This window comes from Microcoleus sp. D3_18a_C4, assembly GCF_036702415.1.
Lineage (GTDB): Bacteria > Cyanobacteriota > Cyanobacteriia > Cyanobacteriales > Microcoleaceae > Microcoleus.
In genome coordinates this window covers 1-43492 of record NZ_JAUBTI010000057.1, presented here as the reverse complement: position 1 = coordinate 43492, position 43492 = coordinate 1, and the positions used below count along the sequence as shown (strand labels likewise).

General features: G+C 47.4%; 32 protein-coding genes. 11 read left to right on the top strand and 21 right to left on the bottom strand.

The features are described 5' to 3' along the window. Positions 1-128: 128 nt before the first annotated feature. The 3 genes from QUB16_RS21730 to QUB16_RS21720 all read right to left on the bottom strand — a co-directional run bounded on the left by QUB16_RS21730 (position 129) and on the right by QUB16_RS21720 (position 8621). Complete coding sequence (locus QUB16_RS21730; protein WP_333319290.1) at positions 129-4661, bottom strand: response regulator; 4533 nt, start codon at positions 4659-4661, stop codon at positions 129-131. A 268-nt stretch (positions 4662-4929) separates the two neighbouring features. Further along, on the bottom strand, positions 4930-5091 hold the full coding sequence (locus QUB16_RS21725) for a hypothetical protein (protein ID WP_333319289.1): 162 nt from the start codon (positions 5089-5091) through the stop codon (positions 4930-4932). A gap of 428 nt (positions 5092-5519) precedes the next feature. Next, on the bottom strand, positions 5520-8621 hold the full coding sequence (locus tag QUB16_RS21720) for an MFS transporter (protein WP_333319287.1): 3102 nt from the start codon (positions 8619-8621) through the stop codon (positions 5520-5522). A 399-nt stretch (positions 8622-9020) separates the two neighbouring features. Here QUB16_RS21720 and QUB16_RS21715 point away from each other — a divergent pair, with 399 nt between their 5' ends. Continuing rightward, positions 9021-10406: a 2-polyprenyl-6-methoxyphenol hydroxylase-like oxidoreductase gene (locus tag QUB16_RS21715; RefSeq protein WP_333319285.1), complete on the top strand. Its 1386-nt coding sequence runs from the start codon at positions 9021-9023 to the stop codon at positions 10404-10406. Positions 10407-10905: 499 nt separating this feature from the next. On the opposite strand, the gene QUB16_RS21710 is transcribed toward QUB16_RS21715, so the two are convergent. Further along, entirely contained in the window at positions 10906-11787 is an 882-nt protein-coding gene (locus tag QUB16_RS21710; RefSeq protein WP_333319283.1) for a lysophospholipid acyltransferase family protein, read from the bottom strand. Between the two features lie 728 nt (positions 11788-12515). On the opposite strand from QUB16_RS21710, the gene QUB16_RS21705 reads away from it, so the two are divergent. Further along, the gene (locus QUB16_RS21705) at positions 12516-12641 is read left to right on the top strand and encodes a hypothetical protein (RefSeq protein ID WP_333319281.1); all 126 of its coding nucleotides are present in this window, start codon (positions 12516-12518) and stop codon (positions 12639-12641) included. Positions 12642-12898: 257 nt separating this feature from the next. Here the strand turns inward: QUB16_RS21705 and QUB16_RS21700 are convergent, their stop codons facing one another. The 8 genes from QUB16_RS21700 to groES form a co-directional block, all read right to left on the bottom strand. After that, positions 12899-13090, bottom strand: coding sequence for a hypothetical protein (locus QUB16_RS21700; RefSeq protein ID WP_333319278.1), 192 nt, complete (start codon positions 13088-13090; stop codon positions 12899-12901). Positions 13091-13416: 326 nt separating this feature from the next. Then, complete coding sequence (locus tag QUB16_RS21695; RefSeq protein WP_333319276.1) at positions 13417-13692, bottom strand: hypothetical protein; 276 nt, start codon at positions 13690-13692, stop codon at positions 13417-13419. Positions 13693-14324: 632 nt separating this feature from the next. Next, complete coding sequence (locus QUB16_RS21690) at positions 14325-14564, bottom strand: hypothetical protein (protein WP_333319274.1); 240 nt, start codon at positions 14562-14564, stop codon at positions 14325-14327. Then, the gene (locus tag QUB16_RS21685) at positions 14561-15226 is read right to left on the bottom strand and encodes a glutathione S-transferase family protein (protein WP_333319273.1); all 666 of its coding nucleotides are present in this window, start codon (positions 15224-15226) and stop codon (positions 14561-14563) included. The genes QUB16_RS21690 and QUB16_RS21685 overlap by 4 nt, the downstream gene beginning before the upstream one ends. Before the next feature lie 182 nt (positions 15227-15408). Then, on the bottom strand, positions 15409-15783 hold the full coding sequence (locus QUB16_RS21680) for a hypothetical protein (protein ID WP_333140392.1): 375 nt from the start codon (positions 15781-15783) through the stop codon (positions 15409-15411). Positions 15784-15950: 167 nt separating this feature from the next. Further along, entirely contained in the window at positions 15951-16262 is a 312-nt protein-coding gene (locus QUB16_RS21675) for a Tse2 family ADP-ribosyltransferase toxin (RefSeq protein ID WP_333319271.1), read from the bottom strand. A 270-nt stretch (positions 16263-16532) separates the two neighbouring features. Beyond that, positions 16533-18173 (bottom strand): chaperonin GroEL, encoded by a 1641-nt coding sequence (gene groL / locus QUB16_RS21670; RefSeq protein WP_333130301.1) that lies wholly within the window; start codon positions 18171-18173, stop codon positions 16533-16535. A gap of 138 nt (positions 18174-18311) precedes the next feature. Beyond that, positions 18312-18623: a co-chaperone GroES gene (gene groES / locus QUB16_RS21665; protein ID WP_006633072.1), complete on the bottom strand. Its 312-nt coding sequence runs from the start codon at positions 18621-18623 to the stop codon at positions 18312-18314. 482 nt (positions 18624-19105) lie between these two features. On the opposite strand from groES, the gene QUB16_RS21660 reads away from it, so the two are divergent. The 7 genes from QUB16_RS21660 (at position 19106) to QUB16_RS21630 (ending at position 25580) form a co-directional block, all read left to right on the top strand. Continuing rightward, positions 19106-19531 carry a ferredoxin gene (locus tag QUB16_RS21660; RefSeq protein WP_333156650.1) on the top strand — a complete coding sequence of 142 codons (426 nt, stop codon included), beginning with the start codon at positions 19106-19108 and terminating at the stop codon, positions 19529-19531. 649 nt (positions 19532-20180) lie between these two features. Then, a complete protein-coding gene (locus QUB16_RS21655) occupies positions 20181-20831 on the top strand; it encodes a response regulator transcription factor (RefSeq protein ID WP_333105463.1) in 651 nt (216 codons plus the stop codon). Between the two features lie 338 nt (positions 20832-21169). Next, entirely contained in the window at positions 21170-21691 is a 522-nt protein-coding gene (locus QUB16_RS21650) for a LabA-like NYN domain-containing protein (protein ID WP_006633075.1), read from the top strand. Between the two features lie 350 nt (positions 21692-22041). Then, complete coding sequence (locus tag QUB16_RS21645) at positions 22042-23682, top strand: 2-isopropylmalate synthase (RefSeq protein WP_333319269.1); 1641 nt, start codon at positions 22042-22044, stop codon at positions 23680-23682. A gap of 143 nt (positions 23683-23825) precedes the next feature. Next, on the top strand, positions 23826-24626 hold the full coding sequence (locus tag QUB16_RS21640; protein WP_333319267.1) for a methyltransferase domain-containing protein: 801 nt from the start codon (positions 23826-23828) through the stop codon (positions 24624-24626). 196 nt (positions 24627-24822) lie between these two features. Beyond that, positions 24823-25119, top strand: a complete 297-nt coding sequence (locus tag QUB16_RS21635; protein WP_333319265.1) for an antitoxin family protein — start codon at positions 24823-24825, stop codon at positions 25117-25119. After that, entirely contained in the window at positions 25113-25580 is a 468-nt protein-coding gene (locus QUB16_RS21630) for a type II toxin-antitoxin system VapC family toxin (protein WP_333319263.1), read from the top strand. The genes QUB16_RS21635 and QUB16_RS21630 overlap by 7 nt, the downstream gene beginning before the upstream one ends. A 157-nt stretch (positions 25581-25737) precedes the next feature. On the opposite strand, the gene hisC is transcribed toward QUB16_RS21630, so the two are convergent. From hisC to QUB16_RS21610, 4 genes are all read right to left on the bottom strand, one after another. After that, a complete protein-coding gene (gene hisC, locus QUB16_RS21625; RefSeq protein ID WP_333319261.1) occupies positions 25738-26784 on the bottom strand; it encodes a histidinol-phosphate transaminase in 1047 nt (348 codons plus the stop codon). A 127-nt stretch (positions 26785-26911) separates the two neighbouring features. Next, the gene (locus QUB16_RS21620; RefSeq protein ID WP_333319260.1) at positions 26912-27625 is read right to left on the bottom strand and encodes a glycerophosphodiester phosphodiesterase family protein; all 714 of its coding nucleotides are present in this window, start codon (positions 27623-27625) and stop codon (positions 26912-26914) included. After that, complete coding sequence (locus QUB16_RS21615) at positions 27622-28476, bottom strand: alpha/beta hydrolase (RefSeq protein WP_333319258.1); 855 nt, start codon at positions 28474-28476, stop codon at positions 27622-27624. Before QUB16_RS21615 ends, QUB16_RS21620 begins: the two co-directional genes overlap by 4 nt. A gap of 285 nt (positions 28477-28761) precedes the next feature. Next, entirely contained in the window at positions 28762-30021 is a 1260-nt protein-coding gene (locus tag QUB16_RS21610; RefSeq protein ID WP_333319256.1) for an esterase-like activity of phytase family protein, read from the bottom strand. Between the two features lie 21 nt (positions 30022-30042). Between QUB16_RS21610 and QUB16_RS21605 the strand changes: the two genes are divergently transcribed. Further along, entirely contained in the window at positions 30043-31377 is a 1335-nt protein-coding gene (locus QUB16_RS21605; RefSeq protein ID WP_333319254.1) for a tetratricopeptide repeat protein, read from the top strand. A gap of 70 nt (positions 31378-31447) precedes the next feature. Here QUB16_RS21605 and QUB16_RS21600 read toward each other — a convergent pair whose 3' ends face one another. Continuing rightward, the gene (locus tag QUB16_RS21600; protein WP_333319253.1) at positions 31448-31969 is read right to left on the bottom strand and encodes a GNAT family N-acetyltransferase; all 522 of its coding nucleotides are present in this window, start codon (positions 31967-31969) and stop codon (positions 31448-31450) included. A gap of 210 nt (positions 31970-32179) precedes the next feature. Here QUB16_RS21600 and QUB16_RS21595 point away from each other — a divergent pair, with 210 nt between their 5' ends. Beyond that, positions 32180-34255, top strand: coding sequence for an ABC transporter ATP-binding protein (locus QUB16_RS21595; protein WP_333319251.1), 2076 nt, complete (start codon positions 32180-32182; stop codon positions 34253-34255). 434 nt (positions 34256-34689) lie between these two features. Here the strand turns inward: QUB16_RS21595 and QUB16_RS21590 are convergent, their stop codons facing one another. The 4 genes from QUB16_RS21590 to QUB16_RS21575 all read right to left on the bottom strand — a co-directional run bounded on the left by QUB16_RS21590 (position 34690) and on the right by QUB16_RS21575 (position 43332). Continuing rightward, positions 34690-41109 carry an SdrD B-like domain-containing protein gene (locus QUB16_RS21590; RefSeq protein ID WP_333319248.1) on the bottom strand — a complete coding sequence of 2140 codons (6420 nt, stop codon included), beginning with the start codon at positions 41107-41109 and terminating at the stop codon, positions 34690-34692. Between the two features lie 197 nt (positions 41110-41306). Then, positions 41307-41690, bottom strand: coding sequence for a hypothetical protein (locus QUB16_RS21585; RefSeq protein WP_333319247.1), 384 nt, complete (start codon positions 41688-41690; stop codon positions 41307-41309). 123 nt (positions 41691-41813) lie between these two features. Continuing rightward, positions 41814-42032 (bottom strand): PEP-CTERM sorting domain-containing protein, encoded by a 219-nt coding sequence (locus tag QUB16_RS21580; RefSeq protein ID WP_333319245.1) that lies wholly within the window; start codon positions 42030-42032, stop codon positions 41814-41816. Between the two features lie 49 nt (positions 42033-42081). Next, entirely contained in the window at positions 42082-43332 is a 1251-nt protein-coding gene (locus QUB16_RS21575; RefSeq protein ID WP_333319243.1) for a transposase, read from the bottom strand. Positions 43333-43492: the final 160 nt, after the last annotated feature.

Genomic DNA, 43492 nt, shown 5'->3' with positions numbered 1-43492 from the left:
GCTCGCGTATTGTACAATACGCGAGCGGGGACGCTCGCACTACAATAAAAAAAATGCTTTTTACAAAACTGAGATGCGCCCCTCGCAATGACACTGAGATTTAAATGCAATCGAACAGGATATAACCGCTAACAATCAACAGACTGCTCTATTTTTAACGCGGTTTCGACTCTTTGATACTCCGCCTCAACCTCTTCTAAAAGCGCGCAGGCCGGATCGGGTAAAGACTGGTTAGCATTAGTTCCGATGCGGCCCATGATTTCGAGTTCCTCGCACAGTTCAAACAAGCGAAAAGCACCGAGAGTACCGCTAATCGACTTTAAAGAGTGAGCCGATCGCCGCAAAGCCAGCGGATCGGCGTTGCAAAGAGCCATAGAGATGCCTCGCAGCAGTTCGGGAGCTGTTTCGAGGTAAATCTCGATCGCCTCGTCCAAAGCTTCCACCTCTCGCAGTCCCTCTATAATCTTGGGACTCAGGGAATCGTGCCCCTCTGACAAAGCCCGATCGAGATTTGATGCACCCCAATCGACGACTGCGGGCGAATTGGGAATTGTCAGTTGTGGATTTCCCGCAACCGCCACATTCGATCGCACTTGTAATTCACTCGTTCCTTGGATCTGTTCCGCCGGGGCATCCAAACAAACGATCGGCTGCAGACGATCGAATGCAGAGTTCGATCGAGATTTACAAGCCCTCAAAGCTCGCACCAACTGATCGATTGCGATCGGCTTACTCAAATAGTCGTCCATCCCCGCAGCCATACACTCTTCGCGATCGCCCTGCATCGCATTTGCCGTCATCGCCACAATCCAAGGCATCGTCGATTTTCGATTTTCTATTTTCGATTTTCGATTGTTAGATTCCTCAGTCGATTTTCGATTTTCTATTTTCGATTTTCGATTGTTAGATTCCTCAGTCGATTTTCTATTTTCTATTTTCGATTTTCGATTGTTAGATTGCTCATCTGTTGCGGAAACTTCTGATTCTCCCGTGTCATTTTCTAAAGTTAAATCTGCTGAAAATTGCTCGCGGATGCGGCGGGTAGTTTCCAGTCCGTCCATTTCCGGCATTTGCACATCCATCAGCACCACATCGTAAGGCTGGCGGCGCAAAGCTTCGAGCACTTCGATACCGTTTCCCGCCACATCCGCGCGATACCCCATCCGCTGTAAAATTTGCAAAGCCACCTTCTGATTCACCAAATGATCGTCAGCCAACAGAATCCGCAGGGGTAAGTCCTCTGCCAGCACGGGTATGGTTTGCAAGAAAGACCCGGTAGTGCGCTGCCCTTTAAATTCAGTTGTCTGTTCTCCAAAAATATTGATTAAAACATTGTAAAGCTGAGATTGTTTGATTGGTTTATTCAAAAAAGCAGCAAAATCCATCTCCATAGAAGGGGGGTTAATTTCTTGCCTGCCGATCGAAGTTAGCATCACTAACGGCAACTTTTCGCAATCAGGATACCGGCGAATTTGGGCCGCTAAAGCCAACCCGTCCATTTCCGGCATTTGCATATCCAAAACTGCCAAGTCAAACATCTCTTTAGCACCCAGCCAATCTAAAGCCAAACGAGCCGAAGCTGAAGCCCTAGCCACCATTCCCCAAGACTGAGCTTGGAGAGTCAAAATTCTGCGGTTGGTAGCATTGTCATCGACAATTAAGACTCGCTTGCCAGCTAATTCAGGTTGAGAATTGCTCAAGTTAAGTGGTAAGGAATTCTTGCAGCCAGAAACGATCGTACTGAAATAAAAAGTAGAGCCAACGGATTTCGTATTTGGGGCGATCGGCTGGTTGCTGAGTACAGATTTGCCATAGCCATATTTTTCGGCAATTTCACAAGATTCTGCCCATCCCAAATCAATAACTGCCGACGATCTAAAATGGGCAGGAGGATTGCCCGCAACACTACCCATACTTTCCACCCACATCCGGCCGCCCATCATTTCGGCCAAACGCTTGCTAATTGCCAAACCCAATCCGGTACCGCCGTACTGCCGGCTCGTTGAAGAATCTACCTGGCTGAAAGATTTAAATAGCCGATCCATGCGATCGCTCGGAATGCCGATACCGGTATCTTTGACCGCAAAATGTATTTCGTATGCTGGGTTAATTGCTACCGGTTCGCCAGCAATTAAGGGCGGTTCTTTAGCGTTAGCCGCCGGCACTGAAATCTTTTTTGCTGTCACCGAAACCACCACTTCTCCAGCGTCGGTAAATTTAACCGCATTACTGAGCAAGTTGATTAAAATTTGCCTCAAGCGGGTGCTATCGCCGATCGCCGTTGCGGGTACTGTACGATCGATCAAGTAACCCACTTCCAGTTTTTTTTCTGCCGCCTTAGCAGCTACCAAGTCTAGAGATTCCTCAATGCAAGTGCGGAGGTCAAACGGATGTTCCTCCAAGTCCAATTTGCCCGACTCTATTTTCGAGAAATCTAGAATATCGTTGATCAGCGTCAGCAAGGCATCGCCGCTGCTGCGGATAGTTTCTACAAAATCGCGCTGTTCGCGAGTTAAGGGCGTATCCAGCAGCAAACCGGTCATGCCGATGACTCCATTCATCGGAGTGCGAATTTCGTGGCTCATGGTGGCTAAAAATTCGCTTTTGGCTCTAGTAGCCGCCAGTGCTTGATCGCGAGCTTTTGCCAAATCTACGTCTGTTTGCTGGCGTTCGAGTTCGCTTCCCACCCACTGAGCCATCAGTTTCACCAACTCTCTGTCTACAGCTCGGAACGGTTCTGTTACAGGATTCGGAGAAAAGAAGCACAGAGTGCCGTAAACTTCACCTCCCACCGTGACGGGAATGCCCATGTAAGCTTCAATGGGGAAAGCTCGATCGTCAATGTTAAAGGAAAAACCCGAAAATCTCAGCGACTCAAAGTAGATCGGTTCTTTTGCCATTGACGTAGCGACGCAGAAAGTTTTTTCCAGATCGTAGATTTGGTCTTTGACGATCGACCCGTCGGGACACTCAACAGCCATTATTTGATAGTTGTCGCCTTGAATGCAGGACAAAATTCCCACGGACAGGCCTAAATGCCGACATCCCATTGCCAGCAGTTCTTGGAGGCGCAAATCAAAGGTAGAGAGGTGGTTGAGCGGGTCTGTACGGGGAGCCGAAGTCACTTGGTACAAAGCTTTGATTGCAGCTTCGCTTTCTCGCAGTTCTTGTTCTGTTTGCTTCCGCACGCTGATGTCGCGGGAAATGCCGATAATTTCTTGGACTTCGCCGGTTTGGGGATCGCTGATCGTGCGGCCGGTGGTTTCAAACCAAATGTATTTGCCGTCTTTGCGGCGGATGCGGTAGCTGACGGTGTAAGTAACTGGGAGTGCCAGGACTTTCCAGTGAGCTTTGGCGATGGTTTCTAAATCGTCGGGGTGAAAATAATCCTTGGGGACGCGGCCGATGAGTTCCGAAGGTTCGTATCCCAGCAAAGCGCGGCTGGCGGGCGAGACGTAAACAAACACGCCTTTGGGGTCGTGTCTGGTGATCATGTCGGTTGAGTTTTCTGCCATCAACCGATAGCGGTCTTCGCTTTCATTACGTTCGACTTGAGAATTGCCTAATGCTTCTAGCATTCGGTTGATGGCGTCGGCCAAGCTTGCGAGTTCATCTGCTCCGGCCATAGGAACTCTCAAGCTTGGGTCGCCGTTGGCTGCGATGTTGCTGACGCTGGTGCTCAAGGCCGCCAATCTCGCTAAGACTAATTTTTCTAGCAACAGCAGGGTGATGGCGCTAAATATTAAACCTACTGCCAGTATTGATAAGGTAAACAGCTCCAAGGTAGCCTGACCTTGACTGTAAATGATGCGATCGGTCTCAACTCGCAGCAGCAGCGCTAGGTTGCCGTGGATGTCGCGAATCAGGGCGTATCCTGCGACTAAGGTGTCGCTGAGTGGCTCGACTAAAATTTCTACTGATTTGAGGTTGGAAATTTTGAGTTTGACATTTTCCAACTCCTGCCTCGATCGAGCCAGCGCCTTGGCGCTGTGCCCAGAGTAGTTCGCGGCTCCAACTTTAAAATCTAAACTCGGCAATCTAAAATCCACTGACAGGTGAGTCAGTTCTGAAAGCAAACCGATTTCGCTGCTGTCTAGGTAGCGTCCCAAGATCAGCGTCCCCCGCGGCGGCCCTTGGGAGTTGCTGTTCAAGATGGGCTTGGAGGCAATCAGCAGTCTGGCTTCTGGCAGGGTGAGGACGCCTGTTTTGGCGGGGCGATCGCCATCGACTGTCGATGAGTCTAGTAGCGCCTCGGTCAAGTGCTGTTTTAAGCTTTCGGGAATCGGGATTTCGGTTTGCGATTTCAGGTCGAAACCTTTGCTGAAGATCGTCTTACCGTTGGAGTCAAGCAGCACCAATAAGTTTAGTCTCAAGTAAATAAATGTCGAATCGACGAAATTTGACTTGACAAAATTTTCGTTCCGTGTTTCGACGAAAGAGTAAGTATCGTCCCACTCGGCGTAATCTTGGGCGCTGGTGTCTAAATTCGACAAGTCATCATCTAATGCGTCCAAAGCCCGTGCGACATCCTGGCGGACGTACTGTGCCTCCAGGTTGTGAAAATCATGCAGCAAAATAGTTGATGCAGTGGCATAGAGAACCACAATCAGGCTGATCAGCGCTGCACCGATGATTAATAGTGTTTTTTTTCGGAGTTGCATGGCGTCGCCCTCCTCACGGTGCTACTAGGCAACTAGCCAGGAGAGGTTTGAGACGTAAGTTGTTTAGCATTGGCTCGCGCAGGGCCTGCGTGTTTGGACTTTTCTGGGCTGGCTTGGCAAAGCCCTTGGTATTTCCAAGGCATCCGGTATGTTGCCCCCCACAGTCAGTGTAGTATTTTCACAGCTTTAGTTCCCTATTATGCACAACCTATGACATACAAGTTATAACCTGACGATCGGCATCTTCAAAATTAACTGCCGATCGAACTCAAAACAGTTCGCGTTTGTTTGATACTGATGCAGCCAGGGAGGCGGGCGGTTGGGAGAACAGGCGTGCTGGGTTGAGAACCATAACTATATATTGTACCAAAAAAGTATTGAGGAGAGAGCGGACTGGTCGATCGAGTTTTGCGCGCAAAAAGGTTCTCATTCCAGCAGCTTTTTTGATTTTTGTCGTTTTATAGCAATCCTTGCAGGAGTGGTGGAATAGGCCTAAAAGCCTATCCAGCCGAGAAGGTTGAACCGCGTTCAAAAATTGTGATAGCAGAGGCAATGAATATCCGGCGACTTTTTATTTATGACATCTGCCAATAAAATATACACCAATCAAAAAAATAGGCTTTTCACTTTTATATTTTGAATGGATCAAAACTGCTAATTAAGATGTATAAATTCACGCTTTTTACCATCTTCAAAAAAACGATAGGAGCGGGCTTACCAATAACCTTAAACAATACCAAAAAATTAAATACACCCGTTCCTACTCCCCGATCAAATCCTTTACTAACAGTAGTGCCTGATATCAGTAGAAACTCATATCAGGCACTATCTGCAATCCGATCGCAACTTGAGTCTTTTTTATCGGATGACGGCTAAAGCACCGGCGCCAGCAGCAGCAGCGGCCGAGGAAAGAGCCGTGAAAAACAGCCACCAAGAGGCAACTTCTGCAGCTTTCCGGGTTTCTTCAGCTTGTTTTTCGGCTTGCAGTTTGATGCTTTCGAGGCGAAGCTGTGCCTCTTGCTGCAAGCGTTCTGCTCTTTGCAAGACGCTGTTGCGACTTCTTTCAATTTGGTCGATCAAGCGGTTGGCATCTGCTTCGGAAATGTCCTCGCGGGAGCTCATTAATGCTACTAAAGTATCGCGGTTGAAATGACCCAGCCGATCGCGCAAAGCATCAAATCCGGCTTGCGGATCGTCAAATAACTTCCGCACGTCCCGCGTAATGCCTTCGTAGTTGAGTTCAGGGCGATCGAGCGAATTGAGGTAATCCCGAATTTTTCCGAGAACCCCGTCAATTACCGACTGAATACCCTCCTGTATTTTCTGAATTTGCAGTGCGAACTCATCGCGCACCGACAAAATTCCATCGACAATGCGATTGGCTTCTGCTTCAGAAATATCCGGCCGCTGAGACAGCAGAGAAACAACTGTAGCTCGATCGATGTGTGACAAGCGCTCGCCCAAACTGTAAGCGCCGACTTTCGGGTCATGCAGCAGCAGTTGCAAGTCGCGCTTGATGGCTTCGGGATTTAATTCATCCTTGCCCGTATTACGCAAATAATCTTCTAAAACACTCTGAAAATCCTGTACTTGGCTTTGCACCCGTTTTGCCAAACGGCGCGGCGCTTTCACAATCGAGCCAAGGGTTTCCTGTACTTGGTCGATAATTTGATTGACTTGTTCCTCGCTCAAATCTTGTCTCTGAGAAAGCAGTTTTACCAAAGTATCGCGATCGACTTGAGACAGACGGCCGCGCAGCGCTAAAGCTCCTTCTTTGGGATTTTCCAGCAGTTTTGTCAAATCCCGCTTAATCCCTTCAGGATTGAGTTCTGATTTGCCAGTATTGCGAAGGTAATCTGCAAGGGCGGTTGTGGTTTGGTCGTACTGATCCTTAGCTTTTTCGGCCAACTTTTGCGGCGCATGCACCGCGCCGTGCCAATTTTCTTCGGCGCTGTCGATAAGCTGATTTACTTGGTCTTCGCTGAGGTCTTTCCGCTTAGATAGCAATTTTACCAAAGTTTCGCGATCGAACCTAGAAGCTCTAGCTCTCAAGGCCCACATTCCCGCTTCCGGGTTATCCAGCAGCGTTTTCAAATCGCGCTTGATGCCTTCGGGATTGAGTTCTTCTTTGCCCGTAGACTTCAAGTATTCTTGTACTCTTTGCCACTGGTTGTCTAGTCGCACTTGCGCTGCTTCTTGCAGACCTTTAGAATCTGCTAAAACTACATCTCGCGTCCTTTCCAACTCTTGAACAATCTGTTCTACTTCCTGGAATCCGAAGTTTTCGCGGCTGCGGAGAATTTGCACGAAACTGTCGCGCGTGTAAGGAGAAAGCCGATCGCGCAACTGTTCGTAACTAGCATCGGAATCCTCTAAGATTTTTTTGAAATCCCTCGCGATACCTGCTGCTGTCAGTTCCTCTTTCGGCGTCAGCTTCAAATAAGTTTCCAACCGCCACTGCAAATCGCGAGATTTTTCTTGCTCCTCGGCAAAGATCACGGTTTGTAAAACTCGCTGTCTAATTGCTTCTAATTCCTGGGAAATTTGTTTAATTTTGTCTTGGGTAAAAACACCTCTACTAGCCAAGATTTCGGCAAAATTAGACTGTTTTAGTTTTTCTAATTCGCGGCGCACAGTTCCCGGATCGGCTGTAGGATCGTAGAGAACGTCCCGAAATTCGCGCTCGATGGCTTGGGGGTTCATCTGCCACGAATAAGTGTTGAGTAGGTAGTTTTCTACGTCGGCACGAATTGGGCTGTAAGTTACGGGTTCGCCTTTGACTTGAGCGGTAATTTTATCAGTTTGCTGGGTAACTTTGTCTTTCGCTTCTTTGAGCTGACCGACTACTTTTTCAACATCCAAGTCAGAAATATCCGTGCGACCCAATACTATTCCCATTAAAGCATTGACTGCCATTGTGGTTGCTTGGGACATCATGTTCGGGCTTTGTCCAGAATTTTGACCGCCCAGACTGCTGAGGGCTTTTTCTACCCTACTTGCCAATTTATCTGAGACCAAATCTCCCGATTTGGCAGATTTGAGATAGTCTACTAATTGCGCGATGCCGTCTGATGGCTGCCCTTGTTTTCCTACTTGTTTCCAAGCATCTTGGAGTTGGTCTACAATCCGGTTTACGTCGCGTTTTGATAAGTCCGATCGCGAACTTACTAAATCTACGAGAGTTTGCCGATCGAGATTCGGCAAATTTTCGGCTGCAATGGTTTTTAGTTGCGGATCGTTGAGCAATTTTTCAAACTCGCTACGCATCCCTTTGATGTCTAATTCTGGCGGTTTGAGGCTTTGGATGTAGTCTTCGACGTTTTCGCGCAAGCTTGTGGGGTCGATCGCGCTACCAAGTTCATGGCCCACTGCTGCTGCTGCTGCTTTGGCTGTGGCGACTACTTGGTTGCTGGCTGCTTTGGCGCCGATGGCCGAGGCTGCGGTGCCGACAATGGCTTGAAAGCCTGCTGTGGCGCTGTTGACGACGGAACCGATCAAGGAACCGACGGTGGTGGAACTCACCCAGACGAGCATTGAGAAATAGGTGGCCCACACGACTAAACCGACGATCGCACCTAAACCGGGACTGCTAATCAAGCTGAGCTTTACTGCAAGCAAGCAAGCAAAGAATAGGGCGATGGTGACGGTAATCAGCGTCCAAGTGCCTACTTTTCTGCCGATGTGGCGGACTGGGGAACTGCCGCTATCCGACTGGTGGCCGTCGTCGTGGGATTGTCCCATGTACGAAAGACCCGCGGCTACTGATAAATTTGTTAGCAAGAGTTGGAAAGCGCAGGCGAGTACCACTCCAGCTATCAAGGCGATAAAAAATTGCGGCCCGGAATACAGGAGTGCTGCGTCTTCTGCTGTGTTTGTTGTAGTAGTCTGCTCTACTGGCACTTGAGCCAGCCAGAACCCGATGTTATACAGTTGTGGATTTATTGGCAAATTTTGATACATAGTATATTCCTCGTTAAGGAGTGGGTGCGCGCGCTCATTGGCGCAAGTTAACCAATGTATAGTTTTAGACTCATGCCCCCAATGGCAAGCATCGCCTTATTGTCGAGCTAAAGCATCCCCCTACAGTTGGAAGTGTAGAAATATGTCTGCGGCCGGCTGTCACTTTAGGAATAGTTGTGCTATGTAAATTGGCAGTTGTGAAGTTGTTAGTTCTCGGTTAGGAGTAAGGTGCGCGGCGGCATAGCCGAGATAGATGCTAGTAATGGTAAGTCTGAGTAAAATAATCGCAGAGGAAAATCTTGGGTCGATCGATATTAAGAGTCGGCACACAACCCCAGACAAATTGTTCACAATTCATCAACCAATGCCATAGCAAATTAGCTTTGAAGGGATTCGATCGTGCAGCGAGAAAGTCATGCAATTATTATTGGCGGCAGTTTAGCAGGACTGTTGGCTTCTAGAGTATTAGCAAAACACTTCGATCGAGTAAGTATAGTTGAACGAGATTTTTTTCCAGAAAAACCCGCACCTCGCCCCGGTATTCCTCAATCCCGTCACCTTCACGTCCTTTTAAATCGGGGAAAAATCATCCTAGAAGAGTTTTTTCCCGGCTTGGAAAACGAACTGGTAGCTGCTGGTGCTCCTAGTGTAGATCCGAGGTCGATCGGGTGGTTTAGTCCGGCAGGTTGGGCCCCGCACTTTAGCCCGGATCTAAATGATTTAATTTTGTTCAGTCGGGATTTACTTGATTGGCAAATTCGCCGCCGCTTGGCTGAAAATACGAACGTGCATTTCCTCGAAGGAGGCACAGTAACGGGGTTGCTGGCGAATGCCTCGCGCGCGGAAGTGGCTGGCGTATCGGTGCGTTTTCGCGATCGTCACAACCCGGCTAACATCCATGCAGAGAATTTGTATGCAGATTTAGTAGTCGATGCTGGCGGCAAAGTTTCCAAAACACCTAAATGGTTGAAAAGTTTGGGCTATGAACCTCCGCAAGAAACCGTTATCAATGCTTTTGTCGGCTATGCCAGCCGCATCTATGAAGGCAGCGGTAAATTGTCAGAGACTGCGCCAGTATTTGTGGCAACAGCACCGCCATTTCGCACCCGTGGCGGTGGAATTTTTCCGATCGAAGGCAATCGCTGGTTGGCAATTCTTGCCGGGGGCGATCGCGATTACCCCCCCGCAGACGAAGCAGGTTTTCTAGAATTTGCCCGCACTTTGCCAACCCCGACAATTTATGATGCGATTAAAGACGCAGAAGCCATCACACCAGTTTATAGCTATCGAGGTACAGAAAACCGTTTGCGCCACTACGAAAGCCTCTCCCGCTATCCTGAAAATTTGGCAGTTATCGGCCATGCAGTTTGCGCTTTCAACCCCGTTTATGGCCAGGGAATGACGGTTGCTGCACTGGATGCTCAGATGCTAGATGAATGCCTGCAAAAGCAGCGGCAGCGCTATCCTGAAGGCAATTTAACAGGCTTTGCGCGACAATTTCAACAAAAACTAGCAAAATTACATAAAATTCCTTGGACATTTGCCATCAGTCAGGACTCTCGCTATCCGGGAAGTGAAGGTGCAAAACTCAACCTCGCTACGCGGCTGACAATTGATTACATGGATTTGGTGTTAAAAGTGATGGTCTCAGATGCTAAAATTTGTCAAGCATTTTTGGAAGTTGTGCACATGATTGAGTCGCCGGCTGTACTTTTTTCTCCCAGTATTGCGGTTAAGGCGATCGGGCAATTAGTCAGCGTCCGGCAGAAGGCAGAATTAATATAAATAGTTTATAAGCTGTTGTGCATTTAACTTGTATGTTGAGGGCGGGTTCTCCTGCCCAACCCCCTACTCCCCACAAGAGGAAAAATTTATTTTAATATGCAATTTAAATGCGGATTAGCTTACAGAATCAGGTTAGTTTTGCTAATTCTCTTTTTTCACCGCCGATGAAGGAAGATAAACGCAGATGAACTCCTATTCATCTGCATTTATTTAAGCTGATATTATGTCCGCTTGAACCTGGATTATAAAAAACGTGACTTTTGCGACGGGGCTTTTCGGGTATTTCACGTAATTAAGATGGGTAAAATCCGATTTGGTACCGCAATTGTCGGTTTTTGAAATAAATCATTAGATTTATGGCAAAAAATTTTTGTAGTCACCACTTACCCACAAAATTCAAGAAACCGGGTTTTTTACCCATATCCCTCGCGCTTCACGCTATATAGTCGTAAAAAAAATCGGTTTCTGCAGCCTAGACTAATATAGACTTGTGCAATTCTCAATTCCCAGCCAAACAATCTAATTGTTCTTGCATTTGGGCGGTAACTCGCTCGAAACAAGCATCAACATAATCGCGATCGCGCGCCGCCTCCGAACCGTACCTCTCAAATACAATCGGTTCGCACACGCGCGTCCGAATTTGCACCGGTAAAGGCAGGTTCGGCAAAGGCCCAATACTCAATCCCCAAGGCAATCCCAAATACACCGGAAATACCACCGGATCGATGCCAAATAGCCACGGCATCCCCAATTCATGCAATTGCTTAAGTTGTTCGTACAAATCTGCCAAAACTATCAAAGTATCGTGTGCACCGTGCGATACAATCGGTACAATTGGCGCTTCTTCTCGCAATGCTAATTTGATAAATCCCTTGCGTCCCGCAAAGTAGATTCGATCGCGCAAATGGTGGGGGCGAAAAACATCTTGGGCGCCGCCCGGATAGACGAGAACTGCGGCATTTTTCCGCAAAGCTGCGATCGCCATTTTCGGATGTGCCTTGAGGGCTCCACACTGAACCGCCATGCTAGCAACATCAGGAGAAACTTGCCAAATCGTCGGGTGCATCAATCCGTAGGCTAAGCGTTCCGTGCCGTACCTGCTGAACCATTCGTATAGGAACATAAACATATCTGGAGCGGCTATTCCCCCGTTGTGAGAACCGACAACGAGCATTTTTCCGCTCGCGGGTACGTGGTGCCAGCCGTCGCTTTGTACGCGAAAATAGTAGCGGTACAGCCATTCCCAGATTGGCAACAAAAGCTGAATGAAGTCGGGATTGCGATCGTCTAAAGATAGACCGTCAAAGGGATAGTTAGAGGATTTTCCGTCTTTTTTGTTAGTAGTTTTTGTCACTGCACAAATATTTAACGCTTTGGTCATTATATAGCAGAAGGAAGAAAAGTTTAACTCTCGAATAGAGAAGGCTTTAGTTATTTCGGAAAGAAGGAAGAAGGGAGGAGATTAGTTGGGCTTTTCCTCTCCTTGTGCGTGCGCTAATCCCGATCGCCCTCCCAAAACAAGATTTTTCCTATCATTAATAGGCTCCCATTCCGAGGGAATATCCCGCATTAGTTTTAGCAAGTGAACACATCATAAACATCGAGTGCGGTTGCTATAGCAATATAATTAAATACGGTTCAGATAAGACTGATCCCCCCTAGCCAAGAGGGCGGGCACTCTTGGCACCGCCCCTACAAAGGGGGGGACAAGAAGTTGCTCTTGCGTCCCCCAACAATCAGGGGGATGCGAGGGGGATCTCCGGGGAATTAACAGTGTTAACTGAACTGTATTGCAATATAATTAAATCAGAATTGGCGCAAATATTTGGTTTCTGATTTGAGCAGGCTGCTTTTGTTCGGAGGTTTTGTGCTGGTTGTCTCCACAGGGGCAAAACCGTTTGGAAACAGCTACAGCAACTGTCGCTGATGGCGGGGCGACTTTAGCCACAAAAACACAACTGTGTCTCAAGCCGATAAGTTTCCGTTTTGGAAGATTTTATCAAATTGACGCCAGCCATCGGGTCAAGGCTAGCGATTGGCGCTGTTTGCCACAATTTTAAGTAAGGTACGATCGACAGTTGAGTTATGTCAGCGCGATCGAAGAACTGTATGCGGCTTGTGACACCTCACTACGACGATGGGGTCGATCGCGCCCATCGCCTGTCACTCAGAATCGGGGACTATCTCAACCACAATCTCGCTCTCGAAACTGCCAAGAATTCACATGAAATGTAGCCCCATATTACTCAACTGCAACAACTGACAGCTAAATGGTTTAACGAACACAACAAATGACTTGCAGTCCTAGTAAACTGTCCGGCATTTAAACACTTAACTGTTTACTTTTCCCGTTTACCATTCCCCGACTCGGACACTCTCGCCTTCTCCCTCCCCCACTGTGGCATAATGAGCCATTTATAGGCGTAGCAGCTTTATGTGTCTTCGCTCAACTCACCAAACATTAAATTATATAAATTAAACTTGACTTGCGGTCATAAAAAAGTTATATAAAGCTTTTTTGTGGAAGACAAATCGATTTTTTTGCTATATTGACCTGCAATTAAGATAATGATTGTGGTTAAGTGAGGAGTTGAACGGATGAAAAACTTGAATTGCTGGAATAAGCCCGCTGCATTGCTGGGCGCGATCGCGATCGTAGCCGGAAGTTTGCAGGCGAATGCCATCGGTGTTGCCGCCCCATCAACATCCACTGTCAGTCAAGATGCGGAAAATATTTCCTTTGAAGATAGCGCTACGTTTCAAATAGCCCAGGCTGGCAACCTTTGCCGTAAAGTCACTCCCAAAGAAGGTTTGACAGTTCGCCAGAACCCAGACCCCAAATCCCCTAGAGTGGGCGGGGTAGGACTTAACACTCAGGTAACGCTGTCCCAAGGCGCTACTTCTGTTAAAGCGTCCGACGGTCGCCTCTGGATTCAAATTACCGCTCCCGTCACAGGGTATGTAGCTAGCGGATATCCCAACGACGAAAGTAATTTAGGTTCGTGCACAATTAGTCAAACTCCTGCACCAGCACCAGCGCCCGCACCAGCACCAGCACCAGCGCCCGCACCAGCACCAGCGCCAGCACCAGCACCAGCACCAGCACCAGCACCAGCACCCGCACCAGCACCAGCACCAGCACCAGCACCAGCACCAGCACCAGCACCAGCACCAGCGCCCGCACCAGCACCAGCACCAGCACCGGCACCAGCACCGGCACCCGCACCCGCACCAGCGCCCGCACCAGCACCAGCACCAGCACCTGCACCAGCACCAGCACCAGCAACGGGCCCCGTAAGTCTGTGCCGGCAAGTAGAACCTCGCGTAGCGCCGAGGGGTCTAGCTATCCGCACTGAGCCTTCAAGGACTGCTGCGGTTAAAGGCGGTGTACCGGCTAACGGTCAAGTAACGCTTGTACCGAATTTCCAGTTAGTGAAAGATAAGAATGGAGAAAACCGCAATTGGGTTGAGATTTCAGCCCCTGTGGCCGGATTCATCTCCGCTGGAAATTTGATCATGTGCAAGTAAACTTGTGAGTTCGATCGCTCTTTTTGACTAAAAGAGCGATCGACACCGAAAATAGTTTTAAGAAATGAGAATTAAATAACTTCCACAAGTTTGTGGGATGGGCGTCCCGCCCGTCCAGAAAAGACGGGCGGGACGCCCATCCCACAATAGCAATTAAAATTGTAAGTTATTTAATTCGCGATCCTAAGTTATTGTCGCGCAGCCGGGGAACAACGCGGAGCCCAGATTGCTTCGATGACTTACCCAGGAATAACTTATTTCTGTCGCGAGTCAGCCGTAGCGAATTTTTCTTGGCCTCTGTTTTTCATCATCGGTTGCGTAAAGTCCTAGCTTCCTTCCTCGCAACGCATCCGGGGTGAAGAAATTTAAGCAAAAAGCCGATCGACCTTTCTACTGACAGCGGCCGCTTGCCCAATTTTGGTGTCCGCGATTTGGTTGACACTTCGATTGTCGGCCAATCCAGACAATTTCCCCCTTATTTTGCCTGAGTCTGAGTTCGATGCGGTGTTTAGCGTTAATTGCTTCGTAGTTCGATCGGGTGGCGGGCTGCCCCATTGCTGCGATGGGAATTTGGATGCAGGTGAAAACAGCTAGGAAAAAGAGCGATCGCTTGACAATTGATTGGTTCATGAGGCTTCAGCTTGTGCGAGAAACTTTTGTCTCCGAGATGCGAAAGCCGCCAAATCTGCCTCGGTGAATTGAGTTTGCTGCCATGAGGGGCGGGCAAGCAGTCGATCGCACCAAGCTTGAATTTTTGGATAACCGTCTATGGATACACCAACCTGCGACGACAGCAAAGGCACGACGGTACCGGCAGTGCACTCGGCAAACGTCACATTGTTGCTACCGAAAAAAGGGCGATCGTCCAGTAAGCCTTCAAAGAATGCCAGCACAGTATTGACTTTTTCCTTAGCCTTTGCGATTTCCTGCGGTTGGGGAGTTCCCCATCCCATTTTTTCACTGCTGAGGGGGTAAAGTGCCGGCGCAAGTTCGTTAACCGTGACCAATTCTACCATTTTCACAACTGCCAAATCTTGCGGATCTTTCGGCAGCATTGCCGGTTCTGGATACTTCGTTTCTAGATAGTCAAGAATTGCCAGAGACTCGAAGACGGTGAAGCCATCATCGACCAAAACAGGGATGCGGTGAAAAGGATTCATTGCCACAAATTCCGACTGCAAGTGATCGCCGTCCAAGTGGATTTCTATTAATTCAAAATCGAGGTTTTTTTCTAAAATGGCGACCCACACGCGGCGGGAGTTGGTGGAAATGGGAGTGTGATAAAGTTTCATGATGATTGTGGTGGTTGTTGAAACGTCTTAAAAACTAAATAAAAATTCCCTTAATTCCTTAACATCTGCAGAATTTCGCTGCTGCTAATTGTGATGGTGGCTGACATTTGCCTGATCTCTGCTCACTTTACGATTAATCAGTATATCTCCCACCAACTTCTAAAGCTCCTTTTATTGGCGGATTATTGGCTCATATTGACTTCCTGACGCACAGACGAGGTAATCGCCTCTACTAGAAATAATCGCTCACTAAGTGACAAATTCCTGGTTAATTCTACCAATTCTTGAAACGATATTTTTTTGGATATTTCTGAAAATTTATCATTCTGAGCTGGCGAAGAAACCTCACCATAACTTAAAGTTTTGACTGAAGTATTCTGAGCTAAAGTTGTCGTCATGTCTGCGTGGAGAAGCTCTAAAAATTTAATATCGTTCCCTAGATCGGCAGCCTCATCCTCATCTACATCTTCAATTACTTGCAAACGTTCTTTATAGGCATTGATTTGATGTTCAATGGCTTCTATAATAAACCTTAAATCTTTAAATGATAAATTCATGATACTTGCCTTGGTAAGAATAAATACTCATTGGCCGACTTGAGTTGAAAATACCCAAAAGATTATTTTTTCCGATGCAGGTAATTTGATATAAAAAACTAATCAAATATACTATTAATTATATTAGGAGGTTGGGTTTATCTACTTACACCCAACCTCCTCTTAACTTATTCTATTTTACAGAAAAATGTGCCTATGAGGTGAAGTGCCTCTTTGTATTTTTCTAGAGTCATCGGTCTACTGGGCTGGAATAACCAATGACCGGGACGGTCATTCACTAATTCCAGTTCTGGTGGAATGTCAGTGCCGAGGTCTAATTTATACCAATTTTTTCCTGAGCCTGGACTCTCAAAGGTTGATATTCCTTCTGACCGAGACATTCCTCCTGACAACCTTCCTTCTTCTAAAGTAGGCATAACCCATAATTCATCTTGCTGTTCATAAACGGTAATATCTTTATTGGGTCTGACATTATCCATTCTAGGTGAACTAGCATTCCCCTGTCGATACAGCGCAACGGGTGTTTTAGGCATCTTTAATCTCCTGAAATTGTAAAAAATTAACTGTCACGCAGGGTTAGGTTTTTGGGTATAACCTCGCATGTGAGTACAGAGGCACGGGGGCCTTATAGATTGAGCGTTTAGTTAATTTCGCTTCAGAGTTAAAGTTATGCCTATGCTAAAAACCGTTACCAAAATAACAGGGCAGACCCTAAAGCCCGCCCCATCAAACGATCGACTATCGATTAATTAGTAATCGAAGTCGCCGCCGCCCATGCCGCCGCCAGCGCCAGCAGCAGCGCCATCCTTCGGTTCAGGCTTGTCAACGACGATACACTCGGTTGTCAGCACCATACCAGCAATAGATGCGGCATTTTGCAGAGCAGAACGAGTCACCTTCGCAGGGTCAACGATACCAGCTTCAAACATATCGACAAACTCATTTGTCGCTGCGTTGAAACCAACGTTGAACGGCTTTTCTTTGACGCGCTCAGCAATCACAGCGCCATTCAAACCAGCATTTTCAGCAATCCGCTTCAGAGGAGCAGCCAGAGCCCGTGCCACAATCAAAGCACCGGTCAATTCTTCGCCCTTCAGAGTGCTATTAGCCCACTCTTCCAATTGAGGAGTCAGGTGAGCCAAAGTTGTACCGCCACCAGGAACAATTCCTTCTTCTACTGCAGCTTTGGTTGCGTTGATCGCATCTTCAAGACGCAGTTTGCGATCCTTCATTTCTGTTTCGGTAGCCGCGCCCACTTTGATGACTGCGACGCCGCCAGCCAATTTGGCCAAACGTTCTTGCAGCTTTTCTTTGTCGTAGGAAGACTCGGTTTCGTCCATTTGACGGCGAATTTGTTCGCAGCGGGACTTGACGGCGGCTTCGTTACCTTCGGCAACAATTGTGGTGCTGTCTTTGGTGATGGTGATGCGGCGAGCTTTGCCGATCATGTCGAGCTTGGTATTTTCCAGTTTCAAACCGGCATCTTCGGTGATTAGTTGACCGCCGGTCAATACGGCGATATCTTCTAACATGGCTTTGCGTCGATCGCCAAAACCGGGTGCTTTAACAGCAGTCACGTTCAACACACCGCGCAGTTTGTTGACAACGAGGGTAGCTAGAGCTTCTTTCTCAATGTCTTCTGCAATGATCAACAGCGGGCGGCCGGAACGAGCTACTTGTTCGAGCACAGGTACTAAATCTTGTACCAGAGCGATTTTCTTGTCTGTCAGCAAGATGAAGGGTTCTTCGAGAATCGCTTCCATCCGTTCGGTGTCGGTGACGAAGTAGGGAGAAATGTAGCCTTTGTCGAAGCGCATCCCTTCGGTGATTTCCAATTCGGTGGTCATCGACTTCCCTTCTTCCAGGGAAATCACGCCTTCTTTGCCCACCTTGTCCATTGCGTTGGCAATCATTTGACCGACTTCATCGTCGTTACCAGCAGAGATGGAGCCGACTTGAGCGATGGCTTTGGAATCTTCTACTTGTTTGGCGTGTTCGGCAATTTTTTCTACCAAAAACGTGGTTGCTTTGTCAACACCGCGCTTGAGGGCGATCGCATTTGCGCCGGCTGCTACGTTACGCAAACCTTCTTTGACCATTGCGTGAGCCAAAACGGTAGCAGTTGTGGTGCCGTCGCCTGCTGCGTCGTTGGTTTTGGAAGCTGCTTGACGGATCAGGGCAACGCCTGTATTTTCTACGTGGTCTTCTAGTTCGATTTCTTTGGCGATGGTAACACCGTCATTGACGATCTGAGGAGCTCCGAATTTCTTTTCGAGAACCACGTTACGGCCTTTGGGGCCGAGGGTTACGGCCACTGCTTCGGCCAAAATGTCCATACCGCGTTCGAGGGCGCGACGTGCATTTTCGTTGTAGATGATACGCTTAGCCATAGTTTTTGGGGATTTGAGGGTTTGAGATTTTGGATTGGGGATGATGGATTTTAGTCATTTGCCCCGTGTCATTAGTTGTTTGGCGGCGTTCGCTTTAAACTAATGACTGATGACTAAGGACTGATGACTAATGATTAATTAGTTAACGATCGCCAGAATGTCTTTTTCTGCAAGCAAGACGTATTCGTCAGTGCCGAGTTTGATGTCGGTGCCGGCGTACTTCGAGTAGAGAACTTTGTCGCCGACTTTGACTTCCATTTCTGTGCGGCTGCCGTCGTCATTGCGCTTGCCGGGGCCCACGGCCGCGACTTCGCCTACTTGGGGCTTTTCCTTAGCTGTGTCGGGCAGAAGGATGCCGCCGGCGGTTTTTTCTTCGCTAGCGCTTACTTTCACGAACACGCGCTCGCCTAACGGTTTAACGGTAGAAACACTCAGTGATACTGCTGCCATAAATAAATCTCCAGATTACAGATTGTCGTGAGTCAGTCGTCAGGGGTCACGATGAAAGCAACAGCGGACTACTTACAACTGACATATTAGCACTCTCGGCTCCTGAGTGCTAATTTAGCTTTAGTCAGGGGCGATCGCAACTTAGTTGTCAGTACGGGTTCCCGAACCGAGAATGAGTTGGAGCGAAGGAGAGGGGGGAGTGCAGGGCGGTTTCATTCTCTGTAGGGGCTGCCCCCCGTGGCTGCCCCCATGTCCCAAACGCCTGTGCAGTCGTCTGTGGCGGGTAGGCACGGGGGGGTAGGCACGGGGGGGTAGGCACGGGGGGGTAGGCACGGGGGGGTAGGCACGGGGGGGTAGGCACGGGGGCACTACCCCTACAGAGTCAAAATTCATGTTTTTGGTGAGAATGAAACAGCCCTGGGAGTGGGGGCTGTGATGATGACTTTCGATCGCTAACCAATTACTGTTGACGAATGAATAAAATGCTTGAAAATAACGATGAATCTTGCAGCCAAGGCTTGAGCGCTTGCGTCCAAAGCCTGGGAATCCCTCAAATCGAGCGGCATATTTTTATCTGTGCCGACCAAACCGTGCCCAAGTGCTGCGATCGGCAAACCAGTCTGGAGGCGTGGAATTACTTAAAAAAACGCTTGCAAGAATTGGGGCTCGACAAGCCAAGTGCCACTCGACCAACCTGCGTCTTTCGCACCAAAGCCAATTGCCTGCGAGTGTGCGCGTCTGGCCCGATTATGGTAGTCTATCCAGACGGAGTGTGGTATCGCGACGTTACTCCCCCCGTCATTGAGAGAATTATTCAGGAACATCTCCTAAACTCAAAGGTCGTTCAAGAATACGCTTTCTTAACTCATCCTTTGCCTGTGCCTCCTGATGCACAGCAAAACATTTAAGTATAGCGCTGTTTAAAGTACAGGGTTATAGGTAAAGTGTTAAATTTAAGGTTAAGGGTGAGAATTTGAGACAGTTTGGCGTCCGGGCGATCGCACCTGCTACAGCTCAATAAAACTGTAGTTAGGTTCTTGTCTTCCCTGTGCGCCTTCCCGTGTTCCTTGTGTTTCTCAAAAGGTACAGTAAAAAAAATCGATCGGATGAACTGTGAAATTTTGTGCAAAAATTTCTCAGTGGCCGACACTAAGCAGGTTGCCAAACTACACTAGAAACAGTTAAATACGTAAGTAGGGAGTCTGCTTAAATTTCTCTATATCAGAAGTATCATTTAAAACCGGGGCATTAACCTGAAATTGAACCGATCGAGATTAAATATTTAACTTGGGCTCTGTTAGGGAATCTCCAATCAATCAAGGCTGATCTTGACAGGGCGATCGTCCATTACAGGTTTGGGCTGCATTCCAGGTCGTAAGACACTCACAAACAGCCGTCAATTATAGGTTGGAAAGCGGTAATACCCGCCCCGCTTTCCCTCACCGCCATCCCTTCAGTCGATCGTCGTCCTCCACTCCCAGCCTGGTGGCGGGGGACTGAAAGAAAAAACCGAAGTGAAAACAAGGAAGTGTGCGGGATACTTTAGCGGGAATAAACATGACAAAGGACAATAATTCAGGAGAGCAAAAACGGCTGATGCTGGTTGACGATGACCCGAACTTGATCTTGCTCGTCAAGGACTACTTGGAGTTTCGGGGTTACAACGTCATTACAGCAGAAAACGGCAGAGACGCTCTGGAAAAACTAGAACAAGAAGTTCCCGACTTGATTATCTGCGACGTGATGATGCCGGAAATGGACGGCTACACTTTAGTCAAACACATCAGAGAAGACCCTCGCACTAGCTGGATTCCGGTTCTGTTCTTGTCGGCAAAAGGTCAAAGTTCAGACCGAGTAAAAGGCTTGAGCACTGGGGCTGACGTTTATATAGTCAAGCCTTTTGAACCAGAAGAACTGGTAGCCCAAGTGGAATCTTCTCTGAAAGCTGCCTCCCGCTTGATTCGCCACTCAAATCCCGGTATAGAGAGTGGCACAAAAATTAAGGCGCGCCGCAATGTCGAATTGACTCCCACTGAGTTAAAGGTGGTACAGTTGCTAGCGCAGGGTATGGCAAACCGCCAGATCGCAGACGTGATGAATGTCAGCCAGCGGACTATCGAAAGCCACGTCAGCAATATGCTGGGCAAAACAGGTCTGCACAACCGGACAGAGTTAGCTCGCTGGGCTCTTGAAAGCAAAAAGGCTTAAGCGGAGGTAGTCTGCGCTATGAAATCAGGGAGCAAAATCTACTGCTATGCGCTGGGCGTATGCCTGAAGAGGCGGTAGGGCGGTGGGCGCGGTAGTTTGAAGGCGCCATTAACCTTGACACGGCAGCCGGTATTGAGTTACTAGGCGTATAGTTTGTGAGGGCCCCTCGCTCAAATGCAAGCAGGGTTAAAAGAACCCTCTGGCGGTAGAGCCGAAAATATGAAATACTGGGGAGATGGAGTTTTCTGAAGTCTAATCTATTGCCTCAGTTAGCTCCATGTTGCTAAAATGTGATATTTAGATTAACTTCTTTCTACAATTATTAGGTCTAAGTTTCTATGACAAACTTAATGAACCGCCTTTCTATTTTTGTGGACGGGAACAATATGTTCTACGCTCAACAAAAGAACGGTTGGTTTTTTGATCCTCGCAGGGTGCTCGAATATTTCAAAACTTCGCAGCCGAATGTCATCTTGATCAATGCTTTCTGGTATACGGGCCTGAAAGACCCCCAAGATCAAAGGGGATTTCGAGATGCTTTGATCAGTCTGGGTTACACGGTTCGCACTAAAATTCTTAAGGAATATTACGACGATGCTTCGGGCAGATATTCTCAAAAGGCTAATTTAGACATAGAGATTGTGGTTGATATGTTTAATACCGTGGATCAGTACGACCAAGTTGTGCTGTTTAGCGGCGATGGAGATTTTGAGCGGGCGATCGAGCTGCTGCGATCGAAAAATACTCATATTACTGTGGTATCCACCGAAGGAATGATTGCTAGAGAGTTACGAAATGCTACAGATAGGTATATAGACCTAAATGAAATTAGGGAACATATCGAGAAGATGGATTATTAGTCAGTAGTTATTAGTCATTAGTCAGTAGTCATTAGTCAGTAGTCATTAGTCAGTAGTTATTAGTCATTAGTCAGTAGTTATTAGTCATTAGTCAGTAGTTATGGGTTATGGGTTATTAATTATTCGTTATTGGCGCGAGACAGGGGACTGGTGACCCCGCCCAAAAACGCATACTTGCTTTCCGATAGGAGTCGCCAGTAGCCCAAAATTTTAGACTAAGGTTCAAGTTCCCAGATTCATCTGTGGAGTAAATCTAAAATCTAAAATCTAAAATCTAAAATCGACTGACTGGAGGCTAAAAATCTAGAAAAACGGACAAGTAAGAATCAGGAAAACACTTTTTTAGAGCTATGAAAACTCAACCAAGTCAAGACCGGATTATTATTTTCGATACGACTTTGCGGGACGGAGAACAATCTCCGGGTGCATCTCTGAATGTGGATGAAAAGCTGACTATTGCCCGCCAGTTAGCGAGATTGGGCGTGGATGTGATTGAAGCGGGTTTCCCTTTCACCAGCACGGGAGATTTTGAGGCAGTCCAAAAAATAGCCCGATCGGTGGGCACAGAAAATGGGCCGACAATTTGCGGTTTAGCAAGGGCGAGAAAGGAGGATATTAAAACAGCAGCCGAGGCTCTGAAACCAGCCGTAAATTCGCGAATTCATACGTTTCTGGCTACGTCTGATATTCACTTGGAGTATAAGCTGAAAAAGACGCGGGCTGAGGTTCTGGAAATTGTGCCGGAAATGGTGGCTTACGCTAAGTCTTTTGTGGATGATGTGGAGTTTTCGCCGGAAGATGCTTGTCGATCGGAACCGGAGTTTTTGTATCAGGTTCTAGAACGGGCGATCGCAGCCGGTGCCACTACTGTTAATATTCCCGATACTGTAGGCTACACGACTCCCAGCGAGTTTGGGGCTTTGATTCGGGGAATTAAGGAAAATGTGCCGAATATCGATCGCGCAATTATTTCGGTGCACGGTCACAATGACTTAGGATTGGCTGTTGCTAACTTTTTGGAAGCTGTGAAAAATGGCGCCAGACAGTTAGAATGCACGATTAACGGGATTGGCGAACGCGCGGGCAATGCGGCTCTGGAAGAGTTGGTAATGGCGCTTTACGTGCGGCGTCAATATTATAATCCGTTCTTGGGAAGGGCTGCGGATTCTGAGGAACCGCTGACAAATATTGACTCGCGCCAAATTTACAAAACCTCGCGCTTGGTTTCCACTTTGACGGGGATGTTGGTGCAGCCAAATAAGGCGATTGTCGGGGCAAATGCTTTCGCCCACGAGTCGGGAATTCACCAAGACGGAGTGCTGAAAAATAAGCGGACATACGAGATTATGGACGCTGAGTCGATCGGCTTAACTGAAAATCAAATCGTGTTGGGTAAATTATCCGGGCGCCACGCATTTCACACTCGCTTGAAAGAGTTGGGTTTTCAAATGGCCGACGATGAGCTAAATAAGGCTTTTGTCAAGTTTAAAGATTTGGCAGACAAGAAAAAAGAGATTACTGATTGGGATTTAGAGGCGATCGCCAACAACGAAGTGCACCAAGCACCGGAACTATTCCGCTTAGAATTGGTGCAAGTTTCCTGCGGCGACAAATCTCGCCCGACAGCAACTGTCACTGTACGGAATCCGGCGGGCGAAGAATTGACCGATGCTGCGATCGGCACTGGGCCTGTAGATGCAATTTACAGGGCAATTAACCGGGTGGTAAACGTACCGAACGAGTTGATCGAGTTTTCTGTACAATCGGTAACAGCGGGCATAGATGCGATCGGCGAAGTAACAATTCGCTTGCGCCACGAAGGCAAAGTATTTTCCGGTCACTCAGCAAATACCGACATTATCGTAGCCTCTGCAGAAGCATACATCAGCGCTTTAAATCGCCTGTATCAGGCATTGCAGCATACTACGGAAAAATCCTCGGAACAGCCAACTCCGATCGGAAATCAAGTTGTTGCAGAAGCACAGCGCTGATAAATTTATTGTCAGCCATTTTTCTTGAAACAAACCGCAGACGAACGCACATAACAGCAGATATATCTAAATAAATCTGCGTTAATCCCCGTTTATCTGCGGTTTAAAATTACTTTTTTTTACCAATAACCAACTCTTGAAAAATGCAAGACGAAACTTTAAAAAAAGAGCGGCAATTCCACGATGCTTGGGCATCCACAATCGATATTGACGGCATTCGAGTTAATGATTACTTTGAAGCTTGCACCGCCCCAGAAAATAGATTTATCGTCCAGCAAATGGGCGATATTACAGGCAAACGGCTGTTAGATTTAGGCTGCGGCGCGGGAGAAAACAGCGTTTATTTTGCTAAAAAAGGTGCAAATTGTGTGGCTGCCGACTATTCTCAGGGAATGGTAGAAGTTGCTCTGAAATTGGCAGAGAAAAACGGCGTCAAAATAGAGGGCTGCACGGTGAATGCAATGGCGCTAGATTTCCCGGACAATAGTTTTGATATTGTTTATGCTTCTAATTTGTTGCACCATTTGCCGGAACCGGAAAAGGCTATTCGCGAAATGCACCGGGTACTAAAACCGGGGGGAAAAGCTTGTTTCTGGGACCCGATGAAGCACAATCCGGTTATTAATGTTTACCGCAGGATGGCTACTGAGGTGCGAACGGAGGATGAAACTCCTTTGGATATTAATATTGTGAATTTTGTCAAGTCTTTGTTTTCCAAGACGGCTTACGATACGTTTTGGCTGACATCGCTTTGGATTTTTTTGCGCTTTTATTTGATAGAAAAAGTGCATCCCAATGAGGAGCGTTATTGGAAAAAGATTATCATTGAAGAAGAGAGATTGAAACCGGAATACTCTCGGTTGGAAGGGTGGGATGGATTTTTGAAGAAGTTGCCTTTGATGAAGCGCTTGGCTTGGAATTTGGCTGTGGTGGCAACGAAGTAAGCTGTCGCGCATTTCACTGGTTCCTAGGCTTTGCCTGGGAACTGATATCTAGAGGCTCTGCCTCGCTTTTGGAGAAGGAAAATAGGAGGCTGAGCCTCCGGGTCTGTGTTACCAGGCAGAGCCTGGGAACAAGAAAACAAGAAATAGTTTTGAGTTAAAGTACAATAAGTCAAAGCATTTAATTAAGAGGCTAATTATGCCAGAAACTATTACTGCTATCTACGAAAACGGGGTTTTTCGTCCCTTGAGTCCTTTGTCATTGAATGATGGGGAAACTGTGCAGATTCAACTCTGGCCAGATGATCCAAAAAAGCAGGCAGAATTGGCAATCCAGTTTTTAGTTGACCGAGGATTGGTGACTCCACTACCTAACAATCCCGATAACGTCGAGGCTGTCACCGATGAAGATGTGTATGAATTGGCTAAAAGGTTAGGGGCCAAACCGGGCAAGCCTCTATCAGAAATGATTATCGAGGATCGCGGCCCGTGGTAAACATTTATTTTTTGGATAGCAGCGCCCTCATCAAAAGATATGTGGTTGAAATTGGCAGCCCTTGGATAAAAACGCTCACGGATTCCCAGACTGGTAACTCGCTGCTTCTAGTCCGCATCACCTGGGTGGAAGTTCTTAGTGCTTTTGCACGCAGACAACGTGAGGGCGGTATAACTGCTGCGGAAGTTGCTGCACTTATTGCAAAGTTTCGCTCTGAATTCAATAGTCGGTATAGAGTTATCGAAGTTGATCTGGCACTGGTTGAAAGGGCGGGTGAACTGATTGTTCAATATCCACTGCGGGCTTATGATGCTGTGCAATTGGCGGCTGCTTTGCGCGTTCAATCTGTTTTAACATCAATGCCAGAAACTCGACTAATTTTTGTTTCGGCGGACAACAGATTGCTGGATATTGCTCTGTCGGCAGGGTTGGCTATTGATAATCCTAATAATTATCCGTGAAAGGGCGACGATCGTGTCATCCGATTTTAGATTTTAGATTACACAGTTCGCGATCGCACTCCGACAAAGAAACCGGGTTTTTTACCGAATCTGCGGGTAGACTAGAAGTATTTTCGTAAAAAAACCCGGTTTCTGGACGCCCATGCGTAAATCCTAATTAAAGGATTTCTTTCAAAGTTTTAACCAATATTTGATTCTGTTCCTCCGTACCTACACTAATCCGCAATTTGTCTTCTAATCGCGGCTGATTGAAATATCGAATCAATATTCCCCGTACTTTCAGTGTTTGATAAATTCTTTCTGCATCGCCGTTTGGTGGCCTAACTAACAAAAAGTTGGTTTGCGAGGGCCAAACTTCAAAGCCTAATTCCTGGAAGCTAACGGCTAGTTTTGCTCGCGAAGCCTTAATCTTTTCGGCGTTGGCTGTTTTGTGGTCTCGATCGGCGATCGCAGCCGCCCCCACTGCATAAGCTAAAGCATCCACATTATAGCTGTCTTTGATTTTATTTAATTCTGCCAGCAGCGCCGGATTTGCTATAGCAAAACCAAGCCTCAATCCTGCTAGGGAATAACCTTTTGAAAGCGTCCTCAAAACTATAACATTACTGTACTTTTTTGTCAAGTTCAAAGCATTATCTTCGGCGAAATCTACATAAGCTTCGTCGATGACAAGAATGCCCGATAACTCTTTAGCCAGTTTCTCCAAATCGGCAACAGATATGGCGGTTCCCGATGGACTGTTTGGCGAAGCTATAAATGTCACTGCACCCTGGGCTGCTATTAGCAAATCGACTGGTAACTTGTAGTCATCGGGATAAGGAACTTCAATAAATTCTGCATCTTGAATTTCTGCCAAAGTGCGGTACAATACATAGGTTGGCGCGGGACAAACAATTTGTTTCCCAGATTCCCCCACAGCGCGAACTATCAAGTTTAATAAATCATCGCTGCCGTTACCTACAATAATCCAATCGTCAGCAACTCCCAAAACTTGACTAGCAGCAATGCGGAAAACTTTGCCCGTTGGATCGGGATAGCGCCGCAGCATTTCTCCGTCTATTTCCTGAAGCACTTTTAAGGCTTTGGGAGAAGGCGGATAGGGATTTTCATTAGAATTTAGTTTAATAATTTTTGTGCCTAGCGGTGGCTGTTCCCCCGGCACATAGCCAGACATTTCGTGGATGCTTTTGCGAAAGTAATTCATCTATTAATTGAGTTTTGTGGAACGGGCATCTTGCCCGTTCTTGATAATGGTGCAAGATATATTGAGTTTTGTGGAACGGGCATCTTGCCCGTTCTTAATAATGATGCAAGATATCAAGTTAAAAAGATCATATCAAACAATTAGTGACTATCCGCGTTATACCCAAATCAATTAACTTTTGCATATCCGCTCGATCGTCCACCGTCCAGGCCACAATGTCAACTCCCTGACTCCGGCTTTCTTGAATTAGTGCGGTGTTTTCCAGCAACACGCGATACTGACTGCTAATCACATTATCCTGATGCGCCACAGCTTGAGCAAATTGAGTTTTGTATGCTTCTAGATTAGCAACAATGTGTCCGATCGCCAAATCGCCAGATAGCCGCCGCACTTGTTCCAGAAATTTATCGTTAAAAGAGGTAATAACGCATTTGTGTTGGATTTCTTCGCCCTTCAAAGTATTGACAAAATCCGCGACTTCTGCATCCGACCATTCGCAGTGCGGTTTGACATCAAAGTAAAGAAATTTGTCAACATTTTTGAGGATAGCTAATGATTCTTTTAAGGTAGGAATTTTTTCTTGTGAAAATTCATCGCTAAACCATTTTCCCGCATTAAGTGTCTGCAATTGAGACAGAGTGTTTTCCCTAACTTTGCCAGAAACTCCAGTGATTCTATCTAATGTTGCGTCGTGAAAAATCACCGGTACGTTATCGGCGGATAGCTGGATGTCAAATTCGATCGAATGAGATCCACGGGCGATCGCCCGTTCAAAAGCTGCTAAAGTATTCTCCGGGGCGATCGCCGAAAATCCCCGATGTGCGATAATTTCTAAATTCACTGTCTTGTGCCCTCTAAAAAATCTGCCACAGTTTGATTAAAAGTTTCCGGTTGAGTCAAAAAAGACCAGTGATTCCCCGGTACTTTTGCAACGGTAAGATTTTTCAAGTATGTCTTGTATGGCTGCATTTGCCAAGCCATGCGATTTACGCCTTTTTCCGGCTGTACAAACAAAGTCTGGATATCAATATTTTCAGTTAAACCGGCAACTTTCATCACTTCTGCAAATATCTGATTTCTGGCTGCAATCGCAAATTTACTGCCCCAACTTCCGTCCGATTTTTCTTCGATTTGCTGTTGGAATACCATTTGCTGCAAGTCACTCCAATCTGCGTATTCTCCCGATTGTTTTGCTGCTGCTTCTGCTTGGGATAAAGTCGCAAACGGGCCCACACATTTGAGACAGTCTAATTTTCGGTAAACAATTGGCAGGGTGAGTTTCATCGCCGCAGGCATTTTGGTGATGAAGATGGGGTCTACTAAAATCATACTGCAAAAGCGATCGGGATTTTGCCTCGCCCAAATCGCTGCTAGTTTGCCCGTCCAAGAATGTCCTAAAATGTGGGCGTCTGGCCAGTTGAGATGTGCCATCAAAGCTTCTAAATCTGCGATCGCACTTTCAAAAGTATAGCCGATTTTTGGTTTGCTACTTTCTCCGTGACCGCGCATATCTGGCGCTACAATATGATAGCGGTTGGACAAGTAATTGCCCAAGTTAGTCCAGACACACGCACTATCTGCTAAACCGTGTAACAGCAGCAAACGGGGAGATTTTTCGGACACACTTTCTGGCTGCCATTCTAGGTATGAAAGTTCGAGTTCTGGTAATGGTAAAGTCTTACGATTTGGCATAATTAGGGTATTTTATAGGTGGATAAATGTGATTTAACTTTTTTAGGAACAGGCAAGATGCCTGTTCCACAAAGAGTGAATTTTATTGTACGGTTTTCCTCAACAGGCTTTCGGGTCTGTTTCACAAAGAATAAATCTTTTTGTGGGGTGGGCTTCTAGCGCAAGATGCCTGTTCCACAAAGAGTGAATCTTATTGTACTGTTTTGATCTACAGGCAAGATGCCTGTTTCACAAATAATAAATCTTATTGTGGGGTGGGGTGGGCTTCTAGCCCGCCCTTATTACCTAACCTTTGCCCTTCAAGCTAAATAAAAGAAACTGAGTTTTCTGCGCTTCATCAAAATTGTCATCGCTGACCAAAACTAAACTCTGGCTGCCATCTGGCAAGCGCGGGCCGAGGGTCATCCCTTCTAAATTGTACAGCGGGATTCCGAGTTCGCTTAAGTCTAGGAGCAACTTTTTCTTAACAGGTTCGACGGCCACTCGCCCTTTAAAACTCTGGATTCTCGAAGTATCTGTAGCCGCCCCAACCGCTAGTTGATAAATCCTAGCGCTGTATCCCGACAGCCCAAAAGAACGTTCTAAACTCAGAATCTGACCGCCACCGACAGTTACTAATTCTGTTAAACCGTTCAAAATAGTCATGGGAACTTGGTCTAAGTTGTAAAGATTCTCCGATACTAATTGCGGCGTTTTATCGACGATGACATAATGTAAAATACGGAGTTTGCTTGCCTGTTCGGGGTCTAAATCTTGCCTTAACGGCGCTTCCGTAGCTGCGAACAAACGAAACGGATCGAGACCGCCTGGACTAAAGGTTTCTGGGTCGATGGTTAAAGATTCAAAACCTAAATTTTCCACCACTCCTTGCTGCTGTTTTTCATCGCTGGCATCGGGAATATACCGCTTTGGAATCGGCAAATTTCCCCGCATTTGTCCTGTTTTGAGGTCGAATTCTCCGAGAAAAGGAGGGATGCCCACATGAGTAACGCCTTCGCTGGCGACAAATACTGAATTGCGGGGAGAAAGGGCGATGCCTTCGGGATTTATGGAACCCCAAGAGAAGGTTTCACCGTCTGCTTTTTTGAGGGAGGTAACGCCGTCAACGGTAACTTTTTTCAGGCGAATATTGGCGGGGTCACTTGATGTGAGGTCGAGTCGGAGACTGTAAAATCTGGCTTCTCCGTTTTCGCTGGGGTCGTCGGAAAGAGCGTAAAAGCGATAAGCTTTGGAAGTGACTGCGCTAATACCTTTGGGATCGTAGGTAATTCCTGACAAACCGCCGACTGGTACTCCTTCAAAATTCATTTTTGGCAATTCGTACTCGCCCAAAAATTCGAGGGACATTTCTGGAAAAGAGCGGTCTTTTGCAACTGCGGGAGGGGGGGCGCAAGCTGTGCAAACAGTTAAGAGAATTAGGGCTAGACTAAATAAGCGTAAAATACGCTCGCCCAGCGTCTTTAAATGCCAATAATTGCTCAGCACGGTGACATTTATTTTGTTGCTCTTGTTGAACTGTTTACTTTTGTGCCATCTTTGTGACATAATTTATACCGTTTTGTAGATATGCAAAACTTGATGTTTCGAGAAGGAATGCCGAATCGCGGCAACCAAATTTTGAGAATGAGAAGTTCTGTACCAATTGGGTGCTTGCTTTTCCTGTGGCTGTGTGCTGGTTCTATTGCTAGCGCCCAAACTAATCCACCAGCCCTCGATCAATTTTCTCCTAATCCTCTAGAAATTACCACACCCGATCCCCTAACTCCCGCTAATGAATCTTTGAGCAGCACTCAGCGGGACGAACTGACAGCGGCTTTGGAAGAGTTAAACTTAGAAGCAGCGGCTAAACTGCAAGCTGGAGACGGCGCCGGTGCTTTTGAAATTTGGTTCCGAGAATTGCGGCTGCGGAGGTATCTGGGCCCGGCGGCGGAAATTGCTGCTTTGAGTCGGGTGGGAAGTGTTGCTTGGAGTAACGGTAAAAACCTCGAACTACAGCTTATTACCAAACGGTTGCAAGCAATTCAAAAAGAAGTCAAATCACAAGTACCACTTAATACTGAGTTGCTCCCCGCCTTCGCTGCGGCTTTTCAGCAGGTGCGCGCTAAAGGCCCGACTGTAGAAGTTTACCAAGAAATTCTCGAAAATGCGCGCCAAAACCAAGATATATTGGCCCAAGGTCAGATTTTGAAGGCGATCGGGCTTATTCACATCAATTGGTTGAGTTACGATAAAGCGGCTCCCGTGTATGAGGAATTGGCTACTTTAATTCAGGAAAACCGCGCTTTATTTGCTGCTAATTCTGCTGTGCAAAATTCTGCTGTTGTTGCGGGAAACGGTGCGCCGCCGCAGCCTGTAACTCCTCCAACTGAGGTAGATACTCTGAGACAGTTGGCCTATGTTTACCAACAGTCGAAACAACCCCTAAAGGCGATCGCAGCCAGGGAAAAACTATCATCAGTGTATCTTAACTTACAAAATCCCAGCGCTATACCACCGCTAAAAATTGCGATCGCCAGCGATTACCAAACCATAGGTCAAATCAATTTAGCCGCTCAATACTATCAGGAAGCCTACAATTTAGCCGTCCCCATTCAACAGTATGCCCAAGCTAGCGAAGCTTTGGATAAATTAGCTTTACTTTATCGATCGCAAAAGCAATGGGAGCCGACTTTGCGGATTTATCAAATGCAGTTGCTGTTAGAAGAGCGGGCTTACAATTTCTACGGATTGATGAACACTTATGACAATATCGGTCAAGTTTATCAAGAGATGAAGGCTTACGATAAAGCTTTGGAATCCTATCAAAAAGGGTTGGACGTGGCTAAAAGATTGGGACACAGACAAGAGTATTTTGCTAAGAAAATTCAAAAAGTTAACAAGCAATTGCAAAGGACTTCGTAGTTTTCAGCAGGCCATAATGCCAATTTGCAGTGTGAGTAATTTAAATGCAGTAAGGTGTGCAACGCACACCCTACAAAACTACTTTTGACTCGTAGGTTTCTCGCGAGATAGAGTAATATAGTACATCAGTTTCGTAATAATGAGCGTTTTTTTCATATTTCATGCCCACTTTGTGTATGACCCGCTGGGAGGCGATATTTTCGCGTCGGGCGATCGCAACTATTCTCTCCAAGTTTAATATTTTAAATCCATAATTTAGACTAGCAAAAGATGCCTCTGTCACCAATCCTTGATTCCAATAAACTTTGTCTAGCGCATAGCCCAACTCAACTTCCGGTGTCTTGTCCAGAAAAACCAGTCCGCAGCGACCAATCATTTTACGCTCTATTTTATGTACTAAAGCCCACATTCCGAAGTTTTTTTCTTCCCAACTTTTGAGCATGGTATGAAGGGCGATTTCTGTTCCTTCTCTAGTTTTAACTCCTCTCAAGTATTTCATTATTTCTGCATCACTGTAGATGCGGTACAGCTCATCTAAGTCGTCTGGCGTAAATTGTCTCAGATACAATCGGGCTGTCTCTATTTCTTGCATGATGACAGTATAACCTTTAACATTAGATTATAGTACCACTTTGGCGGGCAACAAACATTTTAGTTGGGTTTCGTTCCTCAACCCAACCTACTGTTACAAGAAAACACTCTTTGTGAAACAGCCATCTTGCCTGTTACTGATATTAGTGTCAAATATTGATTCTATTTGTTACAATTATTACTTAGATATATTGTACAGTTTTTGCCATCAATGACAATTTCCTCACCAGTAGCAGACACCAAAAACAAATCCGGCCAGGAAACAGACTGGCGGTTATTCATGAGGTTGGCATCTTACGCAACCCGCAGCAAACGCTTGCTGATTATTGCGATCGTACTATTAGTACCGCTAGCAGTCTCAGGAGCAATTCAACCCATTCTCATCGGACAGGCAATTTCGGTAATTCGCGCGGAACCTACCTACGAATTCCTGCGGGGAGTGCCTTTATCTGCTGCATTGAATATTTTGGCTATTTTGCTCATGCTAACTATAACACTTAGATTAGCACTGCAATCACTTCAAGGCTATTTAGTCACGAAAGTAGGGCAAATAATTACTACAGATATTAGAAATGATTTGTTCGCCCACGTCACATCGCTAGCAGTGAGATTTTTCGATCGCACTCCTGTCGGTAAACTGATGACTCGCCTCACCAGCGATGTGGAAGCTTTGGGAGAGGTTTTCTCTTCAGGGGCGATCGGCATTGTCAGCGATTTATTTTCAATTTTAGTAATTGCCATTTTCATGTTTACCATGCAGTGGCAACTAGCTTTAATGTTGGTGCTGATGATGATACCAATTACCGCAGTCATAGTTTATTTCCAGTACCAATATCGCATAGCAAATTACAATACCAGAGAAGAACTTTCCGAGCTCAACGCCCAACTGCAAGAAAACTTGACTGGTATTGGCGTAGTGCAGCTATTCCGCCGCGAAAGATTCAACTCGGAATTGTTTCGCGTCACGAATAAACGCTACATTAAAGCAGTTGACAAAACTATATTTTACGACTCAGCCGTATCTGCGACATTAGAATGGATTGCTTTAGTAGCGATTGCAGCCGTTTTGTGGATGGGGGGTCAAAGGGTTTTAGCTGGTAATCTTAACTTCGGTACTCTCTCTGCATTCATTTTATTTGCTCAGCGTCTATTCGATCCGCTGCGGCAATTTGCTGAGAAATTCACTGCAATTCAAGCAGGATTTACCGCTGTCGAACGCATTAGCGATATTCTCAACGAACCGATCGAAATTAAAGATCCAACTAGCGGGAAGAAGGAAGGGCACAACACGGATTTTGACACGGATACACGGATGTTTGAAGGGAGAGGGAAGAAGGAAGAGGGAAGAGGGAAGAGGGAAGAGGGAAGAAGGGCAGGTTATTCACCGTTGTTGATAACTGGACATCCAGAGGCAACGGCTTACAACTTGTCTCCGTTCGATCGAGAATTGCCAGATAATCATCAAAATCCAGCAAGTTCAGAATATCGTTTAGTGCCTAACAATCCCAATCCCACCTTGCTAAGGGAGGGAGAAAATGCCAAATCGCAGAATTCAGAATCGGGAGAAATCCAATTTGACAACGTGTGGTTTGCTTACAAACAAGACGAATATGTCCTGCAAAACCTCAATTTCACCATCAAATCCGGCGAAAAAGTAGCATTAGTCGGCCCCACTGGTGCGGGCAAAAGTTCGATTATCCGTCTCCTGTGCCGCCTTTACGAACCTAGCCGAGGACGGATTCTGGTTAATCATGTGGATATTCGGGATTTGCCTCAAGCAGAGTTACGCAGGCACATAGGCGTGATTATCCAAGATGGCTTTCTATTTGCTGGTGACGTGAAGAGCAATATCAGCCTGGGAGAAAGTTACTCGATTGAGGAAATTCAAGCAGCAGCAGAAAAGACAAATGTTGCCCGTTTAATCGAACAGTTGCCTCAAGGTTATGATACGCAATTGCGGGAACGGGGAACGAATCTTTCGGGGGGACAAAAGCAATTATTAGCGTTTGCTCGTGCCGCTATTCGCAATCCCAGTATTTTAGTTCTAGACGAGGCAACTGCTAGTTTGGATGTGGGGACGGAAGCTTTAATTCAAGAAGCTCTAGAGCGTTTGATGGCGGACAGAACGGCGATAATTATTGCCCACAGGCTCTCGACTATCCGAAATGTCGATCGTATTTTAGTGCTCAAACGCGGGCAGTTAGTAGAATCTGGCAGCCACGAAGAATTGTTGCAGCAACAAGGGTTGTATGCCAGTTTGTACAAGCTGCAAATGCTGGGGAGTTAACCGAAAAAGGAATAAGGAATAAGGAAGGAAGAGGATTTTTCTTGAGGGGTGACAACGGCTATGGAACCTTGATTGTAAAAGCATTGAAGCCGCTGAAGCTCAAAAAAGATAGTACATTATGGACAGGCTTATTGACTCATAAGATTGTCCGATATCCCCTTGAACGTGATTCAAGGGATATCGCCACTCTCTTTTATTGACTTACGCACAGCAAGCGTATCTTTTCGCTTGGTCACTCAACTCAAAACCTTGACGCAGCTTTGCTTTCAACCTGCTTGTCACCCTGCCAACCAATATGTTTCCCATGATTCTCGATGCCCAAACCCATATAGCCACATCCAGTGATACTTCTGTGGTAATGTAGCGATATATGAAAGAGCGATCGACCTTAATTGACGAGGTAATTTAAAAGTGCGATCGAAACAAAACAAAATCTAAATCGCATTGCCGAAGTTCATTCCCTGCTCGATTTGACCGAAACCCACATTTACTTTGTGGCTTTCCGGCAGCCCAGTACCAGTCAAATTAAACATCCGCACCCCAGCAGGAGTAGACAAAAACAGATATTGTCCGTTATCGCTAACCGACATTCCCCCACTAACAAATGACGAGGAAGCATTAATATTTTCACCGATACTCCTGCGGTATAATACATCCCAAGTATTGGTATCGTAAGCAATCAACTCATCGGCAACAGAATTAGCAGCGTAAAGGATATCCCTCGTTGGATCGAAGGCTAACCCCCCGTTAACGCCAGCGAGATTTTCAACAGCATTAAAATTGCGATCCATCACAGAAATGCCATCGTTTAATTCCATTGCAATTAGCGAACCGTTGCGGTTAATCGCAGATACAGTAGCGTCGTGAAAAGAGTCTGTTTCATTCCGGGTGGGAAAGGTGTTAGTCACAGCATCGTAAGTAAAGATCGGGCCGCTGGAAATGTTGGATTCAGTCATGAAAAACAGACTGCGATCGCTGCTGCGGTGGATGTGCGTATTCTGTCTGACTTGGCCAGGCGAACCGACACCCGACGGCTGCGTTAAAGTATCGGTAGCTAAGTTGAGTTCCCGGAACGGCACCCAACCTGAACCGTTGTAGCCTGTGCTCACCATTCCCCGGCCGTTGGAACCGATTGCCACGTCCCAAGCACCGGCCTCTCCAAAAGCGAGAGTGTAAGGAATATTGGTAACAGTCCCGCTAGCGAGATTTACTTTGCGAATGAAACCTTGCGTCCCGCTAGTTTGATTATCAGCAACGTACAAAGCGCTGCCATCTAGAGTAATGTCAGCACCGTTTAACGAAGTGCCAACCGCAAGCGGCGGTAACAAAGTCTGCGTGGCGACATCGTACCGCTGCACAGTTCCCGCACCGGTCGTGATGTAAAGCAAATTCCGCGTCGGGTCGAAAACGCGATCGCGACCGTTAGCAACAGGAATCAGAACGCTTGGCGGCGCGCCGCTGAGACCGGGGAACGTTTGCTGCGAACCGGGTTGCAGCGCTTCCGCAACTGTATAAGTTCTCAGGCCGGCCAAACCCGCAAAGGAATAATTGCCACTAGCATCCGTTATGGTAGAAGTTTCCCCCGCGTCCAATACGCCATTTTGGTTAGTGTCGAGAAAGACAGTCCAGCCTGGAATCCCTGGTTCGCCAGCATTTTGTGCGCGATCGCGATTTAAGTCATTCCATTTTGTACCTCGAATTTCGTTTAGCTGTGCAGTTTGTCTGTTGCCAAAATTGACATTTTCAGCCAATTGATTCGCAGCAAGATTAACTGTTTGCGCTTGCGGAACGTTCGACCCCGGCAAACCCAAAATTCGCACGCCGCTGGGAGTGGACAGAAACAGAAATTTTCCGTCACCGCTGACAGACATCACCCCGTTGTTAAACGGTGTAGAGTTAGGAACATCTTCGCCAATATTGAGGCTGAACAACTGAGTCCAAGTATTTGTATTAAAGGCGATGATTTGATTTGTTGTGGAATTCACAGCATAGAGGATATCTTTGGTTGGGTCGAAAGCCAAGCCGCCGTCTACATTATTGAGGGTGGTAATTTGGCTGAGGTTTGGGTTTCGGATAGAAATGCCAGCCCCTAACTCTAAAGCAATTAAGGCACCGTTGCGACTGACCGCAGATAGAGTGCTGGTGTGAGATGTGTTTGTTTCTGCGCGGTTGGGAAAGGTGTTTGTTGTGCCGTTGTAGGTAAAGATCGGGCCGCTGGAAATGTTGGATTCAGTCATGAAAAACAGACTGCGATCGCTGCTGCGGTGGATGTGCGTGTTCTGTCTGACTTCGCCAAACGATGAACCGGCATCCGACCGCTGCGTTAAAGTATCGGTAGCTAAGTTGAGTTCGCGAAATGGCGTCCAACCAGAACCTTCAAAGCCCGTACTCACCATTCCTTTGCCGTTAGCCCCGATCGCCACATCCCAGGAACCGCTTTCGAGGCTTTTGAGATTGTACGGAAGGTTAGTAACTGCACCGGTATTGAGGTCAACCTTGCGGAGGAACCCCTGCACTCCGCTGCGCTGGTTTTCAGCAACGTACAAAGCGCTGCCGTCGGGGGTAATATCGACACCGTTTAAGGAATTGCCTACCTTAAGGGGTGCTAGCCAAGCGTTAGCGCGGAAGTCGTATCGCTCTACTGTTCCCTTGTTAGTGGTAATGTACAGTCGATTGCGGGTGCGATCGAAAACGTGGTCTCGGCGAGTTGGCAGGGGAATTAGAAAGTTTGTCGCCGCCCCTGCGGTGATGCCGGGGAATGTTTGCTGCCAATCGGCTTGCAACTGTTCGGCAACGGTATAGTTGCCAGCGGGCAAACCCCCAAAAGCGTAATTGCCACTAGCATCTGTAGTAGTAGAAGTTTCGCCGCCGTCCAGTACGCCGTTTTGGTTAGTGTCGAGAAAGACAGTCCAACCTGCTATGCCGAGTTCGTTAGTGTCTCGCAAGCCGTTGCCGTTTAAGTCATTCCACTTGCTGCCACGAATCTCGGCATCATCGTTTTGAATTGCGAGCACGGCAGTGGGGTTGACTGTTCCCGCGACTCCGCCGTTGGTGAAGTTGGCAAATGACAGCGCTACTGTCTCGTCGGGTTCGTAAGTGACATCGCCCAATACCTGAATCGGTACAGTTTTGCTTGTCTCCCCTACTGCAAAATTAACGGTAATGGGTTCTGCTTGCACGTCGCTGCCAATTGCTGCGGGATTGGCAGCACCTGCTGCCAGGACTACATCTACACTTGAAGCTGTAGATGTATCTCCCGATCGCGTCACAGTCACGACATTGGTGGTGTTAGCAGCATTCCCTTCAGGCACATTAAAGGTAGCTGCACTGAAATTATAGGTAGGGGGAGTATCGTCGTTGGTAATGGCAGCCGTCACCGCGCCTGCTGTGCCTGAAGTGTAGCCGCTTCCTGCTGCCAAAGTTAGTTCGACTGTCTCGTTAGGTTCATTAGCAGTATCGGCAACTAAAGTTAGGGTAACTGCTGCGGTTGTGGAATTCGCTGCAAACGCAACTGTGCCCGTTGTGGCACTAAAAGCGGTAGCACCCGACTGAGTGTAATCATTGGCAAAACTAGCTGTTCCGCCAACCGAGAAACTCACTGTCAACGGTTGAGACAGTGGCGAATTGATGCTGTCGGTGCGGGTAAATGTGTAGGCGATCGTGCTGTTGCTGTCTTCTATCGCGCCCTCGGGCGAAACTGCTAGCGTCACCTCGGCATCTAATGCAGGTGCGCTGACGTTGAAATTGCCCAAATTAACAGCAGTGGCTGCATTGCCGCTGGTATCTAAAACTTGAGATTCTGCTAATTGCAGAGTGTAAGTCCCGTTGTCGGCTGCGTCCCAACTGTCGCCGGGGGCGTTAATTTGATAAGTTGCAGTCCGAGGCGTGCCGTTTCCGCCAGGAGTCGCGCTTAAGAATGCCACCAACTGACTGAAGTTGTTTGGGCCTGTCACCCGAATATCGCTGCTATCGAGGCTGCTGACATCTACAGCCGTGTTGTCAGCATATTCTACGGTAAATGTCAAGCTATTGCTGCCTGCCGAAATGTTGGCAATTGGGTTTAGCGTTGCTGTGGGCGGGGTAGTGTCAAAAGGTTGACGTGTTCCTGAAATCTGAAAATCAAAGGGATCTTCATCGCTGTCGCTGTTGGCAAACGAAATTTGACCGCTATAAGTGCCGATCGCAGTTGCATCGAATTTGACAGAGAAAGTAGTCTCGCTGCCGGGAGTTAGGTTTGTACTGCCAAAACTGCTAACTAAGCTGAAACCTGTTGGCAGGGCGATCGCATTGTTGAGAGTCAGGTTGCCACTGCCTGTATTTTTCACGGTAAAGCTTTTGACAACCTCTGTTCCTAAAACGGCGGTACCGAAATTAACTGTTCCCATATTGTCTGCGATGTTAGCGGTGCCGTCGAACAAGTCGATTTCTGGAACGTTGTCTGCAATCGGTGTCGGCGTTGGCGTCGGCGAATCGCTTGGTGTCGGTGTTGGCGTTGGTGTTGGTGTTGGTGTATCGCTTGGCGTCGGCGTCGGCGTAACAGATGGTGTCGGTGTCGGTGTTGGTGTTGGTGTATCGCTTGGTGTCGGCGCTGGCGTATCGCTTGGCGTCGGCGTCGGCGTTGGCGCTGGCGTATCGCTTGGCGTCGGCGTCGGCGTTGGCGTTGGCGTATCGCTTGGTGTCGGCGTCGGCGTTGGCGTTGGCGTATCGCTTGGTGTCGGCGTCGGCGTTGGCGTTGGCGTTGGCGTATCGCTTGGTGTCGGCGTTGGCGTCGGGGTTGGCGTCGGCGTCGGCGTTGGCGCTGGCGTATCGCTTGGCGCTGGCGTCGGCGTCGGGGTTGGCGTCGGCGTCGGGGTTGGCGTATCGCTTGGCGTTGGTGTTGGCGTATCGCTTGGTGTTGGCGTATCGCTTGGTGTCGGCGTTGGCGTCGGCGTTGGCGTATCGCTTGGTGTCGGCGTCGGCGTTGGCGCTGGCGTATCGCTTGGTGTCGGCGTCGGCGTTGGCGCTGGCGTCGGCGTCGGGGTTGGCGTATCGCTTGGCGTTGGTGTTGGCGTATCGCTTGGTGTCGGCGTCGGCGTTGGTGTTGGCGTATCGCTTGGCGCTGGCGTCGGCGTCGGGGTTGGCGTCGGCGTCGGGGTTGGCGTATCGCTTGGTGTCGGCGTCGGCGTATCGCTTGGTGTCGGCGTTGGCGCTGGCGTATCGCTTGGCGCTGGCGTCGGCGTCGGGGTTGGCGTCGGCGTTGGCGTCGGCGTATCGCTTGGTGTCGGCGTCGGCGTTGGTGTTGGCGTATCGCTTGGCGTTGGTGTTGGCGTTGGTGTTGGTGCTGGCGTCGGCGTTGGCGTTGGCGTCGGCATATCGCTTAGTGTTGGTGCCGGCGTATCGCTTGGCGTCGGCATTGGGGTGAGGGATGGTGTCGGCGTCGGCGAACTGAGGGGCAGTATCCCCGTGTCTGGCTGTGTCGGTATCAACAAGGATGGTGGTGGAGTGTCATTATCTGTAATCGCTAAAACAGCAGTATCGCTATACCCAATTCTTACCTTTCCTCTAGGGTTGCTCAAGCGTAAATTAAATAACTCTCCTTCAAATGCGACATCATTTACCAAGGGAACTGTTACTGTCTGAGTGGTTTCTCCGGGGGCAAAATTGACCTCAATGGGAGTCGCGCTGCCATAGGAGGGAGATGTCGCTGAGTTATTAACAATAAATATAGTTGCCCCTACAGTTGCATCTAAATCACCACCTTTGCGTTTCACTGTTATTGCAGCGATCGGCGTGCCGTCTTCTTTTCTTTCAAACTTCGTCTCGCTCAATTCTAATATTGAGCTAATAGGAGTAATTTCGCTGGTAAATTTAGAGGCTGTAATTTCGTTGCTGTTAATTCCTTTTAAAATTGCCAGATACTCGCCAGTAACTCGATCTTGAATTACTGTATCGTTTGCAAACTCGCTGCTGCCTTGATAAATGCTCAAGTCTTGAAATGCTAAGCCGCCGTCCAATGCAATTAAGTCAAATCCTTGAGCGAAGTCGCTAATAATGTCAGCATCGGATAGATTTGTGCCGCCAGTAGTAAAAAAGCCGGGAACGCCATCGATTCTATCGATTCTGCCGATAACAAACAAATCGCCACCGCTGCCGCCTGTTAAAGTATCGCCCCCGCGATCGCCAAAAAGGACATCATTTCCTTCCTCTCCAAATAAGAGATCGCTTTCTTTTCCGCCGCGAATTATGTCATTTTGTGTCCCGCCGTAAACTGTATCTAAACCTTCACGGCCATTGAGAGTATCATTGTCTTCGTCCTCGTAAATGAAGTCGCTGCCGAAACCAGGAAATATGATGTCGCCGTCGGTTTTTCCATTAGCGGTATCGCTGCCTAATTGATTGTAAAGAATATCATTATGTGTTTCTCCTAAGAGTTTATCGTCATCTTTGCCGCCGAGAACGATGTCGCTGCCTTTTTTTCCCACCAAACTGCGACTACCTTCATTGCCATTGAGTTCCTTTTCTCTGCGGCTGCCGATTAGGTTGCCAGAGTCAGATCGATCGCCTGCAGGTTGCTTGCTGCCAATACCTCCGAACAAGATATCGTTGCCCAAGTCGCCGTAAATGATATCGTTGCCCCTATCTCCGAATACCCGGTCATCTCCTTTTCCTCCGTGTACGGAGTCATTATCTTTGCCGGCGTAGATAGTATCATTATTTTGTTTCCCGTTAATGTAGTCATTGCCTTCATTAGCCCACAGCAAGTCGCTTCCTTCGTCACCAAGCAGTGTGTCGTTACGGCTATCGGCTTGGATGATGTCGCCCAATCGCCCACCTGTCAGAAAATCCTGTTCTTGCGTTCCCTCAAAAGTAGGCATTTTAGGTTCCACCTATCAAAAATCTGAACGATCGATTTTACATCCACTCAAAACTCATATTATCTAGCAGATATATATAACGTCAATTAACAGGCACTTATAGATCGGATCAGCATGGCGCAACTGGCATTGCTGGCGATCGATCGCCCAGCACTTGCCCTCCTAAAACCCCAATTATCGCACTTAACCACCGCGCCTCAGAGTTTTTGAGTTTGTGACCCCTGGATGGATTCACTAACTTTTTTGTAGAACATCAACAGAACCATCATCAGCCTTTTGAACTTGGTGCTGTTTATTGAATTGACGATCGCTTGTTGTTGGGGAATGTACCGGGGTTGGACGATCGGTGAAGCAACTGTTGGCAAAATAGTCTTACTAGCCGCGATCGCTGCAATCCTGTTTCGCTTCTGGCAAGGGAGCATCTCATATTTGTAAAAATACTTCTTCTGGCTCCTTCCTTCTTCTTCTTTCCTTCTGCCTCTTTCCTTCTGCCTCCTGCCTCCTGCCTCCTGCCTCAAAACTCCAATTTCTAGCGGAGGGCTGCAAAGGTGAGATGCTCCCTCTGGCAATCCTGGCCGCATGAGGCAAGCGGTGTTAAGTGTGTGGCCTCAAGGCGCGTTTTGGGTGTTTGTTGGGGGATTAGTCGGCTGCACTTCCAAGTGGGTTTTCGAGCAAGCTGTTGCCCGCAACTGATAAGTTGAGATTTAAACTCTTGTCAAACGGTAGATTAACCGCATCGGCGTTGTTTTATGCTGCGGATTTGATTTCTTTCGTTTCAGCCATCCTCCCAAGCCCAGGGCTATAGCTGAACCAAAGATTGTGGTCGGTTCAGGCACAGGCTCGGCAACGTCGGCGGTTTCAATTACTAGACTGGAACGACCAAGAGCATCAGTACCTCCCAGAGTGACCCCACCAACGTTCAAGAGACTGATGGCAAACCCAGCAAAAGTATCGCCATTGCTAACTCGCTGATTAACAAACGGAGTTACTTGACACTCCCCGTCCTATAAGGACGGGGATTCTTGGTTCAATGAGTCGCCATAACCTAGCAGGGTTTCCCCAACCGGCACTAGAGGGCATCTCTCCCCAAGCGTTAATTTCGGCGTGCCCCGCCGTATTTTGGGCGCGTTTCAAGATGTTAATTGCTGCGTTGGTGTCTCGATCTGCCGAATACCCGCAATGCGGACAAATGTGCGTTCTAGTTGATAGAGACTTACTGACTTTTTTGCCACAATTCGAGCAATTCTGACTGGTATTGTGGGGCGATACAGCTACGGTTTTTGTTCCGTAGACGCTCCCAAAATAATCCAACCACGTCCGAAACTTAGACCAAGCGGCATCACTAATCGACTTAGACAGTTTTCGGTTCTTTACCATGCCCTGAACATTTAAGTCTTCATAGGCGACCAAATCGTTAGATTGGACGTAACGGAGTGCCACTCTCTTGACAAACTCTTCTCGCTGCCTACTTACTCTTAGATGTTTCCGAGCATACCGATTTTTGGCCTTCTTGTAGTTATTAGATTGCGGTTTACCCTTTTTGAACTTTTTGGACTTTTTCCGGTGGGCGCGGTTTAATTGCTTTTCTGATTTGCGATAAAATTTAGGATTTTCGACTATCCCTCCCTCACTATCAGCCAAAAAGTATTTAATTCCGACATCAATTCCTACCGCACGATTGGATGACTTGCAATCTTTGAGAGCGCTCCGAGGAGCATCGACACAGAATTGCACGTAATACCCATCACTACGTCGGACAATCCGTACCCTTTTAATTTGCTCTATCTGATAAAAATGCAAGTCTCGACTGCCTTTTAATTTCAGCATCCCGATACCTTTCTTATCAGTAAAGTTAATGCGTTTCCGGCCTGATGAAAGTTTCCAGCCACCAACCTTGTACTCGATCGAGCGACTGTTTTTCTTGAACTGCGGATAGCCCTTTTTACCCGGCTTTTTGTTTTTACACTTGTCGAAAAACCGATCGATCGCGCGTTGGGCATTTTCAACAGCAGCTTGACAAGCATGACTGTACAAGTCTTTGACAAAGCCAAACTCTGCTCGCAATTGAGTGCAATATTTATACAGTTCTTTTCTGCCGACACCGCGATTGTCCATCCAGTACCGCAGGCATTTATTCCGAATAAATTGCCCCGTGCGAATAGCTTCATCGATCTTGTCGTATTGTTGCTTTTTCCCGTAGGCTTTGAACTCAAAAACTAGCATGGTTCGACCTGGGCAGGCTGCTGTCTTATACTACCATATATTTGACGTTAATTCCAGAATTTATAGAATTAAAGCCGTCCTATAAGGACGGGGCTTGTATCCGCGCGACCTGAAAGGTCAACTAAACCGCAGCACCGATGCTGCTCGATGATTCTCTTCA

What these genes read in the sequence shown, in the direction of transcription:
- QUB16_RS21730 (WP_333319290.1), bottom strand. Translation starts at nt 4,661, where the DNA reads ATGCAACTCCGAAAAAAAACACTATTAATCATCGGTGCAGCGCTGATC.
- QUB16_RS21725 (WP_333319289.1), bottom strand. Translation starts at nt 5,091, where the DNA reads ATGAGAACCTTTTTGCGCGCAAAACTCGATCGACCAGTCCGCTCTCTC.
- QUB16_RS21720 (WP_333319287.1), bottom strand. Translation starts at nt 8,621, where the DNA reads ATGTATCAAAATTTGCCAATAAATCCACAACTGTATAACATCGGGTTC.
- QUB16_RS21710 (WP_333319283.1), bottom strand. Translation starts at nt 11,787, where the DNA reads ATGACCAAAGCGTTAAATATTTGTGCAGTGACAAAAACTACTAACAAA.
- QUB16_RS21705 (WP_333319281.1), top strand. Translation starts at nt 12,516, where the DNA reads ATGCGGCTTGTGACACCTCACTACGACGATGGGGTCGATCGCGCCCAT.
- QUB16_RS21700 (WP_333319278.1), bottom strand. Translation starts at nt 13,090, where the DNA reads ATGGCATTCGCCTGCAAACTTCCGGCTACGATCGCGATCGCGCCCAGC.
- QUB16_RS21690 (WP_333319274.1), bottom strand. Translation starts at nt 14,564, where the DNA reads ATGAACCAATCAATTGTCAAGCGATCGCTCTTTTTCCTAGCTGTTTTC.
- QUB16_RS21685 (WP_333319273.1), bottom strand. Translation starts at nt 15,226, where the DNA reads ATGAAACTTTATCACACTCCCATTTCCACCAACTCCCGCCGCGTGTGG.
- QUB16_RS21680 (WP_333140392.1), bottom strand. Translation starts at nt 15,783, where the DNA reads ATGAATTTATCATTTAAAGATTTAAGGTTTATTATAGAAGCCATTGAA.
- QUB16_RS21675 (WP_333319271.1), bottom strand. Translation starts at nt 16,262, where the DNA reads ATGGATAATGTCAGACCCAATAAAGATATTACCGTTTATGAACAGCAA.
- groL (WP_333130301.1), bottom strand. Translation starts at nt 18,173, where the DNA reads ATGGCTAAGCGTATCATCTACAACGAAAATGCACGTCGCGCCCTCGAA.
- groES (WP_006633072.1), bottom strand. Translation starts at nt 18,623, where the DNA reads ATGGCAGCAGTATCACTGAGTGTTTCTACCGTTAAACCGTTAGGCGAG.
- QUB16_RS21660 (WP_333156650.1), top strand. Translation starts at nt 19,106, where the DNA reads ATGCTTGAAAATAACGATGAATCTTGCAGCCAAGGCTTGAGCGCTTGC.
- QUB16_RS21655 (WP_333105463.1), top strand. Translation starts at nt 20,181, where the DNA reads ATGACAAAGGACAATAATTCAGGAGAGCAAAAACGGCTGATGCTGGTT.
- QUB16_RS21650 (WP_006633075.1), top strand. Translation starts at nt 21,170, where the DNA reads ATGACAAACTTAATGAACCGCCTTTCTATTTTTGTGGACGGGAACAAT.
- QUB16_RS21645 (WP_333319269.1), top strand. Translation starts at nt 22,042, where the DNA reads ATGAAAACTCAACCAAGTCAAGACCGGATTATTATTTTCGATACGACT.
- QUB16_RS21640 (WP_333319267.1), top strand. Translation starts at nt 23,826, where the DNA reads ATGCAAGACGAAACTTTAAAAAAAGAGCGGCAATTCCACGATGCTTGG.
- QUB16_RS21635 (WP_333319265.1), top strand. Translation starts at nt 24,823, where the DNA reads ATGCCAGAAACTATTACTGCTATCTACGAAAACGGGGTTTTTCGTCCC.
- hisC (WP_333319261.1), bottom strand. Translation starts at nt 26,784, where the DNA reads ATGAATTACTTTCGCAAAAGCATCCACGAAATGTCTGGCTATGTGCCG.
- QUB16_RS21615 (WP_333319258.1), bottom strand. Translation starts at nt 28,476, where the DNA reads ATGCCAAATCGTAAGACTTTACCATTACCAGAACTCGAACTTTCATAC.
- QUB16_RS21610 (WP_333319256.1), bottom strand. Translation starts at nt 30,021, where the DNA reads ATGTCACAAAGATGGCACAAAAGTAAACAGTTCAACAAGAGCAACAAA.
- QUB16_RS21605 (WP_333319254.1), top strand. Translation starts at nt 30,043, where the DNA reads ATGCAAAACTTGATGTTTCGAGAAGGAATGCCGAATCGCGGCAACCAA.
- QUB16_RS21600 (WP_333319253.1), bottom strand. Translation starts at nt 31,969, where the DNA reads ATGCAAGAAATAGAGACAGCCCGATTGTATCTGAGACAATTTACGCCA.
- QUB16_RS21595 (WP_333319251.1), top strand. Translation starts at nt 32,180, where the DNA reads ATGACAATTTCCTCACCAGTAGCAGACACCAAAAACAAATCCGGCCAG.
- QUB16_RS21590 (WP_333319248.1), bottom strand. Translation starts at nt 41,109, where the DNA reads ATGCCTACTTTTGAGGGAACGCAAGAACAGGATTTTCTGACAGGTGGG.
- QUB16_RS21585 (WP_333319247.1), bottom strand. Translation starts at nt 41,690, where the DNA reads ATGCGGCCAGGATTGCCAGAGGGAGCATCTCACCTTTGCAGCCCTCCG.
- QUB16_RS21575 (WP_333319243.1), bottom strand. Translation starts at nt 43,332, where the DNA reads ATGCTAGTTTTTGAGTTCAAAGCCTACGGGAAAAAGCAACAATACGAC.